Source organism: Brevundimonas sp. KH_060, from assembly GCF_057838275.1.
The window spans coordinates 2459267-2512816 of record NZ_CM174463.1 but is presented as its reverse complement, the minus strand read 5'-3'; the positions used below and the strand labels follow the sequence as shown (position 1 = coordinate 2512816).

Genomic DNA, 53550 nt, shown 5'->3' with positions numbered 1-53550 from the left:
GCATACGGCCTTGCCGCTCCCGCTTCCCAGTACGGCGCGGCGGCCGACATCGGCTGGCGCGACTTCTTCCGAGACCCGATCCTGCGTGCCCTGATCGAGAGCGCCCTCGACAACAACCGTGATATCCAGATCGCCGCTCTCAACGTCGAGACGGCGCGAGCGACCTATCGCGTGCGGCGCGCTGACTTGATGCCGCAGGTGGACGGCGTCGCGACATCGACATCACAGCGCACCCCAAGCGATATCGCGTCACCCGGAACGCCGGAGATCACCCGCGCCTACCAGGCGTCCGGCGCCGTCTCAGCCTGGGAGCTCGACCTGTGGGGACGCATCCGCAGCCTGAACGATCAGGCGCTAGCCGCCTATCTGGCTCAGGAGGAGACACGATTGTCGGCCCAGCTCTCGCTCATAGGCGAGGTCGCCAACGCCTATCTGACGCTGCGCGCCGACCAGGCGATGCTGCGTCTGGCCGAGGAAACTGTCGAGACTCAAACACGCGCCTTCGCCCTGACCCGCGAGCGGGCCGAGGTCGGCGAGGCCGGGCGGATCGACATGCATCAGGCCGAAGCCGCCCTGCGCGGCGCTGAGGCGGATCGCGCCGCCTATCAGCGGCAGGCGGCGCGCGACCGCAATGCTCTGGTTCTTCTTCTGGGGCGCCCGCTCACGCCGGAGCTGAGCGCAAGCCTGGATGGGGCGGTCACCCTGCCGGACGGACTGGCTATGGCCGATCTGCCGCCCGGCCTGCCGTCAGACCTGCTCATCCGTCGCCCGGATATCCGGGCGGCGGAACAGGAGCTGATGGCGGCGAACGCCAACATCGGCGCGGCGCGCGCGGCCTTCTTCCCGACCGTCAGCCTGACCGGATCGATCGGTTCGGCCAGCAGCGATCTCGACAACCTCTTTTCGTCCGGGGCGCGGGCGTGGAACTTCGCGCCCCAGGTCACCGCGCCGCTCTTCAAGGGTGGGGCTCTGCGCGCCAACCTCGATCGCGCGCATCTGCTCAAGCAGATCGAGGTCGCCCGCTACGAGCGGACGGTTCAGGTCGCCTTCCGCGAAGTGGCGGACGGACTGGCGGGGCAAGGGACGTTCAATGACCAGATCCACTCGGAGAGGCTGAGGGTCGAGGCGAGCCAGACGACCTACGACCTGGCCGAGCAACGCTTCCGAGAGGGCGAGGACAGCTATCTCGTCGTCCTGGACGCCCAGCGAACCCTCTATGGCTCGCAGCAGGGGCTGATCCGTGCGCGCCTGATGCGCCTGAGCAATCTCGTCGATCTGTACAAGGCCCTCGGCGGCGGGTGGACGGAAGGGGCCGCGACTGCGGCCCGCCCTGTCGAATCTGAAACCTGAGGACAGTCAGGACCGGCCGCTCGCTGTTGCGGGCGGCGGCCGGTTCTGGCGTCTGTTTCCAGTGTGCCAAGGCTGGTGAACCCGGGATGATGCTCTATGTATGAAGACATCGTCATGCATCATATCCATCACGCCTGAGCGCCCGGCCCATGTCCCACGCCGCTTCACCGTCCGCGTCTCCGTCGGAACCAGGGTCTCTCTCGCCGGGCCAACTGGTGCTGTTGGCGGAAACCTTTCGATTGCTGGGCGACCCGACGCGCCTGCGCATCCTCATGTACTGCCTGAACCAGCCGAGAGCCGTGGGCGACATCGCCGGGAGCCTGGGCTTGTCGCAGACCCTGGTCAGTCATCACCTGCGCCTCCTGCGGGGCGCGCGCCTGATGCGCGGCGTGCGGCAGTCGCGGCAGATCTTCTACGAAGTCGCCGACAGCCACGTGAGCGACGTCCTGACCGACATGGCCCGCCACATCCAGGAAGACCACGCCGAGGACTGAGGGCGCGCTTCCGGTCTCCAGCCTCAAGAACCTCAAGACCTGGGCCTCATGCAGAAAGGCGCGCCGACATGCGGCGCGCCCGAAGTTGGAGCAGTGACGAGGGCAGGTGTCTGGCGTCGGGCCTAGTTCTCCCGTTGGGCCAGCCAGGCCTTCATCATCGCGATTTCGCCTTCCTGGGCGGTGATGACGTTTCGGGCGAGGGCGTTCACCTCGGGGTCCTTACCGTGCTCGAGCGCGACCCTGGCCATGTCTATGGCACCCTGGTGGTGAGGGATCATGCCGCGCATGAAGTCGGCATCGGCATCGCCGGTGAATTCGATGGCCATGTCGGCGTGCATGCGGTCGTTGGCGGCCTGGTAGGCGGCGACAACGGGGTCGCTTGAGCGCACGGTGGCCGCGTGATGAGAACTGTCCATGTCGGAAGGGGCTTCTTTCTGGCTGGAAGGAGAGCGGGTGAGGAAGAGGACGGCGACGAGGGCGCCGACTATGAAGATGAGCGGAAGGGTTCGCATGGCGACGGCGCCTTCCAGGCTAGAGGAGGCGGGCGGTGTAGCCGTCGTCGGCGAGCGCCCTGATCACGGCATCGGCGTCGGCGGTCGTGTCCAGGCTGATCCGGCGCGCCACGGTGTCAGCCTCGATCCTGGCGTTCGGGTCGATGGCGGCGATGGCCAGGGTGACGTGTTTGACGAACGATCCGCATGTCATGTCGTCGATTTGAAACTGCATGCAGGCTCTCCTTCCGAGTAGGTGATGGGAAGAGGCATGCCCCTTCCAACGCTTGGCGGGTCAAGCGTTGGATCGGAGGGAATTACGCTCTCCAGGAGGTGCATTCGCCCGGCCTGTCGCCGTCGGAGTGGGCGCGCTGGCGCCGGACGTCGTGGCTGTGGAAGGTTGTGCTTTCTGCCGCAGTCCCTTGAGGCGTCGGCGCGGTCTTGTCTCACTGCATGGGCCGGGCGACGGCGCCGCGGCGAGGCTGGATGGACCGGTCCTCATCCTTGGCGCCGGTTTCCAGGCTTTGCAGGATGGGGCAGTGAGGGCGGTGGTCGCCGTGGCAGGCGTTCGCGAGCATGGTCAGGGTATGAGCCATGTCCTGGAGGCCCTTGATCTTCGTTTCCAGTCCGCGGATGTGGCCCTGCGCCATGCGCTTGACCTCGGCGCTTTGCCGGGTCTCGTCGCGCCACAGGCCGAGGAGATCGCTGATCTCGGCGACTGAGAACCCGAGGTCGCGGGCGCGTCGGACGAAACGCAGCATATAGACGTCGGTGTCGGAGTAGTCGCGGTAGCCAGAGGCCTTGCGATCGGCAGCGGGAATGAGGCCAGTCTGCTCGTAGTAGCGGATCATCTTGGCGGAAACGCCAGAGGCCGTCGAAGCCTGTCCAATATTCATGGGTAGTCTCCCTGGAAGGGTGCGGCAGTCGGCCCGAAGGTCGGGTCGACCGCCGCACGGTTTGTCAGTGGGGCGCCTTGAACGAGCGCAGTCGCAGCGCATTGCCGAGCACGAAGACGCTCGACAGGGCCATGGCGCCGGCGGCGAAGACCGGCGACAGCAGGACACCGTAGGCCGGGTAGAGCAGGCCTGCTGCGACGGGGATCAGGGCGGCGTTGTAGGCGAAGGCCCAGAACAGGTTTTGCTGGATATTGCCTATGGTTGCTTTCGACAGGGCGATCGCATTGGGCACGCCCTGCAGGCTGCCCGACATCAGGACGACGTCCGCCGCCTCGATGGCGATGTCCGTGCCCGAGCCGATGGCGAGGCCCACGTCGGCCTCCGCCAGAGCGGGGGCGTCATTGATGCCGTCGCCGACGAAGGCGACCTTGCCGTAACTGGCCCTGAGACGACGAACCGCCTCGACCTTGCCGTCGGGCAGGACCTCCGCCACCACCTCGTCGATGCCCAGTCGGGCGGCAATGGCCTTGGCCGTGCGGGCGTTGTCGCCGGTGATCATCGCGACTTTGAGACCCAGATCGTGCAGGGCCTTGATGGCTGCCGGCGTGGCCGCCTTGACCGGGTCGGCCACGGCGATGATCGTCGCGAGCTTGCCGTCGATCGCGGCGTACAGGGGCGACTTGCCTTCGTCGCCCAGGCGTTCGGCGACCTTGGCGAAGGCGGTCACGTCAAGCCCGAGGTCGACCATGTACCGGTCGGCGCCGATCTCGATGCGCTGGCCGTCGACCATGGCCCTGACGCCGAAACCGGTCACGGATTCGAAGTCTGACACGGCCAGCAAGGGCAGGCCTTCCTCGGCGGCGGCCTCCACGATCGCGCTGGCGATCGGGTGCTCCGACCGGGCTTCGACGGCGGCGACGAGGCCCAGGACCCTGGTCCGGTCGAATCCGGCCGCCAGTTCCAGGTCGGTTAGGGCCGGCTTGCCTTCGGTCAAGGTGCCGGTCTTGTCGACCGCCACGACCTTGGCGTCCTTGAGCAGCTGGAGGGCTTCACCCTTGCGGAAGAGCACGCCCAGCTCGGCACCGCGACCGGTGCCGACCATGATGGAGGTCGGGGTCGCCAGACCCATGGCGCAGGGGCAGGCGATGATCAGGACGGCGACGGCGTTGACCAGGGCGAATGTCAGGGCGGGCGAGGGGCCGAAGAAGAGCCAGGCCGCAAAGGTTAGCGCCGCGATGAGGAAGACCGCCGGCACGAACCACATGGTCACCTTGTCGACCAGGGCCTGGATTGGCAGTTTGGAGCCTTGGGCCTCCTCGACCATGCGGATGATCTGTGAGAGCACGGTGTCGCCGCCGACCGCTGTGGCGCGGAAAGCAAACGTGCCCTTCTGGTTGACGGTGCCGCCGACAATCGCGCTGCCCGGTGATTTCGAGACCGGTACAGGTTCGCCGGTGATCATCGACTCGTCGACATAGCTGGCGCCTTCGGTCACTTCGCCATCGACCGGCAGGCGTTCACCGGGACGGACCTCGATGATATCACCGGAGATCACCGCACTGATCGGCAGGTCGACCGTCTGACCGTCGCGACGGACGCGGGCGGTCTTGGCCTGAAGTCCGGCTAGCCGCTTGATCGCTTCGGAGGTCCGACCCTTGGCGCGGGCCTCGAGCAGACGACCGAGCAGGATTAGCGTCACGATGACCGCAGCGGCTTCAAAATAGACGTTGATCGTGCCGGGCGGGAGGACGCCGGGCGTGAAGGTCGCGACCAGGGAATAGCCGTAGGCGGCCAGCGAACCGACAGCCACGAGCGAGTTCATGTCCGGGGCCAGACGCCACAGCGCCGGCAGCCCTTTCTTGTAGAAGCGGATGCCCGGAATGAAGAGCACCAGCGTGGTCAGGACGAACTGGATGTACCAGTTGTTCTGCATGCCGATGGTCGCCTCGATGAGGCCGTGCACGCCCGGAATGAGGTGCGATCCCATCTCCAGGAGGAAGACCGGCAAGGTGAGCGCCGCCGCGATGGTGAAGTCGCGGGTCAGTTCGCGGCGTTCCGCATCCTTCTTTTCGGCGCGTTCAGCGTTCTCGTCGCCATTGCTGGCGGACTGGCCGACCAGCCTGGCCTCGTATCCTGCGTCCTTGACGGCGGAGATCAGGATCGCCGCGTCGACGCTTCCCTGGATCGTGGCCCGCTCCGTCGCCAGATTGACGACCGCGCCGGTAACGCCGGGCGTCGCCTTCAGGGCGCGTTCGATGCGACCGACGCAGGAGGCGCAGGTCATGCCTTCGATCGAAAGCTCTGTCACGCCAGCCGCGCCTGAGGCTTGGTCAGGCACCGCATAGCCGGAGTTTTCGACGGCTTTGACAAGAGCGGCGCGGGCGACGTTTGCATTCGTCGTGATGCTGGCCCGTTCCGTCGCCAGATTGACCGAGACGGTTTCGACACCGGGAACGCCCTTCAGCGCTTTCTCGATACGACCAACGCAGGAGGCGCAGGTCATGCCCTCGATAGGGAGCGATATCGCTCCGGAGAAGTCTGTTGCTCGAACGGGGGCATTCATAGCCGCCTCCTTTTCTCGTTCCGAATTTCAAGTTCGGACGGAGGCTGAGGCTTCCAACCATGGGAAGGTCAATACCCGTTTTTCTCTCTTGGATTCCCTTGACCCTGACAAGGTTGGAAGCCTCAGCTTGAGCAACATGAGACCTAGAAAAGGAGAGATCTCATGGAACTCCGAATAGAGAGCATGACTTGCGGGGGGTGCGCTCGATCCGTGACTCGGGCGATCCAGTCCGTCGACCCGAACGCCAGGATCGAGACTGATCCTGGTTCTCGGACGGTCAAGGTTGAGACGACGGCGACCTCGGCAGCTGTTCTGAAGGTTCTCGAAGAGGCCGGCTATCCGGCGGCTGCGGGCTGAGAACTCGAGGTTCAGGTCTGGCCTGGCGTCGCGAATAAAAGCCATGGCCCGCCGCGAGCATCCTCGCGGCGGGCCTTTGTCATTGGGTCTCGATCGTTAGGGTCCGAACCTGCGGCAGAGGCTCTTCCGGGGTAAAGAAGGCGTCGGCGTGCATGTCCGCACTCCGCAGGCCGCGCGCAAAGGTCGTCGCCATCGCCGCGTCCACCATCTGCGGCGGGCCGGCGACATAGGCTTTCCAGCCGTTGAGGTCGATGAGGTCTTCCTCAACAGCCTGTGTCACGTATCCGCTCCGATGTTGTGCGGACGGCTCTTCGGACAGAACAGGCGTGAAGATCAGGTTGGGATGCTGTCTGGCGAGAGCCCGGAAATGCTCGACAAGGTAGAGATCGCGCTCGGCCCGAACCCCGAAGTAGACATGGATCGGTTGCCTCATGCCGTGGGCGAGGGCGGTTTCGACAATCGACTTGATGGGCGCGAGCCCTGAGCCGCCGGCGACGCACAGGATGGGGCCGGAATGATGCTGGCGCAGGGAGGAGGAACCAAGGGGGAGTTCCAGCGCGACCTTGTCGCCGACGCTCAAGGCGCCGTGTACATGCTCCGACGCGGCGCCTCCAGGAACACGACGAATGTGGAACTCGAAGCTGTCGTCGCCTGGACGGCCAGCCATGGAGTAGCTGCGCGCGGGAACCCCGTTGAAGCCGACTTGCGCATACTGTCCGGCGGCGAAATCCAGGAACGCGCCTTGATCGGGGGCGATCCGAACCAATTTAATGTCGTGGGTGAGGTCTTCAAGTCGGCTCACGACGCCGGTCACGCGGCGTGAAGCTTGGACGACCTCCGCCTCGTCGCTGCCGAGCCAGGCCACGGCTGTATCCGTCAGGGGAAGCGCCCGACAGGCTAGGATAAGGCCCTCTCCCTTCTCTTCATCTGTGAGGGCGAAGCGCGAATGCGGGAGTAGTTCTACCTCTCCTTCGATCAGCCGTGACTTGCAGGCGCCGCAGCGCCCGGACCTGCAGCCATGGGGGTAGGGAATATCGGCGGCGAGCGCCGCCTCCAGGAGAGTCTGACCCTCCTGGACTTCGGGACTGCTTCGTGCTTGCCGGATGTCAACGCGTCTGGCTGTCATGCCCGCTTCCTCACAGGCCTTGCAGTCCAAGCGCCCTGATCAGGCCGGGCTTCTGACTCTGGAATGTGCCGTAAAAGATGTCGGCGCCGACGATGCTGATGGGGGCGACCCGGACCCCCGTGCGCGCTTTGGCCTCCTCAGCGATCTGCGGGTCGGTGAGATCGCGTTCTTCAAAGGGGATGCCTTGCTCGCCGAGCCAGCGCTTGAGCGCATGGCAGTCCGGGCAGGTGGGGGTCGTGTAGATGAGGATAGGGGGTGTGCTGGCGTCCGTCATGGTCGTGCCCTTTTCTGAATTCGACGGTGTTCCTCGCGGGTCGAACGGCTGCGGCGCCGCCGGTGGAGAGGAAGATTGCCGTCAGCGTGGGGCTTCCAGCGCTGGCAAGGTCAAGAGGAGCGAAGGAACGGGGAGAGCTGAACAACCGGATGGAGACGATGGGTGTTTTCATGCGCCAGCAGCGCCTGCTTTCGCTTCAGGCCGGCGCTGTATCCTGTCATCTGGCCGTGAGCCGACAGAATTTTGCGGCAGGAGATGAGGATGGACGGGGGAGCGCATGGCGCGTGCGGAGGTAGGCGGTTCCATGCGCTTGGCGAGCTCGCCGTAGGACAGGACAGATCCATAGAGCGTGTCGCGCAGGGCTCGCCAGGCCCGCTGAGGAAGGCGCTGCCTTGCGGCTCCAGATCGAGGTCGAAGCGGCGACGCCTGCCGTCGAAATATTCGGCCAGCTGGAGCGCCACGTGTGCGACTGCTTCAGGAGCGTCTGCGCCGGAAATGAACATAATGCCGCGCACAAAACCAGCGTCACAGCAGAGCTTCAATAAGCGCTATCCGGGACCGCCAAATCATATTCCACAGATAGCAGGTTGCGGCCTCATTTGCCGGGGCTTGGCCTGTTAGGGTCTCCTGGCACATGAGAGGTAAGAGCGATGAAAGAGTCCAAGGGAAAGCCGAAGAAGGCTAAACTTAAGATCAACGCCTCCAATCCAAGCGTGAAGAACTTGGTCGACAAGGCATCCGCCGGATCGAAACAGTCAAAATAATTCGAGGTCCGTTGATTGGATCAGGATCTTCATTGAGAAGATATTGCGATTGTTATTTTTCGACCTTGCGTCAATGATGATCAATCACCATATCAAATAGGTCGATCTTCTTGCGTAACGCTGCTGCCCTTTTCTGCACGATGCACAGAGGTTCAAAAGCCGTTCCCACCCAGACCCGACAGGCGTCAGAGGTTTTTTCTGCCGCCAACGCTATATGGAGGTCTGAAAATGGCTACCGGCACAGTAAAATGGTATAACTCAATCAAGGGTTACGGCTTTATCGCACCCGATGACGGAGGCAAGGATGTCTTCGTGCACGCTTCCGCGATAGAGGCCTCCGCGTTTTCCTCTCTTAATGAAGGGCAGAAGCTCGACTTCGAGGTCGAACTGGACGCTCGCAGCGGTAAGGAATCCGCAGCCCGCCTTGCGGTGGCGGCCTAGGGCGACATCGTCTCCTTTCGCGATGACAGGATCTCGTTCGACGGCGTGGTGACTGGCGTGCTTCCTCTGGGAGCGCGCCGAGTCAGGTTGGAAAACGGCCATGTCATCACGGTCCTGCCCAGCCTTAATCGACCGCTCAGGACCAGCGTCCTGGGGGACGAGGTCAGGGTTGAGATCGGCTTCAACCAGTTGAAGGGGTGGCGCTTGACGCGTCGCCCCGACCCTCCGGTTGAAGGACGCGCCTATGTCGCCTCTGGCTGAGAGAATCCCTCTGATCAGCGATACGGATTTGACGGCTTTGCGCTTCAATGCGCAGCGGCTGGTTCAGCATGGGCTGCCGCCGCAGATCGCGGCGGCAGCTGAGCTTCTTCCGCTGATCGACGTCGAGGTCGCCAGGTGCTCCGCTCTTCCTAAGGGCCTGCGATGAACGCGGCTCGCGCATGCCCCGGAAAAGGGCGACCTCGCCTGCATCGGGGCATCAGACGGCCTTGCAGCCGCATTCGAAAGACTCCCGATGATCGAAGAAAATTTCGTGCGACTTTACGCTTGTGATTTTGTCCAGATGGCTGTGCGATCGGGTCTGGGCCAGGATGTCGATGCGGCGTTGCAACGACGACTGGCCGAAGCCAGAACGCATGCCGTCGTTATGGATAACCACAAAAGCAAGGGGCATCTCGCCGCCTTGATCAACCGGGTTCGAGACGAGGCAGGTCGTGTCGACAGCCGCGCGGTGCGCCATGGAGACGACCCAGCGCTGACGGCTCATCAGCGGTTTCGTTTCCTCTCGGGCGTCGCCGAGGCTTTGGGCGCGTCCTCGCCAACACGTTCGCCAGATCGGCTCTCGGCCCGGCGGGCGGCAGACGACGCCAAGCCCTGCAACTTCAAGGCGCAGGCCGATACGCAACATGTCGATTGAAGGCCGGGCGCCCCGGCTGGCTGTGCTGATCGGCGCCGAGAACGAATGCGCATACGCGATCTGGCCTGATCGGATCTACGGAAGCGTGGCGACCTTCGCGGGCAAACCCGCTAAGCGCGCTTTCGGATTTCGTGCCAATGTCCGGTCCTGGCGCAGGAACGAACTGGTGGTTGCTTATCGTCGTTTCAGAAGGTCCGCGATGGAGCGTTCGATGGCGATTGTATCCACGTCGTTGAGACCTTCGCCGGCGACGTGACCCCAGTCGGTTTCCAAGATGCGAAGCTCGGCCCCGGGAATACGTCTGGCTTCTTCTGCAGCGTCGGCGACCGGGAAATAGAGATCGCTTGAGGCGGGCATGATGACGGTGTCAGCCTTGATCGAACCCAGGGCGAGGTCGAGATCACCCTCGTAGGTATCGTTTGCGCTGATGTCCGCGTGCTGACCCGTCCAGATCTGCGCCAGCAAGTTATTGGCGTCGCGTTTGAGGAACCAGCCTTCCCAGAAGTCCGTGAGGAAATCTTCCATGGAGGCGTATCCGAGCACCGTATGATCCAGCCGTCTTCTGAAAAAGCCCTGTGAAAAGCCCCAGGCCGCATAGACGCGGGCCGCTGCGCGAAGCCCACGCTCGGGCTGGCGGTCATAGAGTCCATTCTGGAAGTCTGGATCCAGCATGATTGCGGCGCGGATGCTGTCGAAGAAGATCGAGAAGTGCCGCGATGTGCGCGCAGCGCTCTGGAAGGTGAACAGTCTCTTGACCTGATCGGGGAAGGCGGATGCCCATTCGAAGGCCTGGGACCCGCCCAGCGACCAGCCGATCGCCATATGAAGACGATCTATGCCCAGCCCCTGGGTCACGAGGCGATGTTGCTGCAGGATATTATCCCGGATGGTTACGTGCGGAAAGCCAGCCTTGGGAAGGGGGCTATTGCTCGGGGAACTGGACAGCCCTGAACCCAGAGCGTTCGGGATGATGATGAAGTATCGATCTGGATCCAGGGCGCGACCGGGGCCGATGAGCCAGGCCGCCTCTTCGTGGGTGGCGGCGAAGGAGGTCGGGTAGATGATGGCGTTATCCCGGGCCGCGTTGAGCGCGCCATAGGTCTGATAGGCCAGTCGGGCGCTGCGGATTTCTCCACCAAACTGAAGCTGGATGTCGCCGAGATTGAAGGTTTGGTGCGTCATGAGAAACCGGGCAGGAATTTGAAAAAGGCGCGGATGCGTGAGTTCAACGAGGAGTGCGAGCGAGACTGGACCGGGCGACGAGCGCCAGGCCCAACGCCATGAGCGTCAGGCAGGCCGCAAGCAGGATGTTGGCCTGAAGGTCCAGCCGATCGACCACCTGTCCTCCGGCGAAGGATCCCAGGGCGATGGCGATATTGAAGGCGGCGACAAAGAGCGAGGTGGCGACCTCGATGGCGTCCGGGGCGGCCCGCATCATCCAGGTCTGCAGACCTACCGAGACACCGCCATAGGCGAGGCCCCACAGAACCAGAACGAGGGCTCCGCCCGAGGCTGTTCCCTCCAGGGTGTGGAAGGCGAACAGGGTTGCAGCCAGGACCGCTGAAATCAGGATCAGGGTTCCGCAGACCCGTCGTGAGGCCATGGCGCCTGCGACGAAGTTGCCTGCCACGCCGGCCGCGCCATAGGCGAACAGAAGCGGGCCGATCCATTGTGCGGGGGCGCCGGACAGGTCCTGCAGTAAGGGCCTCACAAAAGTGTAGGCCATGAAGTGACCGGCCACGAGCAGAAGGGTGATTGTCAGGCCCAACCAAATCGGGCGGCGCGTCAGAAGGCTCAGGAACTGCTGCGGCCGAACCGTCTGCGTGACCGGGAGAGATGGAAGAGTCTGAAGGTTCAGTAGAAGGACAAGCCCGCTGAAAACGGCCATGGCGCCGAAGGCTGTGCGCCAGTCGGTGATGTCCGCGATGATGACGCCTATGGGCACGCCGAGGACGGAGGCGGCGGCGACGCCGCCGAAGATGACGGCGGTCGCCAGGCCCTGCGACTGTGGCGGGACAAGGCGCGGAGCCAGGCCGCCGGCGATGGCCCAGACGCCGCCCATGCAAAAGCCGACCAGTATGCGCGCCGCGAGCAGCCAGCCCATCGACGGCGCCAGAGCGCAGGCCAGGTTGGCGATCGCCAACAAACCGAGAAGACCGCTCAGGATGCGGCGCCGGTCCACGCCGCCTGAGGCGACTAGAACGACTGGCGCGAAAACGCCCGCCAACAACGCCGGAAGGGAAATGGCCAGGCTGGCGACGCCGATGGAACTCCCGAGCGACGCCGCCATGGGCGTCATGAGGCCGACAGGCAGCATCTCGGTCGTGACAACGGCGAAGGTCGACAGGCCGATGGCGACGACAGGGACCCATCTGGGCGCATCGGTCTCAATGCGCATTCTCTCTGTTGTTCCAGACGACATCGTCGCGTCTCCGTTCTGTGGTTGCGGAGACATGGCTGGGCTCTCTGGCGCGATAAACCGCCTTCTCATATATGGTCTTGGGACGAAATGGACCCAATGAGGCGCCTGTGCTGGATCAGTTGAGCGACGTGACGGCCTTTGTGCGGGTCGCCGATGCCAGGAGCTTCACTCAGGCGGCCGAGCGAATGGGCCTGTCACGGTCCGCCGTCGGCAAATGCGTCGCTCGCCTGGAGGAACGCCTAGCCACACGCCTGATTCACCGCACAACGCGAAGCGTCGCCCTGACGGAAGAGGGGCGGCTCTTTTATGATCACGCCGTCAGGATTCTCTGCGAGGTCGAGGACGCCGAGGCGGCGCTGGCCCAACGACATCAGGCCCCCAAGGGCAGGTTGCGGCTTGATGTGCCGATCGCTCTGGGGCGCAGACACATCCTGCCGTCCCTCTATCGCTTTCTGGCGAAATGGCCCGAACTCGAGGCCGATGTGACCCTGTCGGATGACTACCGGGATCTGGCGGCGGACGGTGTCGACCTGGCCATTCGTGTCGCCGGGCCGACTGACAGCGGCTTGATCCGGCGCGCGCTCGCTCCACACCACTTCATCACCTGCGCGGCGCCGGCCTATCTGGAGGCCAGGGGGCAACTCGCCGCCATCGATGACCTTCAGGCGCACGACAAGGTCGTATTTACGGTTGGCGGCAGCGTCACGCCATGGCGCTTCAGGGTGAACGGCCAGGATAGAGAAGTCTGCGTCCATGGGGCTTTGAGGCTGAACAACAGCGAAGCCGTGCGCGATGCCGCCCTGGCGGGGCTGGGATTGGTTCAGCTGGGTGCCTTCCTGGTCGGCGAAGACATCCGCGAGGGGCGTCTGACGCCGGTCCTGACAAATTACCGTCGCGAGGAAGCGCCGGTCAGCGCCGTCTATCCAACCCGCCGGCATCTCTCACCCAAGGTGAGGATGTTCATCGACCATATCCATGCCGAATGGTCTGCGAAGCCGCCCTGGAGATGAGCAGAAATGGAGATGCCGATGGGACTGACTGACGTCTTTTCGTCTCTGAAACAATGTCCGTTCCTGGCGCAGTTCAGTCATTCATGTCCCGAAGATCGATCCGTCAGCGCATTCGGGGCGTATCGGTCAGGAGCTTATGGAGCTGAGCCGTGAATATAGCTGCCCCCTACATTTTGACCCTCCTCGTCTTCGCCGTGATCGACTCGGCCTGGCTCGGCAGCATGGGGAACCGGCTTTACCGCCCCCTGATCGGCTCGATGCTGGCGGACAACTTCAGGCTGGCGCCGGCGGTCGCCTTCTATGCGCTCTATGCTGGGGGCCTGACGCTCTTTGCGGTCCTGCCGGGCCTTGCCGAAGGCGGGTGGAAGAAGGCGCTGCTGTGGGGCGGACTGTTCGGCCTCTTCGCCTATGGGACCTACGACCTGACTAATCTGGCCACGCTCAAGACCTGGAGTCTGAAACTGTCGCTGATCGACATGGCTTGGGGCGTCTGCGTCAGCGCCGTTTCGTCATCGATTGCCTGCGCTCTGGCCATGCGGCTGCTGCGCGTCGTCTAACGACGCGGTGTGCGAAGGAAGAAGCGGCTGGTGCGGGCGGCGTAGGCGGCGAAGGCGTCGGGTCGCGAACGGCGCATATGGGCCTCCAGCAAGGGGACGCCCGACACATGGTTAAGCAGCCAGTAAATGTAGGCAGGACCCGTCAGTGCCAGCCAGCCCCAGGGCCAGGCGCCGCTGACGTCGATGGCGAACACCGGCCAGGCGCACCAGCCCAGCCACTCGAAGAAATAGTTGGGGTGCCGTGACCAGGCCCAGAGGCCGGTGTCGCAGACGCGGCCTCGATGGGCGGGATCAGCCTTGAAGGCGGCCAGCTCACGGTCGGCCACACCTTCGCCCAGCAGGGCGGACATAAAGATCAGGGTCGCGAAACCATCCTGCAGGGTCAGGCCGGGCATCGGGTTGCGCGCCGCCAGCAGTACGCTGAGCGCCAGGAAGGCGGCGGCCCCGGACTGAAGCATCAGGAAGCCGAACATCCGGGCCTGGAATCTGTCGCCCCATTCGGTGCGCAGCCGGGCGTAGCGCGCGTCCTCGTTTTCGCCGGTGGCGCGACGTGCGATATGCAGGCCCAGCCGCAGGCCCCAGAGCCCGATCAGGCCGGCGATCAGCCATTGGCGGTATGACGGCTCCACGCCGCCGAGAGGAAAGAGGGCGACGCCGACGCCAGCCATACCGAGGCCGAAGGACCAGAAGGCGTCGGCCCATCCGCCTTGGCCGGTGCGGCGCTGAACCGCCCAGGCCGCGCTCATGACCAGAACGAGAAACAGCGTCGCCGCAAACCAGAGCGGCAGCAGGGCGATCACAGCCGTACGAAGGGCTGCATCAGCCGCCCCAGCCAGCCGTCGAGCTGGATTTCTCCATCCAGGGCGACGACGCAGAGGCAGGGAATGTCCGACACCACGCGCGGCTGATGCAGCACGTCGTGGTCGGCTTCCTCCAGATCGCCGACCTCGAAGCGTTCGGTCTCGGTGGCGTAGGCGCCGGATAGGACGCAGGTCAGTTCGACCCCGCCATGGGTGTGACGCGGCGTCTCGCGACCCGGATCGATCTTCAGCAGGATGACCCGGCAGGCGCCGTCGCGCGGGGCGTGGACGTGGCGGGCGCGGATGCCGGGGCCGATCCAGCGCCAGGGCCCGAGGGCGTAGCGCCGCAGCGGCTCGGGCAGTTCGGGCATATCGTTGAGCGGCGCCGGCGGCCTGGCTTCGCCGGCATCGGTTTCGATGAGCGCCATGGCGTGCGCCAGGGCGTGGTGGGACAGGGCCACCGGCGCGGCCTCCTCCAGAAACTCACCGCCCACGGCCTGAAGGCGGCGAACCCAGGCGTCATTGGCGGGGCGCATGGCCAGATGGGCGGCGACGACCACGGCCTCGGGCGGGCTGAGCGATCCGGCGGCATAGGCGAGCAGCCGTTCTTCGGACGGGTTGCGGTTGGGGTTCATCGGGGCGCCTCCTCGGACGGTTCGAGGATGAGGCGAAGTTTGATCATGGCGTTGCGGATGCGGGATTTGACGGTGCCCAGAGGCAGGTCGAGCCGCCGGGCGATTTCGGGATGAGGGCTGTCCAGGAAGAAGGCGAGGCGCAGAACCTCGACCTGATCGGGCTTGAGGCGCGACAAGGCGTCGCGAATGCGTTCGGCGTCCTGTGAAGCGGACAGGATGTCATCCGGTTGTTGCACCTCGGTCTCGGCCAGATCGATTTCGGGCGTCGGCAGGGGGCGGGCGTCGCGGCGCAGCATGTCGAGCCGGCGGTTGCGAGCGATGGTGAAGATCCAGGTCGCGGCCCGGGCCTTGCGCGCGTCGAACAGGTCCGCCTTGCGCCAGACCGTCAGCATGGCGTCCTGGGCGAAGTCTTCTGCGGCGGCAGGGGGCGCGCCTGACTTGATCAGCCAGGCCTTCAGGCGCGGCGCATAATGGCTGAACAGTTGAGCGAAGGCTTCGCGATCCCGCCGCAACGCCACCGCCTCGATCAGGCGGTCATGCGCAAAGGCGTCCGGCGAGGACCCGTCCGCGCTCATGCGCCGCAGGGTCCTGTCAGACGATTTGAAAGAGGCGGCCTCGACATGCATGCAGCCTAATACGCTTCGGCAAAATGTCTGGATCATTCGTAATCCGATTGCGACGCCGCTGCGTAATCCGATCAGGCCTGCAGCGATTGCGCGGGCGCGTTTCGGAGCCGTCATGTCGCATTCGTCCGCTCGTCCTTCCGATGGCCCGCTCAAGATCGCCGTGGTCGGATCGGGTGTGGCCGCCCTGTCGTCGGCCTGGTTGCTGTCGCAGCGCCACAGGGTGACGCTCTATGAAAAAGCGGATCGTCTGGGCGGGCATTCCCATACCGTGACCGCAGGGGCGGCGACCGGAGATGTCGCGGTCGACACCGGCTTCATCTGCTTCAACGACGCCACCTATCCCAATCTGATCGCCCTGTTCGAGCACCTGGGCGTGCCGGCCCGCGCGACCGACATGTCCTTCGCCGTGTCGCTGGACGACGGCCGGTTTGAATACGCGGCGCCCGGTCTGTTCGCCCAGCGCCGCAATGTCCTTCGCCCGCGCTTCTGGTCAATGCTGGGCGAGATCCTGCGCTTCTATCGTGAGGCGCCGATTGATCTGGGCGGGTTGAGCGACCCAAACCTGACGCTGGGCGACTATCTGAAGCGCGAAGGCTTCAGCGAGGCCTTCCGTGACGACCATCTGCTGCCGATGGCGGCGGCGATTTGGTCCTCGCCAGCCCACACGCTGCTGGACTATCCGGCAGAGGCCTTCATCCGCTTCTGCGGCAACCATGGCCTGCTCAAGCTGATCGGCCGACCGCTGTGGCGGACGGTTGAGGGTGGAAGCCGGACCTATGTCGAACGGCTGGCCCGGGCCATAGGCGACGTACGGCTGAACCACGGCGTGACGGCGGTGCGGCGCACAGGCCAGGGCGTCATGATCCATGACAGCCAGGGCGGCGTCGAGCGCTTCGACCAGGTCGTCATCGGCGCCCATGCCGATCAGGCCCTGGCCATGCTGGACGAGCCGACCGCGCAGGAAAAGGAGGTGCTGGGCGCCTTCCGCTACAGCCGCAACCTGACCGTGCTGCACACCGACGCTGGCCTGATGCCGCGTCGCCGCCGCGCGTGGGCCAGTTGGAACTATATCGGCGCTGACGACGACCTGTGCGTCACCTACTGGATGAACAAGCTTCAGGGCCTGCCAGGGCAGGACCTTTTCGTCACCCTGAACCCGCCGCGTCCGCCAAAGCCCGACACCTTGTTGCGCAGCGAGCTCTATGAGCACCCGGTCTTCAACCCCGCCGCCCTTCAGGCCCAGAAACAGTTGTGGAGCCTGCAGGGGCAGGGCGGAGTCTGGTTCTGCGGCGCTCACTTCGGCGCGGGTTTCCACGAGGACGGCCTTCAGTCGGGTCTGGCCGTGGCCGAGCAATTGGGCGGCGTGCGACGCCCCTGGTCGGTAGAGAACGAGAGCGGCCGCATCCACGTGTCGCCGTCTTCGGCCACTGTCCTGGAGAGGGCGGCGTGACCCAGGCCTCCGCCCTCTATCGCGGAGACGTCATGCATCGGCGGCTGCGGCCAAGGGCGCATCGGTTTTACTATCGCGTCTTCTGGCTGCTGCTGGATCTGGCGGAGATCGACGAACTGGACCGCAGCCTGAGCTGGTTTTCGCGCAACCGTTTCAACCTGCTGTCCTTTCACGATCGAGATCACGGCGACGGCTCCGGCGCGGCGTTGCGCCCCCAGATCGAGGCCTTCCTCGGTCGTGCAGGGATCGACATCGGCGAAGGGGCGGTGCGCTTGCTGACCATGCCGCGTGTGCTCGGTTACGTCTTCAATCCGATCAGCCTCTACTACTGCCATCACGGTGACGGTCGGCTGGCGGCCATGGTCTATGAGGTGACCAGCACCTTCGGCGTGCGCCACGCCTATGTCATTCCGGTGCCGGAAACGGACCAGACGGCGGGCCTGATCCATCAGAGTGCGGCCAAGGCCCTCTATGTCTCGCCCTTCATGGGGATGGAGATGGACTACATTTTTCGCGGTCACGCGCCGGGCGCCCGGCTGGACATCACCATCGACGGCGTGGACGCCCAGGGGCTCTTGATCACCGCCGTCATGTGTGGCGAGCGCCGTCCGCTAGACGACAGGGCCTTGTGGACCGCGGCGCTGGCCCTGCCGCTGATGACCCTCAAGGTCGTGGCCGCCATCCACTGGGAGGCCCTGAAACTCTGGCTCAAGGGCGTTCGCCTGACGCGCCAGCCGCTGCCGGCCCGTGAGGCAGTCACAGTCCAGCGGCGGGCTCGAGAGAGCCGTGTCGCGCGTTGAACATCCGCCGTCCCCGAATAAAAGGCCGCCTGGCGACATGACCACCACCTTCTATGGCGAGCGAAACGATCAGCGGATGGGGGCTCCGGTTCTGGGCCTGCTTGTGCACCTGCTGTCCGCCAACTGGACCTGGGGGCGGCTCACCCTCGTTCTACCGGACGGCGCCCGTCATCAGCTGACGGGCCGGACATCCGGCCACGCCGCCGTCCTGACCATCCGGGATCCTCGCTGCGCAGCCCGTGTGCTGAAGAACGGGGATATCGGCTTTGCGGAAGGCTATATGGCGGGGGAGTGGGACACGCCTGACCTGGCGGTCCTGTTGGAGACCCTGGTCAACAACTACGACCACATTCGTCGCCTGTTCGACGGCAACCCTCTGATGAAGTTGGTCAACGGGATCGGGCACCGGCTGAACCGCAACAGCCGCCGAGGATCGCGCCGCAATATCCACGCCCACTATGACCTGGGCAACGCCTTCTATTGCGCCTGGCTGGACCCCTCGATGACCTATTCCTCGGCGCGTTTCGAGGCGCCGGGACAGCTGCTGCAGGACGCCCAGCGCGCCAAGTACGCCGCTCTGGTGCGGATGATGGACCTTCAGCCGGGACATAGCGTGCTGGAGATCGGCTGCGGCTGGGGCGGGTTCGCCGAGTTCGCGGCGCGAGAGGTCGGGGCCGTGGTCACGGGTGTCACCATCTCTCGCGAACAGCACGACTATGCGCGTCGCCGCCTGTTCGAGGCGGGGCTGGCGGAGCGAGCGGATATCCAGCTGGTCGACTACCGAGACGTGGAGGGCCGCTTCGACCGCGTCGCCTCGATCGAGATGCTCGAGGCGGTGGGGCGCGAATACTGGCCCGTATACTTCCAGAAGGTCCACGACGTCCTGGAGGCGGGAGGACGTGCGGGCCTGCAGATCATCACCATCCAGGACGACCTGTTCGACGAATATGACGCGCGTACCGACTTCATCCAGAAGTATGTTTTTCCCGGTGGGAGCCTGCCTTCCGAGGCGAGGCTGGCGCCCGTGCTGGCGCAGACCGGCCTGAAAAAAACGGGTGTCGAGCGTTTCGGCGACAATTACGCCGACACCCTGGCTGAATGGGCGCGAGGTTTCGAGAGCGCCTGGACCGATATCGCTCGAAGGAACGCAGGCTTCGACGAGCGCTTCCGCCGTCTCTGGCGCTTCTATCTCGCCTACTGCGAGGCGGGCTTCCGGTCGGGCCGGACCGATGTGATCCAGATGAGCCTAAGCCGCGACTAACGAACGCGCCTTGCTGACCCTGACCTGTTGATGACGGATATGCCGATGAGCCTGAAGCGCCCTTCAGTCATTTTTATCGCCGCAGCCACCTGCGTCCTTGGACTGTCGGCCTGCGCCACGTTTGAGCGTGGCCCAATCGGCAATCCGAATGTTCACTTGCCGACCAGGACGGTCGACCTGAGCCGATATGCCGGGCTCTGGTACGAGATCGGCCGCTACGAAAACGGGTTCGAGCGGGGATGCGAGGGGGTGACGGCGGAATACACAAGACGCGACGATGGTCTTGTCGGCGTGCTCAACACCTGTCGTCAGGGCGGCGTCGACGGCCCGGTGAAGACGGTCGAGGGCAGGGCCCGGGTGGTGCCCGACAGCGGCGATGCACGGCTGAAAGTCTCCTTCTTCGGACCCTTCTACCTCGGCGACTACTGGGTGCTGGACCATGCCGACGACTATTCCTGGTCCATCGTCGGCGAACCCTCCGGCCGATATCTCTGGCTGATGAGCCGGACGGCGAAACCTTCCCAAGAGGTTCGCGCCACCATCCTGAACCGGGCGGCAGAGCTGGGTTATGATCTCGCGCTGTTGCATCAAACTCGGCATCGTCCGTAAATCTGCTGGCTGCCGTCGTGCGTATCTCCTGTCAAAAGAGGGAGAGACGCCATGGCGGGCAAGATGTTTAGGGGGCTAGGGGCGGTGACCCTGGCGCTGGCTTCAGGGGCTTGCGCCAGCGGAGGCCCGCCGTCCAACGCCGGTTTTCTGACTAGCTACGAGGGGCTTACGCCGCGAACGGACGTGGTGCGCGCCGCGGTTGCACAGCGCCGCGACCAGGCGCTGGCCTCGACCATTACCCGGCTCTGGGTGGCGCCGGCCGAGGTATTCGGCGTTTCGGAACCCATCCTGTCCGACAGCGACCGGCAAGCGGTCCTGGCCGAGGTGGATCGTCAAGTCTGCTATGAACTGAGCGAACGTTTCGACATCGCCGAGCAGCCTGAGCCCCTGGCCGGGACCGTGAGGGTGGGGGTCACCTACATCCGGCCGACGCATCAGGCCGGTTCGGCGGCCGCAGCCGTCGCCAACTTCTTCATCCCCGGGCCGATCAAGATCAGGACGCCGGGAGGCACGGGCGGCCTTGGCGCGGAGGCGGAACTCCTGACGCCAGACGGTCGTCAGGCCGCCGCCATAGTCTGGCGCCGCGACGCCATGGTGGTGGGAACGGACAAGCCGTCGCTGTCGCGCATTGGCGACGCCCACCAGTTGGCCGAGCCTCTGGGCGACATGATTGGCGATGCGCTGGCCGCTAGCGATCGGGCGGTGAGGTCCATACCCGATCCTGATCCCTGTCGGCGCTTTGGTCCGCGCGTCAGGGTAGAGGGCGTTCTCGCGGGCATCGCCACAGGCCTGTATGAGCCGGGATTGAGCGGAGGACGGGCGAACACCGAAACCGAACCGGAATGATTTTGATCGCCCACAAGGTCCGATTTCAGGCAAGGAGCCAACGACGGCTCCTGGCGCTCAGTGGAAATCTCGCGATCCCGGCAGGATGCGCACGTCGCGCGGGTGCCGGTGCGGCGGGTGGCGCGGCGGTTGCGGGTGGGCGATGATGTCGGCGCGGGCCAACTGCACATTGGTCTCATGGTCTTCTGACAGGCGGGACAGCTCGGCGCTGCGGTCGATGACGCGGCGGGCGACGACGTGGACGACGCCTTCGGGACTCTTCTCGACCAGGCCTTCGATCTGCATCAGGCGGGCTCCCATGATCTCGCGTCGGTACTGGTCGAGCATCCGGGCCCAGAGGACCACGTTGGTGATGCCGGTCTCGTCCTCCAGGGTGACGAAGACGGCGTTGCCCTTGCCCGGTCGCTGACGCACGAGGACCACGCCGGCGACCTGCACCAGGGAGCCGCCGCGCTTGGCCTCGGTGGCGGCGCAGGTCAGCACCCGCTCCGCGGCGAAGACGGGGCGCAGGATGGCCATGGGGTGGGCCTTCAGCGAAAGGCGCGCGGTCTGGTAGTCGGCGGCGACGTGCTCGCCCAAAGGCATCAGGGGCAGATGGGCGTCGGGCTCCGCCCCCAGTTCGCGGGCGCCGCGCTCGCGCGCTTCGGCGGCGGCGAACAGGGGCAAGGGATCGTCGTCGGGCAGACGGCGCACCGCCCACAGGGCCTCGCGACGATCCTGGCCCAGGGAGCGGAAGGCGTCGGCGTCGGCCAGCTTGCGCATGGCGGCGGCGGGCAGTTCGGCGCGCCGGGCCAGGGTTTCGACATCGGCGAAGGGCGCCTCGGCTCGCGCCGTCGACAGGGCCTTGGCCCAGTCCTCCTTGAAGCCGTCGATCTGACGCAGACCGAGCCGCAGGACGGGGGCGTCCGTTGGCCCCTCCAGACTGTTGTCCCAGTCGCTGTGCGAGACGTCGATGGGGCGCACCTCGACCCCCCCGACCTCCTGCGCCTCGCGTACGATCTGGGCGGGCGCATAGAAGCCCATCGGCTGGCTGTTCAGCAGGGCGCAGGCGAAGGCCGCCGGGTGGCGGTGCTTGATCCAGGAAGAGACATAGACCAGCCGGGCGAAACTGGCGGCGTGGCTTTCGGGAAAGCCGTAGGAGCCGAAGCCCTTGATCTGCTCGAAGCAGCGCCGCGCGAAGTCAGGATCATAGCCGCGCGCGATCATCCGCCCGACCATGCGGTCTTCGTAGGTGTGCAGGGTCCCGTCGCCCCGGAACGTGCCCATGGCCTTGCGCAGGCCGTTGGCCTCGGCGTCCGTGAACCGGGCGGCGACCATGGCGACCTTCATCGCCTGTTCCTGGAACAGGGGCACGCCCAGGGTTCGGTCCAACACCTGCTCCAGCTCGTCAGGCGGACCGTAGAGGCGGCCGGGCGGAGGATAGTGAACCTCCTCCACCCCGTTGCGACGGCGCAGGTAGGGATGAACCATGTCGCCCTGGATCGGACCGGGACGCACGATGGCGACCTGGATCACCAGATCATAGAACTCTCGCGGCCTCAGCCGCGGCAGCATGTTGATCTGGGCGCGGCTCTCGACCTGGAAGACGCCGATGGACTGGCCCCGACACAGCATGTCGTAGACCTCGGGTTCCTCCGGCGGGACGGAGGCGAGGTCGTGCTCGACGCCCGAATGGGCCTTCATCAGGTCGAGTGCCTTACGGATGCAGGTCAGCATGCCCAGGGCCAGGACGTCGACCTTCATCAGGCCGAGGGCGTCGATGTCGTCCTTGTCCCATTCGATGAAGGTGCGGTCCGGCATGGCGGCGTTGCCGATGGGGACGGTCTCGTCCAGCCGCCCTTGGGTCAGGACGAAGCCGCCGACGTGCTGGGACAGGTGGCGCGGAAAGCCGAGCAGGCGCGTCGCCATGCGCACGGCGCGATCGACCATGGGATTGGCGGCGTCCAGTCCGGCCTGCTCGATCTGGCGGCCGCTGATCTCCGATCCCCAACTGCCCCACTGGGTCGAGGCCAGGCGCGCGGTGACGTCCTCGGTAAGGCCCAGGACCTTGCCGACCTCGCGGATGGCGCTGCGGGGACGATAGCGGATGACGGTGGCGGCGATGCCGGCGCGATGGCGGCCATAGCGATCATAGATGTACTGGATGATCTCCTCGCGCCGCTCGTGCTCGAAGTCCACGTCGATGTCAGGCGGCTCGTCGCGGTTGGAGGACAGGAAGCGCTCGAACAACAGGTCGTGGCGGGCCGGATCGACGCTGGTGATCCCCAGGACGTAGCAGACGGCCGAGTTGGCGGCCGATCCGCGTCCCTGGCACAGGATGCCCTTGTCCTCGGCCGTGCGGACGATGTCGTGGATGGTCAGGAAATAGGGGGCCAGGCTGCGCTCGGCGATGAACTCCAACTCTCGATTGAGTAGGGCTGCAACCTTAGGTGGTGCGCCGTCGGGATAGCGGACGAAGGTGCGGCGTCGGACCAGCTCTTCCAGCCAGCTCTGGGGCTCCCATCCCGGCGGCACGGGCTCCTCAGGGTATTCATACTTCAGGTCGCTTAGATCGAAGGTCGCGCGCGACAGGAAGGCGGTCGTCTCGGTCACCGCCTCGGGCGCGTCTTTGAACAGACGGGCCATTTCATCCACGGGCTTCAGCCAGCGTTCGGCGTTTGCCTCCAGCCGCCGGCCGGCGGTCTCTATGGTCGCGCCTTCGCGGATGCAGGTCAGGACGTCCTGCAGGTCGCGGTCATCGGGGGCGGCGTAGAGGACGTCGTTGAGCGCCAGCAGGGGAACCTCCACTCGCTCGGCCATGGTCTTGAGCCGGGCCAGCCGGCGCCGGTCGTCGCCGCGCCTGTGCAGGACGGCGCCCAGCCAGACCGCGCCCGGCGCCGCCGCGTTCATGCGGGCCAGCACCGCCTCCAGCCCTGTCAGCCGGTCCGGCGGGACGAGGATCAGCAGCAGGTCCTCCGGATCGGCCAGCAGGTCGCGCAGGCCGATCTCGCATTCGCCCTTCCTGGCGCGGCGGTTGCCCAGGGTCAGCAAGCGCGTCAGCCGACCCCAGCCCGCCCGCGTCTCCGGATAGGCGATGACGTCCGGCGTCCCGTCGTTGAAGACCAGCCGCGCCCCGGTCAGCAGGCGGAAGTCCGCCGCGCGGCGCTTCACCTCTTCGGACAGGGCCGGATCGTTCAACGGGTTCTCGATGAAGGCGACCTCGCCGGGACTGCCGCCGTCGCGCATCCTGTCCGGCGGGGCCAGGCCCTCGACGCGAATCTCCTTCAGCGCGCTCCAGGCCCGCACCACGCCCGCTACAGTGTTGCGATCGGCCAGCCCCAGTCCGGCGTGACCGCGCAGGATCGCCGTCAGCACCAGGTCCTTGGGATGCGAGGCGCCGCGCAGGAAGGAGAAGTTGCTGGCCGTCGCCAGTTCGGCGTAGGCGCCGCAAGGGTCGAGCCTCTTCATGCGAACAGGCCGTGGATGAACCAGCGCGGCTCGAGCGTCTCGCCATAGAGGCCCTGGCGGAACAGCCAGAAGCGGCGGCCGTCCCGGTCCTCGACCCGGTAATAGTCGCGGGTGCGCTGGTTCGGCGCGCGCCACCATTCGCCGCTGATCCGCTCGGGCCCTTCGGCGCGCGTCACCTCGTGCAGGACGCGCCGCCAGCGGAACTTCAGCGGATAGCCGTCGGGAACCTCGGCCAGGGTTTCGACCGGCTGGGGCGGATCGAACATCTGCAGCGGCCGCAAGGGCGGATCGTCGGGATCAAGGTCGGGCCAGGTCTCGTCGCCATGACGGGCAGCGGCCGGGACCAGTCGCGCGGCGCGCTCGGGAATGTGCGAGGCGAAGGGTTCGAAGCGCAGCACCGCCTCGGGTCCCAGGCGCGCCGTCAGCCGGTCGATCAGGCGGCTGAAGGCCTCCTCGCCGGACGTCTCGCGCTCCAGCCCCTGCTGGGTCGGCGCGAGGACCTGGGTCCAGGGCACGGACATCCGCATCTGGTCGAAGCCGAATCCGGGGTCCAGCGGGGCGGGCAGGGCCGCCATCCGCTCGCGGAACAGCCGCAGGGTCGCGGGGGCGTCGCGGGTCGGACGGCCAGTGCGGACGATGATCCGGCGCGTCTCGCCGTCCACGCGATAGAAGCCGGCCTCGAAGGCGCGGCCGCCAAAGCCCGTCTGATCCAGCCGGTCCATGGTCTCGACCAGCAGGTCGGACAGGACCCGCTCCACGTCCTCGGGCGCAGAGATCGGCTCGAAGAAGACGCGGTCGACGACCACGGGCGCGGGCGGACGATGCGGGGTGATGCGCATGTCCTCGTCGCTCAGAACCCGCGCCAGTCGGGTCGGGAAGTCAGCGCCGAAGCGGGCGGCCAGGGGCGCGCGAGGCCGGTCGTCCAGATCGCCCAGCCGCTTCAGGCCCAGACGGCGCAGAGCCTCGTCCTCCTTGTCCGAAAGCTCCAGGGCGGCGACCGGCAGGCGACGCGCGGCGGCGCGGTCCTGGCCGGGCTCGAACCGGCCGCCGGGGCCGAAGCGGGCCAGGGCGCGAGCAATCTGGGGCGTTCCGGCCAGGGCGTACCGGATTTTGAGGCCGGCGCGCTCGGCCCGCGCCTGGACCGTCCGCATCAGGCCCGTCTCTCCGCCGAACAGGTGGGCGCAGCCGGTCACATCCAGCATCAGGCCATGCGGAGGGTCCAGCGCGATCATGGGGGTGAAGCGGCCGAAATCCTCCAGCACCCGTCCCAGCAAGGCGTCGTCGAGGTCCGGTCGATGGGCGACGACGCGCAGGGCGGGGGTCCGCGCCCGCGCGTCGGCCAGGGCCAGGCCGGGGGTCAGCCCCGCCCGCGTCGCCGCCGGATCGACGGCCGCCAGCCGCAACGCGCCCTTGATCTTCTCGGCCAGGACGACCGGCGGCGCATCCTCAGGCGGCGCGCCGTCCCGCCGCTCCTGGCGTCGCAGCCGGTCGCTGGGCAGCCAGGGGAACCAGACCGCCAGATAGCGGCGCGGGCGGACGGAAGGTTCGCTGTTCACGATCCCACTCCATGATCCAGGTTCCGGTCGCCCCGCCGCCGCGCCGCCGCAGCAGGGTCGCCGAAAAAGACGGCCGTCCCGGCGCTCCGCCCTCCAGAGGTTCTGAAGCGCAGGACGTCACCGACCAGCGGGTCTCGGCCGCGCTGGGGCAGGGCAGGGCGCCCGCCCGCGCCAGGAACAGGGTCGCGCCCCCCGTCTCGGCCGCCAGGGCCAGTCGTCGGCTGGCCGTCAGGCTGAAGGCCTTGGCCTCGCCCCAGGCGCTCAACAGCACGGCGCCCACGGCGGGACTGCGCAGGGCTTCTTCGCCGACGGCAAGTAGGGTCTGCACGTCGCGCGTCCGCACCAGCAACAGGTCGCGCGGCGACAAGCCCATTTCATGCAGGCCGGGCCCATGCGGCCGTCCCGCCTCCTGGGCCATCATCTCATGCAGGCCCCAGACGATGGGCCGCCCGGCCGCCGCCCGCAGCGCCATGCCCAGCCCGAAGGCGTTGACCGCCACGGCGTCGGCGGGCGCGGCGGCATAGAGGTCATGCAGGACGCCGGCGGCCAGCGGCGCAAAGGCGTCGTCGCTTCCTGCGCGCACGCCCGCGCCGACGCGACGACCGCCGGCCCGATCCAGGGCCTCCAGGCGAGTCTTCAGCGCCGCCAGAGCGTCAGGCTGAGAATGAATGTTCCGCATATGTTCTTATATGCGCCCTGACCCAGGGAGGGAGTCAAGCGGGATGGTAAAGCTGCTGCCAAGCAATGGTGGCTATCTCCGATCATCGAGCGGCTCACCAAAGGAGCGAATTGGCCTCATGCGTCGTTGTCACGCACAACGGCAGCTTCGTTCTCGAGGAGGGAGGGAATCTATGATCCGCCTGACCTTGACGCTTTCGTCCGTCTATCTCGCGGTCGTGGGATTGGCGCTTCTGTTCGTGCCGCTTCAGTTCGGCGTGGGGGCCGTTCCCGCTGACGCTTCGACAGAACTCATCGCTCTGCTCAGGCTTTTGGGAGGGCCGTTTCTAGGTATAGCCGTGTTGAACTGGCTTTCGCGCGGCGCGCCTCTCGGCGGCTCGCTACGAAACGTCCTTGTCGCCAACGCCGTCGGTTTCGGTGTCGTCGCGCTAAATGACGTCTGGGGCGTCACGACCGGTGAGGCGCGAGAATTGGCGAGGCTCTTCCTCGGCGTCCACCTGGGGTTCACGGCCGCGTTTCTGATGTCCTTGCGCATCTCAGCACGATGATGGAGCCGCTCCAACATTCGCTGCCGGCGCCGCCGACATCAGTCTCGCCTGAGAGATGGGGGAAGGGCGTATCGTTCGCCGTCGAAGGGGATGAGGACCGTTCTTGGCGGTTCGGTGCGATCCGTCGTCAGGCACTCCCCGCTCTTATCCGTCTTGGAGACGCGTCGAGTCCGACGCTCCAGGAGCGAAATGTCCTGACCGCGTCGGCCTGGGGTCATCCGCAGGATACGTTCGGTCGAGAGGGTTTCGCCTGGGCAGGATAGATCCCATTCGCCCCGGCTTCGAGAGACCACCAGATTTTCCAGGACGGGCGCCAGGGCGCCGTCCCGCACTTCGTAGAGAGACAGCGTGGTCTCCAGGAGGGGATTGGGACGCGAGCTCCCCATCCGCGTTTGCCGCACTCCGAACGCGAGCCGTTCAGGCCCCAACTGATAGGCGGCGGTGTCGAATGAAACGTCGGACACGCCTATGGCGTCGTCGTCCATGGCGTGGGGCAGGCGGAGGCGTTGGCGTGGGGTCCCCGTGGTTTCATCGACGACGAGAACATCCAGATCGCCTGAAGTTCCGTCCGAACGGACTTGGGCGATGAGGGGAACCGCGACCAGCAGGAGCCCTGGTCGGCCTCGCCAGCGCCGACAGACCATGGCGTGAGGATCGATGGAGGTTTCGGATGGGAGGGTAAGGGTGCGGTCGCGGACCCGCACCGCGCGCCCACCCTGCACGACGGCGTCGGGGTAGGCTTGGCGTACGATCGCCGCCACGTCCCCGCACTCCCGGCCTTCCGCCCTGGCCGCTGTTGGAGCGCACAGCACAAGCGCCAGGACGCCTAAACTCCATCCGCCGATTATCCTCATCACCCCCCTCCCTAGCTGTCCCGTAACTCGTTCCATTCCAGCAGCCGAACCGGCCAAGGGGAATGCGCCGTCTAGCGAAGCCGAATTCGACGCCACAAGACCAACGCTGCGCTGAAAGCCACACCTTCTAAACGAGGACGGAACCTCGTCTCAGCCTCGTCGCATTCTAGGTGCGCCGGTTGGAGGCCATTGTATTTTCATTTTGGCGGGTGCGACCTGCGTCCGAATGGCTTTTCGGGATCCGCCAGGCGCATTTCGGCTAAGCGGTAGACCTCTTGGCGCAGATCGACAGTCTCTCTCTCAATGGCTAGCAGTCGCTGGAACAACTGCCAGCATGCTCCTGCAATGACGACAACACCAACCGTCAACACGACATCCATCACGCTCTCCCTGAATGGTTATTATAGTGACTGGATGAAGGTGAAGATTTCCTTGCGCTTGGGGCGATGCGAATGGCCCAAGTTCTCGGCGAAAATGTACGGCGTATCCGGCGCGAGCGGGGAGTGACCCTGGAAACGCTCGCTCATGATGTGGGCCTCTCCTACAGCTATATGGGGCAGTTAGAGCGTGGGCAAAGGAACCCAACGCTGGAGGTTGTCGAGCGGATCGCAGATATCTTGAAGGTGGAGCCGATTCATTTGCTGATGCATGACTAACCTGCTCGGTCGCGGCAGGGGGCATGGCGGAGATAGGCAGGAAGTCTGGCCCTAAGACTGGGAACCTGCCAGAGGCCTGGGCTTTGGGGCGGTATGGTTTCCGGTATCCATTTCGGCCCCATAGCCGCAAACGCCGTCCATCTGTGCGTGGACATGCAAAGACTATTCGCGGAGGACACGGCATGGCGCACGCCGTGGATGGCGCGTGTCCTGCCAGTCGTCGTGCGTCTGTGCGAGCGCAAGGCCGAACGCACCTGTTTCACCCGGTTCATCCCCGCCCGTTCGCCGAGAGAGGGGGAGGGGACGTGGAGGCGGTACTGGCGGCGATGGGCGTCGATGACGCTTGAGAATCTGGGTGAAGGACGTGTGGAGCTTCTGCCCGAACTGCAGGTCTTCACCCCGCCCGCCAGGGTGTTGGACAAGTCCCGCTATTCCCCCTGGCTCAACACGGGTCTGGCGTCGGCTCTGATGGCCAGCCGGGTCGACACCCTGGTGGTGACGGGCGCCGAGACCGATATGTGCGTGCTGGCGACTGTCCTCGGCGCCGTGGATATGGGCTTTCGCGTGGTGGTGGTTTCGGACGCCCTGTGCAGTTCCTCGGACCAGTCGCACGACGCCTTGTTGGCTCTCTATCATGACCGCTTCGGCCAGCAGATCGAGACGGCGGAGTGCGACGAGGTGCTCGAGATGTGGGCCTAGGAAGGTTCGCTCAGCAGTCGCGACAGCCTTGAATCGAAACTCTGGGCGTTTGGATCCGGCAGACAGGTCGTGATGGTTCCGGATTCATAAAGCTCAATCACGCGCGGATGGACATAGGACGCCCGACAGACCGTCGGCGTGTTGCCCAGCAGGCTCGCGACCGCCTTCATGCAGGTCGAGATGTTTCGCCGCGCCTCGGTCTGGGACGTGGGCGGGGCCATTTCGTAGAAGGCGCGGGCGGCGGCGACGGTGGCCGCCCAGGTGCGGAAGTCCTTGGCGGAGAACTCATCGCCCATGGCCTCGCGGATATAGGCGTTCACGTCGTCTGAACTGATCGCCCACAGCTCGCCCTCTGCGTCGCGGTATTTGAACAGATGCTGGCCCGGCAGGCCTTCAAGGCCGCGCATGACGCGCGCCAGTCGACGGTCGCTGACCTTGACCCGGTGTTCCTTGCCGCTCTTGCCCCTGAACTCAAAGGTTAGGGCCGAGCCGTCGACCTCCAAGTGCCGCTTGCGCAGGGTCGTCAGGCCGAAACTGCGGTTCTGGCGGGCATAGGCGGCGTTGCCGACGCGGATGAGGGTGACTTCCAGCAAACGAACCGCCGAGGCCAGCACCTTTTCCTTGCACGGGCCACGTCGCGAAAGGTCGTTCTCCACCCGGTCGTGCAGTCGCGGCAGGCGTCGGGCGAAATCTGGCAAACGCGCAAATTTGTGCGAGGCGGCGCGGGCCGTCCAATCGGCATGATAGCGGTACTGCTTGCGACCGCGCGCATCGCGCCCGGTCGCCTGGATATGGCCGTTTGGGTCGGGACAAATCCAGACGTCCTGCCACGCCGGCGGAATGGCTAGGGCGTCGATCCGCATCAGGATGTTCCGCTCACGGATCAGGCACCCCTTTGGATCAAGATAGCAAAAGCCCCTCCCGCTCCGGCGGCGCGTAAGGCCTGGGCTCTCGTTGCTGGACCAGACGAGTCCGCCGGAAGGCGGCGGATTGATCACGTTTGTCGACATCGTCACGGCCCTTGCTGGGTCTAAGTCTAGGCAACACCAGGTCCTGCCTCCGGCTCCCTTCTGCGCGCGGCCGTGCTCTCAGTTCATCGCGCCGCACCGGCATGAAAGGTCGGAGAGACTACCCGCGTCCAGAATCGACGCCTTGCCGCGGCTGAAGCGCACCGCGCCTATCGCTTGCAGGTTGCTGGCGGCGGCGTTGATGCTGGTTCTCTGGACGCCGAGCATGGCGGCTAGCTGGGCCTGCTTCAAGCGAAGCGGCGCGCCGTTGCCGCCATGGTGCAGACGAAGCAGCCACTTGGCCAGACGCTCCGACACGCGATGGGAGGCGTTGCAGGCGGCTTCCTGTTCCAGAAGCGTCAGGCGTTGAACCGCCTGAAGGGCGATGAAGCGCGATAGCCAATCATGACCGAGCGCCTCGCGGGCGGCGGCGGCGGGAACGCGGAACAGCCGAACATCCAGCAGCGGCCGCACGTCGGCGCGGCTGCCGCTAGAGCCCAGAGCGTGATCCCAACCGTAGACGGCGCCCGATACGATAGGTGCGACACAGACTTCACTTCCGGTTGGAAAGGCGCCGAGAACCCCGGACAGGACGAACCAGAGATGCTCCCTGTCCAGAGGAGCCTGCGCGTCGCCTGGGAGATCAACCTCTGTTCCCTCGGCGGTCAGGCGCTGCTGCGCATCCGGCGGCAGGACGCGATAGACCGGGTGATCACGGATGCTGGGCGGGGGGCGGCCGTGAGGAGGGGCGGACGGGGATAGAATGGCGGCGGAATCTGCAGACATGGGGCCTCCTAACCAGAAGCCCTGCCATGGCTGCCGCAGATCGCCACTCACATGGGTTAGTCGCGGCTGGGCGGCGCATCCGCGAGATCGTCGGCGATGCTGAGGCCTGCGGCCAAGGCCAGGCCCTGCAGGTCAGGCAGGACGGCCCGTCCCGTCCGGTAGTCGACCAGGCCTGCTCGCCGAAGTTGCTGTAGCGTCCGGTTCATGTGCACGGCGCTGAGGCCCAGGATGTCTGCGAGCATGTCCTGGGTGAGAGGCAGGTGAAGGACGCCGGGTTCGGCTGCGCCGAGACGGCTTTGCCGCTCGTACAGCTCCAACAGAAGGTGCGCCGTTCGCTCATAGGCGCTGAGCCGACCCAGCCGAATGACATGCCGCGCCAGCCGCAGGCGCTCTGCCGAGCGAAAATGCCGCCAGGCTTCCAGAAGACGCGGGCTGACGTCTACGCCTTCGGAAATCGCCGCCCACAGCAGGGAGGCGTCAAGGGTAGAGGCGTCGGTCAGGGCCCAGACCGCCATGTCGGCGTCCACGACGTCGGCGGCCAGGATGACGTCGCCGGGCAGGCTGAGACCGACGATCTGGCGACGGCCGTCTTCCAACATCGCGCCGCGGGCGATCCAGCCGCGCGCCACCACACGGGCGTCTTTGCGTTCCGGATGAAGGGAAACGGCGCCGCCGGGCGGGTGAACCATGGCAGGACCGTGAAACCAGCTACGGATGCATTCGATGTCGCCAGGCGACAGCACGGCGAAGCTGAACAGCATCCGCTCCAGCGACGCCGCGGCTATGTCTACATCATCTTGATAAGACTGATTCTTCATCCCTCTGACCAACAGCACGGCCGAGGGTGTTTCGTTCTTTACATAGGTTAGTCCAAGGGCTTGACGGTGATGCTTGCGGCGCCGGGAGCGGAAGCCGTCAGGCGCGGTAATAGGAATCTGAGCAGAGGGTGCGCAGTTGGCGCCACGTGGCCTTGCCCTCGAGCTGGAAAAGTTCGGCCTGGGTATAACGATCCGAGATCAAGGCCTTGCGGACTTCGCTGGGTATGCGGAAGCGGCCGCTGCGCGCGAGTTCGAAGGCCCGCTCGATGACTGGTGTTCTATTCATGGTACAAAATCCCCTGTTACGGGAAGGCAATGCGGTTGCGCCCTGATGGGTTCATTGTGTCGCCTTTGAGGCGCTGTGGAACCTCGGCTGTTCGAGCCGATGGCACCATTCGCGAAGATCCGGCGTTGTGGTCGCGCCAAGCCTCAGGGAACCACAATGCACGACCACAGCCGTTTGCTGGAAAACAAGCTGCAACGACGCGACGTCATTACGGATGGCGAAAGGCAGGCGCTCAGGAGCGTGCTGACCCATGTCGTGTTGAAGCCCGCCGGCAGCGACATCGTCACTCAGGATGCGTTGGTCGATCATTCCAGCCTCGTCATCGACGGCTTCTGCGCGCGCTATCGCGATCTGAGCGACGGACGGCGGCAGTACACCCAGATCAATCTTCCCGGAGACTTCATCGACCTGCACGGCTTTGTTCTGAAGCGCGTCGACCATGGCGTGCGCGCGCTGTCCGACTGTCTCATCGCCGAGGCGCCGCATGAACGCCTGCGCAAACTGACGGAAGAGCACCCGCATTTGACGCGCTTGTTATGGCTGGAGACGGTGGTGGACGCCGCCATGCACCGTGAATGGCTGCTGGCCCTAGGTCGACAGGAGGCGCTGGAGCGGACCGCCTTGTTGGTCTGCGAAATCTACGCGCGCTTGAAAGCCGTGGGCCTGGCGCGCGACGGCGTCTTTCATTTTCCCATTATCCAGGCGGAGATTGCGGATCTGCTCGGCATGTCCGCCGTGCATGTGAACCGTACGCTGAAGGTCATGCGCGAGGCGGGCTGGCTGGAGTGGACAGGATCGGAAGTTCGTATTCTCGCGTGGGATCGTCTGGCGAGCGCGGCCGAGTTCAATCCCTCCTATCTGCGGCTGGAACGACTGCCGGTTTAGCGCAGGGTTACGGCCCCGCCGCTGATCAGGCGGCAGGGCCGGATGGAGCTCAGGCGGCGGGCTGCAACGCCTCGGCGTTGATTACGGCGTCGGCGATGGCCGTCAGATCCTCATCCGTCTGGCTTTCTTCCTGAAGGGTCTCGTCCAGCAGTTTGACGGCGTCCTTCAGTCCCATCACCTCGGCCCAGCGCTTGAGCGTGCCATAGCGGGTGATCTCATAGTGCTCGACCGCCTGGGCGGCGGCCAGCAGACCGGCGTCGAGCGCTGCCGTGTCCTTGTACTCCTCGGCGATTTCGTCGCCTTCGGCCAGGATGCCTTCGATGGCGTCGCAGGTCTTGCCGCGTGCGGGCTTACCGATGATCTCGAACACCTGCTGCAGGCGTTCGATCTGGCCTTCAGTCTGCTCGCGGTGCTTTTCGAAGGCCGCCTTGAGGTCGGGCGACTGGGCGGCGCGCGCCATCTTCGGCAGGGACTTCAGGATCTTGCGCTCGGCGTAATAGATGTCGCGCAAGGTCTCGTGGAAGAGGGTTTGCAGCGTTTTCTCGGCCATGGGACTCTCCTGAAAAGAATGGGGGAGCCTGCGAAGCGGCGGGCGCACAAGCGCGTTCCTAGTGTTCGGATATGGACAGGGCTGGGCGCCACGGAACGCACAGGCCCACGAACTCTTCTGCCGATTTCAGAGTGTTGGAGCGCGACATGAAGGAGTACGCCTATGGCTGGATCACTCTGGCCTTCTTCACCATTTCCATCGTCTTGCATTGGGGCTTCGGCTGGGCTGCCTATGTGAACGAGGCCCGCGACCACGGACAGGCGGCGCAACTGACGCCCTATTTGATGGAGATGGGGAGGGACACCTTCGAGAACTGGCAGTCCGAGTTCCTGCAACTGATCTGGCAGGTCGTGGGGCTGGCCTACTTTCTTTATGTCGGCTCGCCGTCGTCCAAGGAGAACGACGACCGGATGGAGGCCAAGATCGACGCCTTGCTAGAATTGGTGGGGCGTGAAAGCGGCGCGGCCCTGATCGAGGAGATCGACGCCAGCCATCTGCGTCGTCACGGCCACGCGAGCATTCATCTGGACCCGCCTTATGCGGTGCGGAAGCCCGCTGCCGAATAGGAAGAAGGGGCGGACTGTCGTCCGCCCCTGATAGCGCCGTGCACCAAGGCCCGGCGTCAGGCGCCCAAGCTGGCTTGCAACTGCTTGGCCCGCTCAAGATGGGCTTCGATCTTGGGCAGGACGTTGCGCGCATGTTCCGCCAAGGCGGGAACGTCCGCCTTGTCGGAGAAGCCGCGGTGAAGGGTGACGGCCTCCTCATGGGCGGCGACCTGCTGATCGACGTAGACCTTATCGAAGTCCGCAGTCGAGGCTGAGCGCAGGTTGTCGATCAGCCCCTTGCGGCGTTGATCGAGCTCGGTCGGCAAGGTCGTGTCGGGCGCAGCCTGTCCGGCGGCGGCCCTCAGGCCGGTGGAGGCGGCCGTGTGGTCGGTCTTGATCATCTGGGCCAGTTCTTTGACCTGGGCGTTTTTCGATCTCTCCATGGCGATGTCGGCGGCCTGGATCTCGTACATGTCGCCCATGGCGGCGTTGGGCACATAGGCGCTGACCATATTGGCGCCCATGGTCGCGGCCGAGGTCTGACCGACCGGTTCGGAAACGGCGTCCTGCGCCTTATCGACGGCTTTGGAACCTTGCTGCTGGTTGCAGGCGGCGAGGGTGAGGGCGGCGGCTGATACGGCCAGGACGGCGACGGTTTGCTTCATCATCACTTGAACTCCTTGGGTATGATCAGGGCTTGGCGGCCACGCCGGGGGTGACGGGCGCCAATTCTTGCGCCTGGGTCTGAGGCGGAGGCGCATCGACCTGTTGCAGGCCGTCATCCGGCGTTTCGCGGATTGATAGAATGGCCTCCTGCGTGCGCATCAGGGGGCGGCGGCGTCGGCGGCCTGGACATCGGTGGGCGAAGCGACTCGCAGACGTCGCTGAGGGCCGCTGTCGCTGCCGACCACGACTTCATAGAAACGCATGGCGGCCTCCCAGGGTAGGGACGTGCGGTGGGCGGCGAGGGCAATCGGTCATGTCTTTTCCTCCCTGTGACAGGAAGTTAAGCGGCGGGGCGAGGCGGTGTTCCAAACGCTCAAGCCTGAACACGCCGTTACATGACACGCTCCAGCGGCGCCTCGGCTCCCGTCATTCGTGGATCGGGAACCTTGGTTTCGGTGCGGAGAAAACCGGTCGCCGCCGCGGCTAGATAGACGATGAACAACAGGACCAGGAGGACGCCGACAAGGATCAGCAGCCGTCTGGGGCTTCGCAGGATCGGGGGCTTTTCCTTGTTCGCGAGGGGCAAGAGCGAACTCCTTTCGTACTCGAAGCAGAAGGAAAGGGAGCGGGGCCTGTTCCATACGGCTCCGGTCGGCTCTTTATTTCTGGCGCGGGGGCTCGTGGGCTGGCTCAGGAGGCTTTGAGGCGTCGTTGCGCTGGGCCAGAACAGCCTTCGCCAGCTCTTCCGCCGCCAGCCGCACCTCATCCTGAACGGCCCGGTCGCGGTCGAGGGCGTCGTGGCTGGTGGCGTAGGGCTCCCAATAGCCGATGTAGCGGTCGATCTCCGCGTCGGCGCCGGCGGGCGACAGCTTCATCGAGACCAGCCAGTCGGACAGGGAGCGGCGCACGTTTTCCGCGCCTTCTACATCGCCATGGACGACCAGGGCGAAACGCCGGCCCGCCAGGTGACGGGGATAGGGCCAGTCGGCCAGTTCAAGCGCCTTGGCCAGGGCGACGGTCTTGCCATGCGTCGTCGTGGGATCTGGATTGCCGCCGTCGGCGCAGACCAGCCGGTCCATCATCAGCTTGAAAGGGCTGGAGGCGTGATACCAGTTGACCGGGGTGACGATCAGGACGCCATGCGCGCGGACCCACATCGGATAGATGTCGTTCATCCAGTCGTGGACCTGGCCCAGGCTGTAGTTGGGATAGCAGCTGCACGGCCAATGGCAGAGGGCCGCTGCGGTGGAGAAGCAGGCCTTGCAGGGATGAATTTCCCGGCCGTATTCCGACGCCAACCGCGACAGGTCGAGGATTTCTGCCGCCATGCCCGCGCGCCTCTCCACCACCTCGCGGGCGATCTGGACGAGGCGCCAACTCTTGGACATTTCACCGGGACAGGTGTGCTCGGAACGGCTGGAGGCGTTGATGATCAGGATGCGCGCGGGCCCGGCGGCGTCGTCATGTTGCGCCTCGGCGGCGCGGAGGGCCGCGTGCGCGTCCAGCCAGTCCAGCGCCAGCTCATAGTCCGGCTCGGCGAAGCTCGGACCGGCGGGGCGCGTCAGCGGCGATTTTCGACCCCCGATGTAGCCGTCCCAGGCTGCGGCGGCCAAGCGGTCGATCTCGTCGCGCAGAGGATCGAAGGCGGGGTCCGCGAACCGGCTGCGGAAGCGGGTTTCAAAGGTTGTGCGGTCCAGTTCTGGGCTGGGCATGCCCTTGCGCGGCTCAGGAACGGCTAGAGCTTGGGGAACGGGATCTGGCATGCGGCTTCTCTCCGGCTCGGGTGCGTCGGAAACGTCGCGGCTGAACACGACGTTCCGCCGCAGGAGGGGAACGCGCGGACAGGGGGCGACTTAGGAAGGCATGCCCTTCACACGTCTACAGGAGCCGTCATGTCCGACCGCCTGACAATGCAGGATCCTCGCCATCAGTATCCGCGTCCGCCGTTTCCACGGCAGCCGCAGCCGGCGCCGGGTCTGGTCGCGAAGATGGAGCCCAAGCCCGATCATGGCGAGGAAAGTTATCGAGGCCATGGGCGGTTGAAGGGGCGCCGCGCCCTGATAACCGGGGCCGATTCCGGCATCGGTCGCGCGATCGCTGTCGCCTACGCCCGCGAAGGCGCCGATGTCGCGATTTCCTATCTTCCCTCAGAGGAGGCCGACGCGCGCGAGGTGATCGCCCTGGTCGAGGCCGAAGGCGTCAAGGCGCTGGCCTTGCCCGGCGACGTGCGTGACGAGGCGTGGAATGCGACCATGGTGGCGCGCACGCTCGAGGCCTTCGGCGGTCTGGACATCCTGGTCGTCAACGCGGGCCGACAGCAGTTTCGCGAGGACGTGGGCGAAGTCTGGACCGAGGATTTCGACGCTACGCTGAAGACCAACCTCTACGCCCTGCACTGGCTGTGTCAGGCGGCGGCGCCCCATCTGCCGCCGGGCGCGGCGGTCATCACCACCGCCTCGATCCAGGGCTATGAGCCGTCGGACATCCTGTTGGACTACGCCACCACCAAGGGCGGGATCGTCACCTACACCAAGGCCCTGGCGAAGCAGCTGATCGAGAAGGGCGTGCGGGTGAACGTCGTGGCGCCGGGCCCCTTCTGGACGGTTCTGCAGCCCAGCGGCGGCCAGCCGCAGGAGAAGGTCGAGAAATTCGGAGCTCACAGCGCCTTCGGACGTCCGGGTCAGCCGGTCGAGATCGCGCCGGTCTACGTGCTGCTGGCCTCGCAGGAGGCGAGCTTCGTCACGGGCGAGGTCTGGGGCGTCACCGGCGGCGCCGGGATCGCCTGAGCTTTCAGACCTCGAACACGCGATAGGGCGTATCGCCCATCGTCCGCAGCACGGGCAGGGCGACATTGTAGACCGGGACGCCGCGCGCCGTGCGGCCTTCCGGCGCGCCGCGATGCGCATGGCCGTGCAGCACCAGCTTGACGTTCTCATAGCGATCGACGACCTCGGCCAGGCGCGACGAGCCGAGGAAGGCGTGGATCTCCGGCGGCTCGCCGATCACCGTATCCACCACCGGGGCGTAGTGGAGCAGAACTACGCTCCTCTCGGTCCGCAGCGTTCGGATCGAATTTTCGATGAGATTGGCGTCCTCAACCGCCTCGTTGACGAAGGTCTTGATAGAGGCCTCGCCGAAGGAGCTGAGCATGTAGCGGCCGAAGCCGCCGACGAAGCCCTTGCCTCCGGCGAAGCCGACGCCGTCGATCTCATAGGCCTCGCCGGTCAGCATCTTGACCCCGGCCTCGCTCAGCATGCGGATGACTTCCTGCGGTTGGCCGCACTCATGCTCGTGATTGCCGAGCACGCCGACCATGGGGATGCGGCAGGCGCGCAGATCCTCCAGCAGGTTCTCCACCTCGACCGTCTTGCCGAAATTGACCAGGTCGCCGCACAGGCACAGCACGTCCGCGTCTTCATGCACCCGGTCGAACAGGTCGCGATAGGCGCGATGCGAGGTCTCGCCGACATGCAGGTCGCCGACGGCGGCGACGCGCAGCTTCTTCTTCGGTCCGGCTTCCATGCCCGGTTGAGGCGTCTGGCCTTCAGCGGCGGAGGCGGCGGTTTCAGGCGACGGGGTCATGGCGTTCCTCCAGGCCCTTGCCCACCACGTCGCCGAAACCCCATTCGGAGATGTCGGCGATGTAGTCGCGCGGGCTGAACAGGCGGCCCCGGCAGACCTTCACGCGCGGCGCCGGCAGATCGACCTGGGCCTGTAGGCGGCCGATCAACTCCGTCATCAGCCACGCCGGCACCAGGCCGCGCTCGGTCGGATAGGCGAAGCGGAAGTTGAGCAGATGCGCCATCAGCACCTCCCAATAGAGATCCATCTGATCCAGCAGCGACTTCCAGTCGATGGCCTCGGCCTGCTTCAGGATGACGTGGTTCACATCGGCGCCGTCGTAGCGATAGCGGTCCTGGATGAAGGCCTTGGACAGGATCAGGGCGGTCGGCGGCGTGATCGTCACCTCATGCCCGTACACGGTGATGCGATCCGGCCCGAACCAGCTGTCGGACACGGCGATGGTGCCGTTCGACATGGCGAAGATGACGTCGAAGAAGTGCCTGTCGTCCTGCCAGACCTTGGCGATCCAGCGCTCGTCCTCGACGTCGGTGCGATAGCCGCGCGCCTGGAAGAAGGCCAGAATCCGGGGATAGTCGCCGGGCTTGCAGAAGACGTCCAGATCCTTGGTGGGGCGCCGGATGCCTGTATAGGCCGTGACGGCGTAGGTGCCCGATAGCAGGAAGGGCACGCCGGACTCCTTGAGCAGGCGCAGGGCCTCCTCATAGAAGGCGCGGGCCTCGGGCGGTGGTTCAAAGGAGGGATAGGCGACCGTGTCGGACATGGGATCAAGTTCCTGAACAGGGCAGAGAAACGGCGTGCGGAGAAACGCGGTTCCGTTTCTGTGCGCGACCGAATGCCGGTGAACCGTCGCGGCGTGGAGGCGTTGGCCTAGGATGGTCGACGTCGCCTGGACACCCTATTGCGGGCCTGCGCCCGATCCCGCCGAGGCGCTCGGGCGGTGGAACGGCGATCTGATCCTGTTGTCTGTGATGGCGGTGGCGACGACGGCCGGATTGATCCTGCTGCGTGAACAGCAGAGGGGACGCTTCAGCGCGGCGATGGCGGTGCTGGCGGTCGGCTTCATCTCGCCGCTGTGCGCCTTGAGCTCCGCCCTGTTCATGGCGCGGACCCTGCATCACCTGCTGTTGGTTTTGGCGGCGGCGCCCCTGCTGGCCTTGTGCCTGCCTCGGCTGAAATCGCCGCGTCTGGCGGCGGCGACGGCGGTGCAGGCGGTGGTCTTTTGGGCCTGGCATGCGCCGGAGCCCTACGCTCAGGCTCTGTCGCATGACGGAATCTATTGGCTGATGCAGATCAGCATCCTGGGAAGCGCCGTCTGGTTCTGGGCGGCGGTTCGCAGCGCAAGGGGGCATGCGGCCGTCGCGGCCCTGCTGGCGGCCATGCTGTTGATGGGGCTTCTGGGCGCTTTGATCGTGTTCGCGGGCCAGCCGCTCTATGCGCCGCATTTCGCCAGCACCATGGCCTGGAACATGACGCCGCTGGAGGACCAGCAGGCGGCCGGGCTCATCATGTGGGCGCCGGCGGCGGCGGCCTACCTCCTGGCCGCTCTATGGCGGATTCACGGTCTGCTGAAGCCGGCGGGCGAGGCGGCGGCATGATCGACCGGCTGATCGCCCAGGCGCTGGAGTGGGCCGCCGGTCATCATGACGAGGGGCGCTATTCCCCCGTGGCCATCTGGTTTCACTGGATCATGGCAGGTCTGGTCGTGTTCCAGTTGGGGTGGGGCTGGTGGATGGGTCGGCTGCCGGTCGGCGGCGAGAAGGTCGCGGCCTATGAGGTCCATTTCGCCGTCGGCGTGCTGATGTTGTTGCTGGTGATCGGCCGTCTGACCTGGCGGCTGGTCGCGCCGGATCTGATCAATGACGCGGACAAGCCGGGATGGGAAAGCACGGCCGCCCACGTCACCCACTATGTCTTCTATCTCTGCCTGTTCGGCCTGCCGTTGTCGGGTTGGGCGATGATATCGGCCACAGCGCGAGACGCCCAACTGGCGGCGGCGGGCTTCATTCCCTGGCCGATGCTGCCGATGCAGGATCTGTCGAATCGTCAGCTCTGGGCGGTCGAGGCGGCGGCCGAGTGGATGCACTGGGGCCTCGTCATCGCCCTTCTGCTGATGATCCCGATCCATGCGGGGGCCGCGCTGAAGCACCATCTGATTGACCGCGACGACGTCTTCCACGCCATGCTGCCGGTTGTTCCCCAGCTACGGCCCCGACGCACGCGATGGCAGCGGCGATGGCGGGCGTTGGAGAAAAGGGTCGTGACGACTGTTCGGAGGCTGCGGCGCGGCCGCACCCGCTTCCAGGTCTAGAGTCGGTCCAGGATCGCCTGCATCTGGGCGATCTCCCGCTCTTGAGCGACGATGATTTCGTCGCACAGGGCGATGAGCTCAGGGTCGGTCAGCTTGGCCTTTCCGCACATCAGGATCGCCCCGGAATGATGGGGGATCATGCCGCGGATCAGCTCCTGGTCGTTAATGGCCGCCTGGGTGCGCATGGCGTAGAAGCTAGTGGCGAATACGACGGCGGCGATTCCGATGATGATCCAGTTGTTGCGCCTGTTCTGGAACATCGAACGCATCGACAGCAGCATCACCACGGCCATGGGCGCGACCATCATCAGCGTCATATAGACGTTGTTCAGGTTGAAGCGGAAATGATCGAGCGTCGCGATCATGGTGAACATCACCAGATACATGATGACGAAGTCGATCAGCAGTTCGATTGCGAGATTGCGATAGCTGTGGGCGTGCATCAACGGCCTCCACCGGGTTGTTCTAGTCGTGAGACAACCAATCGCTGTGCGCGTGGCCTGTTCCCGAGGAGTTCAGTCGCCGTCGGAACGAGCGGGGCGGCGGATTTCGCGCGACGCGGCCGGGCGCGCCGCAGCGGCGACCGAGGCGGCGCTGGCGACCGACGCTTCGGCGCGGACCGGGGAGGGCGGCTGGGTCGATAGCCAGGCGGCGATGGCGCGGGCTTCGTCGTCCGTCAGCCGTTGTACGGCGGCGGCCATGACGCCACGCGGGTCGTTTCGCCGCTCGCCGGACTTCCAGCGGTAAATCTGTTCCAGCGTATAGGCCGCGGGCTGCCCGGCGACGATCGGCTGCCCTTCGCCCGCACCTTGGCCTTCAACGCCATGACAGGCGGCGCAGGCCGTGATTCCGCGCGCCGTGTCGCCGGTCAACCAGATCTGGGGCGGAGAGGCGGTTGAAGTCTGAACGGCGGGCGGGGGCAGTTCGGCGTACCAGGCCGCGACGGCCCTGCGCGCGTCCTGATTCAGGCCCTTGGCCACGCGGGTCATCACGTCGTCGGGACGCAGGCCGCTGGCGTAATCCTCCATCTGTTTCTGCAGATAGCCCTGGTCCAGACCGGCGAGGCGCGGCGTCGAGACGCCGTCGCCTTCGCCCTTCAGGCCGTGACAGGTGAAGCAGGCGTTGGCCGCGCCGCCCGCGCCCCCGCTCATGGCGATCACCTCGCCGGACGCCTGAAAGGCGCGGTCGGTCGCGCCTGGCGTCGCGTCGCAGGCGGCGAGGGTCAGTCCCAGAAAAGCGAGGAGCAGGGCGCGCACCCCGATCCAACACCGGCTTTGCGGTGCCGGTTCCGCCTCGGAACCCCTGGCCGCCCGGCGGATTGGTTCTGGCGAAGCGGAAAGGGGCCGTATGCCGTCATGTCGCGACGATGGGGAAGATAGGCGCTGTGGTTTCGGCCGCCGGCCTGCTGGGCCTGGCCGCCTGCGCGGACAATGCCAGAGCGCCGCGCGACCTGGCGGGCGCCGACGCGGCCGTGGGGCTGCGCCTGATCCGGACCCAGGGCTGCGGCGCCTGCCACGTCATTCCCGGCGTGGCCTGGCCCGAGGGGCGGACCGGCGGATCGCTGGCGGGCGTGGGGGCGCGGCCGATGATCGCCGGGAGGCTGCCGAACCAGCCCGTGGTCATGGCAGCCTTCGTGCGCGACGCGCCGTCGTTGCTGCCCGACGCCGGCATGCCGCCCATGCCCCTGAGCGAAGCCGAAGCCCGCGACATAGCGGCCTATCTCTATACGCTCGATGACGACTGAGACGCCGGACATGCTGGGCGGCTGGCCGCCGCCGGTTCTGGACCCGGCCGGACCGTTCGCCGGGCCGGTGACGGTGGTTGCCTGGGTGCTGTTTGTCATGGGCGCGGTCGTGCTGGCCGTTGTCCTGATCGCCCTGGGCGTGGCCTTGTTCGGGCCGAGGACGTGGAAACGTCGCGTTGGCGGCGAGCGCCTGGTCTGGATCGGCGGCCTGGCCTTTCCGGTGGTCGTGCTGACGGGCCTGCTGATCTACGGCCTCAACGTCACCGCGCGCGTGTCGGATGCGCCGCGTGACGGCGAGATGCGCGTGCGCGTCACCGGCGAGATGTGGTGGTGGCGCGTGGCCTATCTGGACGACCAGGGCCGCGAAACGGTCCAGGACGCCAATGAGGTTCACATCCCCGTCGGCCGTCCGGTGGTGGTCGAACTGGAGAGCGCCGACGTCATCCATAGCTTGTGGGTGCCGCGCCTGGGCGGCAAGACGGACATGATCCCAGGCCGCCGCAACTTCATGCGCCTGCAGGCTGACAAGCCGGGCGTTTATGCGGGACAGTGCGCCGAATACTGCGGCGGCCCTCACGCCCTGATGGGCTTCGTCGTCGTCGCCCATGCGGAGGCCGACTTCGAAGCCTGGCGGGCCAGGCAAGCCGCGCCCGCCGCGCCGTCCGCCCTGCCCGGCGCGGGGGTGTTCAGCGTCTCGGGCTGCGGCGCCTGCCATACCCTACGCGGAACCGAGGCCAACGGCCTGGCCGGGCCGGACCTGACCCATGTCGGTTCGCGCCAGACGCTGGGCGCGGGCATCCTGCCCAACAATCAGGGGACGATGGCGGGATGGATCGCCGACAGCCAGGGGATCAAGCCGGGCAATCGGATGCCGTCCTATCCGGTGCTGACCGGGCGCGAGCTGCGGGATCTGGCCGCCTATCTGGACAGTCTGAAATGACGTCGGAAACCGGCTTCGACGTCCGCAAATACGATCGCTTTCCCACCGAGGAGCCGCGTCCGGACGGCGAGCTGGAGCAGCTGGAAGCCGCCTGGTGCGGTCCGCGCCGTCCCGGCGAGTGGATCACGGCGATCAACAACAACATCATCGGCGTCTATTACGTCGGCGCGGCCATGCTGTTCTTCGTGCTTGCGGGGGTGCTGGCGCTGCTGATGCGCACCCAGCTGGCCCTACCGATGACGGGCTTCCTGCCGCAGGAAACCTACAACCAGATCTTCACCATGCACGGTACGGTGATGATGTTCCTGTTCGCCGTGCCAGCGGTCGAGGCGCTGGGCGTGCTGCTGCTGCCGCAGATGCTGGGGGCGCGCGACCTGCCGTTTCCGCGCCTCGGGGCCTACGCCTTCTGGGCCTATCTGATCGGCGGCCTGGCCTTCTTCTGCTCTCTGTTCTTCGGCCTGGCACCGGACGGGGGATGGTTCATGTACCCACCGCTGACGGGCATGACCTATTCGCCGGGGATCAACGCCGACTTCTGGCTGCTGGGTATCGGCTTTATCGAGATCTCGGCCATCGCCGGAGCGATCGAGATCATCGTCGGGGTGCTGAAGACGCGCGCGCCCGGCATGACGCTGGACAAGCTGCCGGTTTTCGCCTGGGCGATGCTGATCTTCGCCTGCATGATCATCATCGCCTTTCCATCGGTGATCCTGGCGACCTTGCTGCTGGAGCTGGAACGGGCGCTGGGCTGGCCCTTCTTCGATCCGCTGAAGGGCGGCGATCCCATGCTGTGGCAGCACCTGTTCTGGTTCTTCGGCCACCCGGAGGTCTACATCATCTTCCTGCCGGCGGCGGGCGCCATGTCGACCATCATACCCGCCATGGCGCGGACCAAGCTGGTCGGGCATCCCCTGGTGGTCATGGCCATGCTGGCGACCGGCTTCATCAGCTTTGGCGTGTGGGCGCACCACATGTTCACCACCGGCATGCCGCAGATCAGCATCAACTACTTCAGCGCCGCCTCCATGGCGGTCAGTGTCCCTGCGGGCGTGCAGGTCTTCGCCTGGATCGCCACCATAGCGGCCGGAAAGATGCGCTTCACCACGCCCGGCCTGTTCGCCGTGGGCGGCCTGGTCATCTTCGTCATGGGCGGGCTGACCGGGGTGATGGTCGCCATGGTGCCCTTCGACTGGCAGGCCCACGACAGCTATTTCATCGTCGCCCACCTGCACTATGTCCTGATCGGCGGCATGGTCTTTCCGATGTTCGCGGCCATCTACTATTGGCTGCCGATGTCCAGCGTCCGGCCGCTGAGCGAACGCATGGGCAGATGGATCTTCTGGCTGATGTTCGCTGGGCACAACATCGCTTTCATGCCGATGCATCTGACGGGGCTGATGGGGATGCCGCGTCGGGTCTACACCTATCTGCCGGGGCGGGGCTGGGATCTACCCAACTTCATCTCCACCGTCGGGGCCTTCCTGTTCGGCCTGGCGGTCCTGCTGTGGGTCGTCGACATGATCCGCAACTTCCGCCCCTTCGGCCCGCGCGAGGCGGGCAACATCCACGACGGCCCAGGACTAGAGTGGCTGCCCAGCGGCTATTATTCTCTGCGCTCCGTCCCCGTGGTGAAGAGCCTCTATCCGCTGTGGGAACAGAAGAGCTTGGCGAAGGAGGTGGAGGAGGGGCGCTGGTTCCTGCCCGGCGCGGCGGGAGGCGAGCGCCAGACCCTGGTCACCGGCCCTCTGAACGCTGAGCCGCAGTATGTCTTGCGCCTCCCGCGTCCGTCACCCTGGCACGTGTTCGGCGCCCTCTTCACGGCAGGCTTCTTCCTGATCCTGACCATCCAGGCCTATGTCGCCGCCGTGGTCAGCGGCGTGCTGGCGATCTACTGCATCATGCGCTGGTGCTGGTTCCTGGATGCGCCGCACAGTCGCAGGACGACCGACATCGGAGCGGGTGTCCGCGTACCCAACTATGTTTCGGGTCCGTCCAGCCACGGCTGGTGGGCCATTGTGATCGTGCTGATTGTCGGCGGCATGGTCTGCCTGCTGGCGGGCTTCTCCTATGTCTTTCTGTGGAGCCGGCGGCCGGATCTGTGGCAGGCGCCGCCGGAGACGGCGTCGATGATGCTGCACCTCGGCGTTCTGGCCCTGGGGGGGCTTTGCGCCGCAGCGGCGCCGCACGTTTTGCGACGGACCGGGAAGGGAGCGGAGACGCTCGCTACGGTTCTTCTGGTCATCAGCGCCATCGCCGCCGCGACGGCGATAGGGCTTGAGCTCCAGGCCTGGTGGACCGCTGGGCTCAAGCCTGACGCCACCAGCCAGGGCGCCGCGGTCTTCGCCCTGCTCGGGTGGTCGGCGACGTTTGCCGGGATCGGGATGTTAATGGGACTCTACATCTTGCTGCGACGGGCGTTCAGGCGGCTGTCGGCCGAGCGGCCGTCGACGGTAGACCTGATCGGCCTCTTCATGACCTATACGGCGGCGCAGGCGGTGATCGTGGTGCTGCTGATCCGACTGTTTCCGAGCTCCGGCGCATGAGGCGCTGGCTGGCGATGACGGCGGGGCTGCTGATCTGGGCCGCGCATTTTCTGGGGCTTTACCTGTTGGCCAGCGCCGCAGACGTGTCGTCCTCGACCGAGGCGGCCGCTGGTCGCTGGATCGGATTGGGTTTCAGCCTTCTGTGTCTGACGCTGATCGCCGTCGCGTCCTTCGCCATGGCGCGGCGTCCGGCGCCGGATGAGCCGGCTCTTTGGGAGCGGCGTGTCGCCCTGACCGGCGCTCTGGTCGCCGCCGTCGGCGTGACCTGGCAGACCGCACCGCTGGCGTTCTGAGAAATCGCTCCAGCCAAGCTGGATCATCCCACGGCCGGAACATATCATGAACAAATGGCGCAGATTGATTTGAGACGAAAGCTGGCGGTGCTGGCGGATGCGGCGAAGTATGACGCTTCATGCGCCTCATCGGGTTCGGCCAAACGAGATTCCTTGGGAGGTCGCGGGATCGGCTCGACCGAGGGCATGGGCATCTGTCACGCCTATACGCCGGACGGCCGGTGCGTCAGCCTGCTGAAAATCCTGCTGACCAACTTCTGCATCTACGACTGCGCCTATTGCATCAACCGGGTGTCATCGAACGTCGAGCGGGCGCGTTTCACGGTGCAGGAGGTCGTGGACCTGACCCTGGCCTTCTACAAGCGCAACTATGTCGAGGGCTTGTTCCTGTCGTCGGGGGTGATCCGCAACGGCGACTACACCATGGAGCAACTGGTCGAGGTCGCGCGGCGATTGCGCGAAGACCACCACTTTCGCGGTTACATCCATCTGAAGCTGATCCCGGAGGCGGACGCGCGGCTGGTCGAGCTGGCGGGCCTCTATGCCGATCGCTTGTCCGCCAACATCGAACTGCCACGCGACGAGGCCCTGGGCCGACTGGCGCCCGAAAAGGACGCGCGGACAATCCGCAAGGCCATGGGGCAGGTGCGGCTGAAGCTGGAAGCAGCCCGGCCCGAAAAGAACGACCGAAAACGCCCGCCCGCCTTCGCCCCAGCGGGACAGTCAACCCAATTGATCGTCGGCGCCGACGGGGCGCCGGACACGGAGATCATGGCGCGCAGCGCCGCCCTGTATGGCGGTTACGGCCTGCGTCGGGTCTATTATTCCGCCTTCAGCCCCATTCCCGACGGCTCCAGCCTGTTGCCGCCCACCAAGCCGCCGCTGATGCGCGAACACCGACTTTATCAGGCCGATTGGCTGATGCGATTCTACGGCTTCACCGCGCCCGAGATCGGGGAGGGGGCGGACGATGGAATGCTGGATCTGGCCGTCGATCCCAAACTGGCCTGGGCGCTGCGGCGGCGCGAGGGCTTTCCCGTCGACGTGAACCGTGCAGCGCGTGAGACGCTGCTGCGGGTGCCGGGCCTAGGCGTGAAGGCGGTTGACCGCATCCTATCTGTGCGACGCCATCGGACCTTGCGGTTGGAGGACGTGGGGCGGCTGACGCGCTCTATCGAGGCGGTACGGCCGTGGATCACGGCGCTGGATTGGACGCCCGGCGGCCTGACCGATGCGGCGGACCTGCGTGCGCGCCTGGCCCCCCGGCGCAAGGCCGAACAGTTGAGTCTGTTCTGATGCGGAGTTTTGTCCTGGCCGATCCGCTTGATTTCGACGGCTGGCGCGAGGCGGCGCGGCGTTTGCGGTTGGCGGGCGTTGAGCCGGCACAGGTGCGGTTCGTCGTGGCCCATTCGCGCGGCGACCTGTTCGACGAGGCGGCGGCTCTTCCCGAAGTCGAGGGCGCATTCAACGCCCCGCGCGCCTTCATGGAGACGGCGGCGCAGTTGATACAGCATCGATCCGAGGATCGTTTTGGTCTGATGTATCGCCTGCTGTGGCGCTTGAAGGATCAGCCTGACCTGCTGAACGTCCTGTCTGATCGGGACGTGGCCGAGGCGGCTGATCGGGTGAAGGCGGTGCGCCGCGCCGCCCACAAGATGAAGGCCTTCGTCCGCTTCCGACAGGCCGAGGATGAGGCAGGCGAACACTGGATCGCCTGGTTCGAGCCGGCGCATCGCGTGTTGCAGGCGACGGCTCCTTTCTTTGTCCGTCGATTCAGCGCCATGCGATGGACGATCCTGACGCCGGACGGCTCAGCTCATTGGAACGGCCAGGCGTTGGCCTACCGCCCCGCCGCCGAGCTGGCGCAGGCCCCGACCGAGGACGCCATGGAGGATCTCTGGCGCACCTACTACGCCTCGACCTTCAATCCGGCGCGGCTGCGGCCTCAGGCGATGCAGTCGGAAATGCCTAAGCGCTATTGGAAGAACCTGCCTGAGGCGGCGCTGATCCCGGAACTGATGGCCGCCGCGTCGGTTCGCACCGAAGCCATGGTGACCCGCCCCACGTCTCGACCCAACGACAGGTTCCGGCGCGTCCGCGCGCCGGTGGTCGATCGCGCGGCGACCGACGATCTGGCTCCCGAAAGCCTGGATGAATTGGCGCGCGGCGTTCAGGGGTGCCGCCGCTGTCCGCTATGGCGTGACGCCACCCAGGGCGTTTGCGGCGAGGGGCCGAAGCGCGCCGCTTTGATGGTGGTGGGCGAGCAGCCGGGGGATCAGGAGGATCTGGTCGGGCGACCGTTCGTTGGACCAGCGGGCCGTCTTCTGGGCGCGGCGTTTGAAGAGGTGGGACTGAACCGACGCGATCTTTACCTCACCAATGCGGTGAAGCACTTCAAGCACGAGCCGCGCGGCAAGCGCCGCTTGCACAAGACGCCCAATGCGGGCGAGGTCCAGGCCTGCCGCTGGTGGCTGGATCACGAGCGGCGCCTGGTGAAGCCCCGGTTGATCCTGGCGCTGGGCGCGACGGCGGGTCTGGCGGTGCTTGGCCGGAAGCCTGCCGTGCAGGCCGAGCGCGGTCGGGTCATGACGACGGCAGACGGCGCGCGTGTGCTTCTTACGGTGCATCCCGCATATCTGCTGCGCCTGCCTGATCCGGCTAGGAGGGATAGCGAACGCGCCAGATTCCTGGCGGACCTCGCGGCCGCATCGGCCCAGTTTTAGAGTCTGTCGGCGAAGCTCAGGCGAGGAAGTTAAGTGTGAGGTATCGCCCAAATCCAGCTCCCGCACCCAAGCTTACAAAGCCCCGATGGCCTATGCCGCGGGGCTTTCTGCTGTCTGGACCTAGCCCGCCGCCAGCAGCGCGGCCAGGCTGCCGTGCACTTCCAACTGGAACTTGCCCAAGCCCATCCATCGGGATGAAATCCACGCGGTCGATCAGTTTGCGTAGTTTACGTGCGCGCCTCCTCGCCGTTCTCGATCCTCGATCGCCTGGTGCAACTGGATCGCTGACGAGGCGGCTGCGACCACAAGTCGGGCCTGGATCTCGCTCCGGCGGGCCTCCAGCGGCGCGCTGATCATCTTCAGTTCGCGCTCGATCACAGTCAGTTCGCGCCCTTCCACCACCCTCCCAGCGATGATCTTGCCGTTGGAGCAAGTCCCGCGGTCGCGATGGCTGTTGAGGATGCAAGAACGGGCCGCACGCTATGCCGAAATGGCGAGAACGATCGACCGCACGATTTCTCGACTTAAAGGAGAACGCGCCATGAAGGACACGAATCTGTATGCGGGATTGTTTCGCCCGAAAAGCAGGCTGAGCATGAGGCTTGGCTGACGGACAAATACGGGCCCGAAACCGAGGCGTTGATCGCCCATAGCCGCAAACGGGCCAAGGACATGACCCGCGACGAGCGCGAAGCCTATATGGGAACTGGCCGCGATGCGAAGCTGGGCTGGGCGGCAAGCCTAGCGGCGCACCGCCTCGGCGAGGGATGCGACCACAGCTGCGTCGAAACGGGTTCGCGACCTCTCACGTTGCTGGCTCAACGGGGGCGAAGGTCAGGACATGTCTGAGTGAACATCATGCGCCGTCCGATCCTCAGAAGTTCGGCGGCCATCGGAGGGTCGCGGTTCGCGAGTACGATCACGACGGCGCCCTCCTGGGGGAAGGCGACCGCGTCGGCATTGACCCCGAGCGTGCCGCCGCTGTGGCCGAACCAAGGACGCTCCTCGAAGCTGCCGGTGCTGAAGCCGAAGCCGTAACCCAGTTCCGGAAGGTTTCCGCGAGCGGGGCCGGACACGATCTGCTTTTCCTGGAGCAGGAGAGCGGTTTCGGGTTTAACGAGACGACCGGACCGCAGTGCGGAGAAGAACCGCTCCAGATCCTCAACCGTGCTGTAGGCGCCCCCGGCGGACGTGCCGGGCAGAACAAACTCCATAGAGAGGCGGAGTTCCATAGGTGCGCGGGGGCTCTGTGGTCCCGCGTGTTCCGGCTGGTTGTTCGAGCTCTCTTGTCGCCTGTCGCCAGGGGCGCCCGGACGAGGTGGGAGGACGCCGCTGGTCATGCCCTGAACAGACGCGACGGGGAGGTCGGGTGCGAGGCTCGAGGCCGTCATGCCGGCCGGAGCGAAGATGTGTTCGGCGATATAGGCGTCATAGGTCTGCCCCGACGCCTGTTCGATCAGCAGGCCCAGCAACAGGAAGCCGCTGTTGGAATAGGCGAACCGCGAGCCCGGTTCGAAGGCGGGAACATCGGCGACGATGAGGGGCTTGAGTTCGGCGAGGGTTTTCGCGCGCCCGATCACGGCGACGTTGTCCGGCGTGAAGAAGTTCCCGAGCCCGGAACTATGGGTCAGCAACTGCCTTGCCGTGACCTTGGAGGCTTCGGCGGTCAGGTCGTCGACATAGCGCCCGATCGGGGCGTCGAGGTCGACCTGGCCTTTCTCGACAAGTTGGCCGACCGCTACGCCCGTGAACATCTTTCCGGCCGACCCGATGTTGAATCGGGATCGGGTCGTGATGTGGGCGCCGTTCGCCTGCGCGCCACGGGCGTAGGTCATGGTCTGGCCGTCGCGTGAGATCAGGACCGCGCCTGAAAAGTCCAGTGTTTCGGCGCGCGCAGCGACACAGGCCTGCAAGGCTTCGGTTTGAGGGTTCTGTTCTTGTGCTCGCGCTGCGACCGGCGACAGGAGTAGCAAGGCGGCGCAGAAAGGCGTCAGGGTTCGGTGGGACGACATTCTCTTCTCCTGTTGGAGCTTCGGCGCGAGTGCGAGTAGGGCGCGTCTGGCGCGGCTTCAACGGGCTCCCTAGTCGGGAGCGTCCTGGGCTTCGATCCAGCGACGCGCGACATGCAGCGGATCATCGCCGCCGTTCTGGTCGGGGGTCACGCCAAGGCCCTCCCAGTCGCCGCCGGTCTTGTGGTTGACGGGGCGACCGTTCGGGACGGTGATGGACAGGTTGTGGGGAAGGCGCGTCGGCTCGCCGATCATATGGGCGGCGCCGCCGGTGCGCGAGCCGATGACGACGGCGCGCTTCTCGCTCTGGAGCGAATAGGCGAGAAACTCCGCCGCTGATCCGGTCCTCCGGTCGACCAGCACGGCGATGGGGCGGTCGGACGCAAAGCGGGGCAGGCTCGTCGCCGGAAGAGTCTGGGGCGTCAGGCCGGAACGTGTCTCGATCGACTGTACGGAGGCCGTCTTGGGATCGATCAGGCTGGAGAGCAGGAGGTTGGCGGTATCCGAATCCCCGCCGCCGTTCTGACGTAGGTCGAGAATGAGGCCGCGCGCATCCTGCAGGAGCAGGAGGGCGGCGCGCAGCTTGGGCTCGGCCTGATCGGGCGCATAGAAGGCGCTGAGGCGCAGATAGCCTATGCCGGGGTCCAGCAGACGCACCTCCCTCACGCCGGCGTTGGCGGCGTGACCGGCCGCTCGCCAGTCCGCGAGCCACTGTTCAGCCGGCGCGTCGGGACGCGACAGGCGCACCTGGAAATGTCCGTCATGGGCGTCCAGATCCCGTTCAAGCTTCAGGGCGAACGCTGAAGGGTTCGCGCAATCGACCGCATAGCGGTTCACGGCGCTCCAGCGGCGAATGTCGGCCGCGATCTCGGCTCCGCGCGGAGCGCTGAAATAGGCGCCCTCGACGGCGATGGCGGCGGCTTCAAGGGTCTCTGCCTGCGCTGGACAGGCGAGGGCGGTTAGAAGGGCGAGAAGCGACACGTGAGAGCCCGATTGGGTTGATGATGTAACAGCGCTAATATATTAAATCGAGCATGGCAAACAGCATCACTCTCGGCACCCAACTGCGGCGTCTTCTCGAACTGCTCGATGGCGACGTCGAAGCGGCCTATCGGAGGGCGGGCCTGAAATTTCGTCCGCGATACACGCCGATCTTTCGGGCGCTCATCAGGGAAGGCGCCTTGAGCATCAAGGATGTCGCGGGTCTCGCCTGCGTCACTCACTCCGCAGCGAGCCAGACGATTGCGCAGATGATCCGGGAGGATCTGGTTCAGACGGAACTGGGCAGCGACCGACGTGAACGCCTGGTCGCTTTGACGCCGCGCGCCCTGGCGATGGCGCCGGATCTCGAGCGTTGTTGGGCGGCGACGGCGCGCGCCGCAGCCTCGCTGGACGAGGATCTTTCTTTCGAACTTGAACCCGTTCTGCGCGCGGCCGTCGCCGCCCTGACGGCCAAGCCGTTTCTAGACCGCATGGCAGGCCCGGCGGATACGGACAGCGAGGACTGAAGCGACGTCGCTCAGCGCCGGGCGCTCCTGCAGGCGCACTGGAGCGTCGGCAGGATGAGATCGACGTCCTGAACGGCCATGTCGATGGCTATACCGACACGGTGCGCTTTTTGGGGGAATCCGACAGTTATCCTAGGAAGCGACGTGATGTTGCTTGACGATGAGCGCATCGCCACGGTGATCGATTTTATCGACCGTTTGGAGACTGGAGCAAGGCGTCGTGCTGGAGACGGCGAGCGGCTAGGCTTGGTCGGATGTAGGGCTTGGACGGCCAGGCGTAAACGCCGCCTCCTGAAGCGCCAGATGGTTTGCGTAGACTTCGGGATCATCAAGCGCCCTGGCGCAGAGCACGACGACGGCGGTCTGATCCTGGAGATTGCTCAGCCATGAGGTTCCCAGCCCTCCGGCCCAGCCGACCTGGCCGGTCATGGCCTCGGCGGCGGTGCGGCCGGCATCGACCGAGACGCCGTAACCCCAGCCTCGGCCGTCCAGGAAATAGGCGGCGTCGGCGCGTTGCTCGTCGGTCAGGTGATCCGAGAACATTCGCCAGATCCAGGCCTCGTCGATCAGGCGCCCCTTGGGCGTGTCGCCCCCGGCGTGCAGCATTCGCACAAAGGCCATGTAGTCGGCGGCGGTGGACACCAGTCCGCCTTCTCCGCCTTCAAATATGGGCGGCTCGCCCCAGGGGCTGTGCGCGGGATCGTCCGACAGCGTCAGGTCGCTGGAATAGGCGGGGGTGAAGCGAGAGGCCTGTTCGGACCTGACATGGAAGCCGGTGTCGTTCATGCCCAACGGGGCGAAGATGCGCTCTTGCAGGACCTGTGACAGCGGAGCCCCGGCGAGGCGCGACGCCAGCACGCCCTGGACGTTTGACGATACGGAGTAGAACCAGCGGTCGCCGGGCTGGCCGAGCAGGGGCAGGGCGCCGAGCCGGCCGATCCATTCGTCCTGGTCCATGGGCGTCGAGGGATCCGGGGGACCGAAACCGACGATCTGCAGGCGCTCGATTTCACGCTGTATCGGGGTGCTGCCCGGCGCTGCCGGGACGATGCCGGTGCCCATGCGTGACGTCAGCACATCCTCGACCGTGATCTCGCGCCGGGCGGGAACGGTCTGATCCAGTTCGCCGTCAAGGCTGATCAGGATCTGTGGATCGGCCAGCTCAGGCAGCCAGCGCGCGACCGGGTCCGAGAGGGCGACGCCGTGTTCGTCCATCAGCATGACGAGC

The 53550-nt window shown here is 65.8% G+C and carries 60 protein-coding genes and 1 pseudogene (2 of these 61 only partly in view); 28 read left to right on the top strand and 33 right to left on the bottom strand.

The features are described from left to right. Positions 1–1350 carry the 3' portion of an efflux transporter outer membrane subunit gene (locus tag AC3IPP_RS12445; protein WP_489149197.1) on the top strand. Its footprint begins 93 nt before the window's first position, so only the last 1350 of its 1443 coding nucleotides appear in the window; the start codon falls outside the window, past its left edge; its stop codon occupies positions 1348–1350. 149 nt (positions 1351–1499) lie between these two features. Continuing rightward, on the top strand, positions 1500–1844 hold the full coding sequence (locus tag AC3IPP_RS12440; protein ID WP_087141663.1) for an ArsR/SmtB family transcription factor: 345 nt from the start codon (positions 1500–1502) through the stop codon (positions 1842–1844). Positions 1845–1966: 122 nt separating this feature from the next. Here AC3IPP_RS12440 and copM read toward each other — a convergent pair whose 3' ends face one another. From copM to AC3IPP_RS12420, 4 genes are all read right to left on the bottom strand, one after another. Further along, positions 1967–2356: a CopM family metallochaperone gene (gene copM, locus AC3IPP_RS12435; RefSeq protein ID WP_489149196.1), complete on the bottom strand. Its 390-nt coding sequence runs from the start codon at positions 2354–2356 to the stop codon at positions 1967–1969. A gap of 19 nt (positions 2357–2375) precedes the next feature. Beyond that, positions 2376–2570, bottom strand: coding sequence for a heavy-metal-associated domain-containing protein (locus AC3IPP_RS12430; RefSeq protein ID WP_087141661.1), 195 nt, complete (start codon positions 2568–2570; stop codon positions 2376–2378). A gap of 211 nt (positions 2571–2781) precedes the next feature. Next, positions 2782–3186 (bottom strand): MerR family DNA-binding protein, encoded by a 405-nt coding sequence (locus AC3IPP_RS12425; protein WP_489177409.1) that lies wholly within the window; start codon positions 3184–3186, stop codon positions 2782–2784. 109 nt (positions 3187–3295) lie between these two features. Further along, the gene (locus AC3IPP_RS12420; RefSeq protein ID WP_489177408.1) at positions 3296–5734 is read right to left on the bottom strand and encodes a heavy metal translocating P-type ATPase; all 2439 of its coding nucleotides are present in this window, start codon (positions 5732–5734) and stop codon (positions 3296–3298) included. Positions 5735–5956: 222 nt separating this feature from the next. Between AC3IPP_RS12420 and AC3IPP_RS12415 the strand changes: the two genes are divergently transcribed. Next, positions 5957–6151, top strand: coding sequence for a heavy-metal-associated domain-containing protein (locus tag AC3IPP_RS12415; protein ID WP_087139017.1), 195 nt, complete (start codon positions 5957–5959; stop codon positions 6149–6151). 79 nt (positions 6152–6230) lie between these two features. Here the strand turns inward: AC3IPP_RS12415 and AC3IPP_RS12410 are convergent, their stop codons facing one another. The 4 genes and pseudogenes from AC3IPP_RS12410 to AC3IPP_RS12395 form a co-directional block, all read right to left on the bottom strand. Beyond that, entirely contained in the window at positions 6231–7016 is a 786-nt protein-coding gene (locus tag AC3IPP_RS12410; RefSeq protein WP_256968051.1) for an FAD-binding oxidoreductase, read from the bottom strand. A gap of 75 nt (positions 7017–7091) precedes the next feature. After that, positions 7092–7277: pseudogene (locus AC3IPP_RS12405) on the bottom strand (2Fe-2S iron-sulfur cluster-binding protein); the annotation flags it as partial. A 10-nt stretch (positions 7278–7287) separates the two neighbouring features. Continuing rightward, positions 7288–7551, bottom strand: coding sequence for a glutaredoxin family protein (locus tag AC3IPP_RS12400; protein ID WP_087139019.1), 264 nt, complete (start codon positions 7549–7551; stop codon positions 7288–7290). Positions 7552–7719: 168 nt separating this feature from the next. After that, positions 7720–7884, bottom strand: coding sequence for a hypothetical protein (locus tag AC3IPP_RS12395; RefSeq protein WP_489177464.1), 165 nt, complete (start codon positions 7882–7884; stop codon positions 7720–7722). A 659-nt stretch (positions 7885–8543) separates the two neighbouring features. Here AC3IPP_RS12395 and AC3IPP_RS12390 point away from each other — a divergent pair. The 3 genes from AC3IPP_RS12390 to AC3IPP_RS12380 all read left to right on the top strand — a co-directional run bounded on the left by AC3IPP_RS12390 (position 8544) and on the right by AC3IPP_RS12380 (position 9672). Continuing rightward, the gene (locus tag AC3IPP_RS12390; protein WP_087139020.1) at positions 8544–8756 is read left to right on the top strand and encodes a cold-shock protein; all 213 of its coding nucleotides are present in this window, start codon (positions 8544–8546) and stop codon (positions 8754–8756) included. 244 nt (positions 8757–9000) lie between these two features. Beyond that, a complete protein-coding gene (locus AC3IPP_RS12385) occupies positions 9001–9183 on the top strand; it encodes a hypothetical protein (protein WP_087139021.1) in 183 nt (60 codons plus the stop codon). Positions 9184–9270: 87 nt separating this feature from the next. After that, a complete protein-coding gene (locus tag AC3IPP_RS12380; RefSeq protein ID WP_143276022.1) occupies positions 9271–9672 on the top strand; it encodes a hypothetical protein in 402 nt (133 codons plus the stop codon). A gap of 174 nt (positions 9673–9846) precedes the next feature. Here the strand turns inward: AC3IPP_RS12380 and AC3IPP_RS12375 are convergent, their stop codons facing one another. Together AC3IPP_RS12375 and AC3IPP_RS12370 are read right to left on the bottom strand one after the other, a co-directional pair. Further along, positions 9847–10854 (bottom strand): alpha/beta fold hydrolase, encoded by a 1008-nt coding sequence (locus AC3IPP_RS12375; RefSeq protein WP_087139023.1) that lies wholly within the window; start codon positions 10852–10854, stop codon positions 9847–9849. A gap of 43 nt (positions 10855–10897) precedes the next feature. Next, entirely contained in the window at positions 10898–12070 is a 1173-nt protein-coding gene (locus AC3IPP_RS12370; protein WP_087139024.1) for an MFS transporter, read from the bottom strand. Positions 12071–12201: 131 nt separating this feature from the next. On the opposite strand from AC3IPP_RS12370, the gene AC3IPP_RS12365 reads away from it, so the two are divergent. Both AC3IPP_RS12365 and AC3IPP_RS12360 read left to right on the top strand, forming a co-directional pair. Beyond that, positions 12202–13104 (top strand): LysR family transcriptional regulator, encoded by a 903-nt coding sequence (locus tag AC3IPP_RS12365; RefSeq protein WP_218779155.1) that lies wholly within the window; start codon positions 12202–12204, stop codon positions 13102–13104. Between the two features lie 149 nt (positions 13105–13253). Further along, positions 13254–13661, top strand: coding sequence for a DUF2177 family protein (locus tag AC3IPP_RS12360; protein WP_087139026.1), 408 nt, complete (start codon positions 13254–13256; stop codon positions 13659–13661). Here AC3IPP_RS12360 and AC3IPP_RS12355 read toward each other — a convergent pair. The 3 genes from AC3IPP_RS12355 to AC3IPP_RS12345 are packed head-to-tail and all read right to left on the bottom strand — an operon-like array spanning position 13658 to position 15836. Continuing rightward, complete coding sequence (locus AC3IPP_RS12355) at positions 13658–14461, bottom strand: DUF1295 domain-containing protein (RefSeq protein WP_256968052.1); 804 nt, start codon at positions 14459–14461, stop codon at positions 13658–13660. The two genes, AC3IPP_RS12360 and AC3IPP_RS12355, sit on opposite strands and share 4 nt — an antisense overlap. Continuing rightward, positions 14458–15096, bottom strand: a complete 639-nt coding sequence (gene chrR / locus AC3IPP_RS12350) for a cadmium/peroxide/UV radiation responsive anti-sigma factor ChrR (RefSeq protein WP_087141313.1) — start codon at positions 15094–15096, stop codon at positions 14458–14460. Before chrR ends, AC3IPP_RS12355 begins: the two co-directional genes overlap by 4 nt. Continuing rightward, positions 15093–15836 carry a sigma-70 family RNA polymerase sigma factor gene (locus tag AC3IPP_RS12345; RefSeq protein ID WP_489177407.1) on the bottom strand — a complete coding sequence of 248 codons (744 nt, stop codon included), beginning with the start codon at positions 15834–15836 and terminating at the stop codon, positions 15093–15095. The genes chrR and AC3IPP_RS12345 overlap by 4 nt, the downstream gene beginning before the upstream one ends. Here AC3IPP_RS12345 and AC3IPP_RS12340 point away from each other — a divergent pair. The 5 genes from AC3IPP_RS12340 (at position 15835) to AC3IPP_RS12320 (ending at position 20688) form a co-directional block, all read left to right on the top strand. Further along, complete coding sequence (locus AC3IPP_RS12340; protein ID WP_087141311.1) at positions 15835–17172, top strand: NAD(P)/FAD-dependent oxidoreductase; 1338 nt, start codon at positions 15835–15837, stop codon at positions 17170–17172. The genes AC3IPP_RS12345 and AC3IPP_RS12340 overlap by 2 nt on opposite strands. Next, a complete protein-coding gene (locus tag AC3IPP_RS12335) occupies positions 17169–17972 on the top strand; it encodes a DUF1365 domain-containing protein (protein WP_087141310.1) in 804 nt (267 codons plus the stop codon). The genes AC3IPP_RS12340 and AC3IPP_RS12335 overlap by 4 nt, the downstream gene beginning before the upstream one ends. Before the next feature lie 76 nt (positions 17973–18048). Next, positions 18049–19233, top strand: a complete 1185-nt coding sequence (locus tag AC3IPP_RS12330; protein ID WP_256968273.1) for an SAM-dependent methyltransferase — start codon at positions 18049–18051, stop codon at positions 19231–19233. A gap of 45 nt (positions 19234–19278) precedes the next feature. Then, positions 19279–19842 carry a lipocalin family protein gene (locus AC3IPP_RS12325; RefSeq protein WP_087141319.1) on the top strand — a complete coding sequence of 188 codons (564 nt, stop codon included), beginning with the start codon at positions 19279–19281 and terminating at the stop codon, positions 19840–19842. A gap of 51 nt (positions 19843–19893) precedes the next feature. Further along, positions 19894–20688 (top strand): DUF3313 family protein, encoded by a 795-nt coding sequence (locus tag AC3IPP_RS12320; RefSeq protein WP_087141308.1) that lies wholly within the window; start codon positions 19894–19896, stop codon positions 20686–20688. Positions 20689–20745: 57 nt separating this feature from the next. On the opposite strand, the gene AC3IPP_RS12315 is transcribed toward AC3IPP_RS12320, so the two are convergent. Genes AC3IPP_RS12315 through AC3IPP_RS12305 form a run of 3 tightly spaced genes read right to left on the bottom strand, consistent with a single transcriptional unit; the run spans position 20746 to position 26370 of the window. Continuing rightward, the gene (locus AC3IPP_RS12315) at positions 20746–24135 is read right to left on the bottom strand and encodes an error-prone DNA polymerase (protein WP_489149194.1); all 3390 of its coding nucleotides are present in this window, start codon (positions 24133–24135) and stop codon (positions 20746–20748) included. Next, positions 24132–25691 (bottom strand): Y-family DNA polymerase, encoded by a 1560-nt coding sequence (locus AC3IPP_RS12310; RefSeq protein WP_489149193.1) that lies wholly within the window; start codon positions 25689–25691, stop codon positions 24132–24134. Before AC3IPP_RS12310 ends, AC3IPP_RS12315 begins: the two co-directional genes overlap by 4 nt. Beyond that, on the bottom strand, positions 25582–26370 hold the full coding sequence (locus AC3IPP_RS12305) for an ImuA family protein (RefSeq protein WP_489149192.1): 789 nt from the start codon (positions 26368–26370) through the stop codon (positions 25582–25584). The genes AC3IPP_RS12310 and AC3IPP_RS12305 overlap by 110 nt, the downstream gene beginning before the upstream one ends. Positions 26371–26542: 172 nt before the next feature. Here AC3IPP_RS12305 and AC3IPP_RS12300 point away from each other — a divergent pair, with 172 nt between their 5' ends. After that, entirely contained in the window at positions 26543–26917 is a 375-nt protein-coding gene (locus tag AC3IPP_RS12300) for a hypothetical protein (protein WP_087141305.1), read from the top strand. Positions 26918–26955: 38 nt separating this feature from the next. Here AC3IPP_RS12300 and AC3IPP_RS12295 read toward each other — a convergent pair whose 3' ends face one another. Then, complete coding sequence (locus tag AC3IPP_RS12295; RefSeq protein ID WP_143276117.1) at positions 26956–27678, bottom strand: PA3715 family protein; 723 nt, start codon at positions 27676–27678, stop codon at positions 26956–26958. 545 nt (positions 27679–28223) lie between these two features. On the opposite strand from AC3IPP_RS12295, the gene AC3IPP_RS12290 reads away from it, so the two are divergent. Beyond that, a complete protein-coding gene (locus AC3IPP_RS12290; protein WP_256968270.1) occupies positions 28224–28427 on the top strand; it encodes a helix-turn-helix domain-containing protein in 204 nt (67 codons plus the stop codon). A 153-nt stretch (positions 28428–28580) separates the two neighbouring features. Then, a complete protein-coding gene (locus tag AC3IPP_RS12285) occupies positions 28581–29126 on the top strand; it encodes a cysteine hydrolase family protein (RefSeq protein ID WP_489177406.1) in 546 nt (181 codons plus the stop codon). Here AC3IPP_RS12285 and AC3IPP_RS12280 read toward each other — a convergent pair. The 4 genes from AC3IPP_RS12280 to AC3IPP_RS12265 form a co-directional block, all read right to left on the bottom strand. Beyond that, a complete protein-coding gene (locus AC3IPP_RS12280; protein WP_256968269.1) occupies positions 29123–29989 on the bottom strand; it encodes a DNA topoisomerase IB in 867 nt (288 codons plus the stop codon). The two genes, AC3IPP_RS12285 and AC3IPP_RS12280, sit on opposite strands and share 4 nt — an antisense overlap. 225 nt (positions 29990–30214) lie before the next feature. Continuing rightward, a complete protein-coding gene (locus tag AC3IPP_RS12275) occupies positions 30215–30919 on the bottom strand; it encodes a Crp/Fnr family transcriptional regulator (RefSeq protein ID WP_087141300.1) in 705 nt (234 codons plus the stop codon). A gap of 56 nt (positions 30920–30975) precedes the next feature. Continuing rightward, positions 30976–31737 carry a Crp/Fnr family transcriptional regulator gene (locus AC3IPP_RS12270; RefSeq protein WP_087141299.1) on the bottom strand — a complete coding sequence of 254 codons (762 nt, stop codon included), beginning with the start codon at positions 31735–31737 and terminating at the stop codon, positions 30976–30978. 97 nt (positions 31738–31834) lie between these two features. Continuing rightward, positions 31835–32023 (bottom strand): hypothetical protein, encoded by a 189-nt coding sequence (locus AC3IPP_RS12265; RefSeq protein WP_087141298.1) that lies wholly within the window; start codon positions 32021–32023, stop codon positions 31835–31837. A gap of 156 nt (positions 32024–32179) precedes the next feature. Between AC3IPP_RS12265 and AC3IPP_RS12260 the strand changes: the two genes are divergently transcribed. Next, positions 32180–32908 (top strand): Crp/Fnr family transcriptional regulator, encoded by a 729-nt coding sequence (locus tag AC3IPP_RS12260; protein WP_087141297.1) that lies wholly within the window; start codon positions 32180–32182, stop codon positions 32906–32908. A gap of 49 nt (positions 32909–32957) precedes the next feature. On the opposite strand, the gene AC3IPP_RS12255 is transcribed toward AC3IPP_RS12260, so the two are convergent. Next, positions 32958–33458 carry a YciE/YciF ferroxidase family protein gene (locus AC3IPP_RS12255; protein ID WP_087141296.1) on the bottom strand — a complete coding sequence of 167 codons (501 nt, stop codon included), beginning with the start codon at positions 33456–33458 and terminating at the stop codon, positions 32958–32960. Between the two features lie 146 nt (positions 33459–33604). On the opposite strand from AC3IPP_RS12255, the gene AC3IPP_RS12250 reads away from it, so the two are divergent. Continuing rightward, positions 33605–34024 (top strand): DUF6766 family protein, encoded by a 420-nt coding sequence (locus AC3IPP_RS12250; protein WP_087141317.1) that lies wholly within the window; start codon positions 33605–33607, stop codon positions 34022–34024. 56 nt (positions 34025–34080) lie between these two features. On the opposite strand, the gene AC3IPP_RS12245 is transcribed toward AC3IPP_RS12250, so the two are convergent. The 4 genes from AC3IPP_RS12245 to AC3IPP_RS12230 all read right to left on the bottom strand — a co-directional run bounded on the left by AC3IPP_RS12245 (position 34081) and on the right by AC3IPP_RS12230 (position 36432). Then, positions 34081–34671, bottom strand: coding sequence for a DUF4142 domain-containing protein (locus AC3IPP_RS12245; RefSeq protein ID WP_256968267.1), 591 nt, complete (start codon positions 34669–34671; stop codon positions 34081–34083). Between the two features lie 22 nt (positions 34672–34693). Then, a complete protein-coding gene (locus AC3IPP_RS12240; RefSeq protein WP_256968266.1) occupies positions 34694–34828 on the bottom strand; it encodes a hypothetical protein in 135 nt (44 codons plus the stop codon). A 232-nt stretch (positions 34829–35060) separates the two neighbouring features. Then, on the bottom strand, positions 35061–35255 hold the full coding sequence (locus tag AC3IPP_RS12235; protein WP_489149191.1) for a hypothetical protein: 195 nt from the start codon (positions 35253–35255) through the stop codon (positions 35061–35063). A 73-nt stretch (positions 35256–35328) separates the two neighbouring features. After that, entirely contained in the window at positions 35329–36432 is a 1104-nt protein-coding gene (locus AC3IPP_RS12230; protein ID WP_489149190.1) for a flavodoxin family protein, read from the bottom strand. Positions 36433–36561: 129 nt separating this feature from the next. Between AC3IPP_RS12230 and AC3IPP_RS12225 the strand changes: the two genes are divergently transcribed. Then, positions 36562–37455, top strand: a complete 894-nt coding sequence (locus AC3IPP_RS12225) for an SDR family oxidoreductase (RefSeq protein WP_087141292.1) — start codon at positions 36562–36564, stop codon at positions 37453–37455. A 4-nt stretch (positions 37456–37459) separates the two neighbouring features. Here the strand turns inward: AC3IPP_RS12225 and AC3IPP_RS12220 are convergent, their stop codons facing one another. Both AC3IPP_RS12220 and AC3IPP_RS12215 read right to left on the bottom strand, forming a co-directional pair. Beyond that, positions 37460–38251, bottom strand: coding sequence for a metallophosphoesterase family protein (locus AC3IPP_RS12220; protein WP_218779219.1), 792 nt, complete (start codon positions 38249–38251; stop codon positions 37460–37462). Further along, positions 38235–39014, bottom strand: coding sequence for a nucleotidyltransferase family protein (locus tag AC3IPP_RS12215; RefSeq protein ID WP_087141291.1), 780 nt, complete (start codon positions 39012–39014; stop codon positions 38235–38237). The genes AC3IPP_RS12220 and AC3IPP_RS12215 overlap by 17 nt, the downstream gene beginning before the upstream one ends. Before the next feature lie 112 nt (positions 39015–39126). Between AC3IPP_RS12215 and AC3IPP_RS12210 the strand changes: the two genes are divergently transcribed. Both AC3IPP_RS12210 and AC3IPP_RS12205 read left to right on the top strand, forming a co-directional pair. Next, positions 39127–39849, top strand: a complete 723-nt coding sequence (locus tag AC3IPP_RS12210) for a cytochrome c oxidase assembly protein (RefSeq protein WP_087141290.1) — start codon at positions 39127–39129, stop codon at positions 39847–39849. After that, positions 39846–40562 (top strand): cytochrome b, encoded by a 717-nt coding sequence (locus AC3IPP_RS12205; protein ID WP_087141289.1) that lies wholly within the window; start codon positions 39846–39848, stop codon positions 40560–40562. Before AC3IPP_RS12210 ends, AC3IPP_RS12205 begins: the two co-directional genes overlap by 4 nt. Here the strand turns inward: AC3IPP_RS12205 and AC3IPP_RS12200 are convergent. After that, positions 40559–41005, bottom strand: coding sequence for a DUF305 domain-containing protein (locus AC3IPP_RS12200; RefSeq protein WP_087141288.1), 447 nt, complete (start codon positions 41003–41005; stop codon positions 40559–40561). The two genes, AC3IPP_RS12205 and AC3IPP_RS12200, sit on opposite strands and share 4 nt — an antisense overlap. Positions 41006–41077: 72 nt before the next feature. Then, positions 41078–41818, bottom strand: a complete 741-nt coding sequence (locus AC3IPP_RS12195) for a c-type cytochrome (RefSeq protein WP_087141287.1) — start codon at positions 41816–41818, stop codon at positions 41078–41080. A gap of 128 nt (positions 41819–41946) precedes the next feature. Here AC3IPP_RS12195 and AC3IPP_RS12190 point away from each other — a divergent pair, with 128 nt between their 5' ends. The 6 genes from AC3IPP_RS12190 to AC3IPP_RS12165 are packed head-to-tail and all read left to right on the top strand — an operon-like array spanning position 41947 to position 48805. Next, positions 41947–42306, top strand: coding sequence for a c-type cytochrome (locus AC3IPP_RS12190; RefSeq protein WP_256968264.1), 360 nt, complete (start codon positions 41947–41949; stop codon positions 42304–42306). Further along, positions 42296–43246, top strand: a complete 951-nt coding sequence (gene coxB / locus AC3IPP_RS12185; RefSeq protein WP_087141285.1) for a cytochrome c oxidase subunit II — start codon at positions 42296–42298, stop codon at positions 43244–43246. Before AC3IPP_RS12190 ends, coxB begins: the two co-directional genes overlap by 11 nt. After that, on the top strand, positions 43243–45789 hold the full coding sequence (locus AC3IPP_RS12180; RefSeq protein WP_087141284.1) for a cbb3-type cytochrome c oxidase subunit I: 2547 nt from the start codon (positions 43243–43245) through the stop codon (positions 45787–45789). Before coxB ends, AC3IPP_RS12180 begins: the two co-directional genes overlap by 4 nt. Beyond that, complete coding sequence (locus tag AC3IPP_RS12175; protein ID WP_087141283.1) at positions 45786–46082, top strand: hypothetical protein; 297 nt, start codon at positions 45786–45788, stop codon at positions 46080–46082. Before AC3IPP_RS12180 ends, AC3IPP_RS12175 begins: the two co-directional genes overlap by 4 nt. 54 nt (positions 46083–46136) lie before the next feature. After that, complete coding sequence (locus AC3IPP_RS12170; protein ID WP_087141282.1) at positions 46137–47378, top strand: putative DNA modification/repair radical SAM protein; 1242 nt, start codon at positions 46137–46139, stop codon at positions 47376–47378. Further along, entirely contained in the window at positions 47378–48805 is a 1428-nt protein-coding gene (locus tag AC3IPP_RS12165) for a UdgX family uracil-DNA binding protein (RefSeq protein ID WP_087141281.1), read from the top strand. Before AC3IPP_RS12170 ends, AC3IPP_RS12165 begins: the two co-directional genes overlap by 1 nt. Before the next feature lie 818 nt (positions 48806–49623). On the opposite strand, the gene AC3IPP_RS12160 is transcribed toward AC3IPP_RS12165, so the two are convergent. Continuing rightward, the gene (locus AC3IPP_RS12160; RefSeq protein WP_489177405.1) at positions 49624–50817 is read right to left on the bottom strand and encodes a serine hydrolase domain-containing protein; all 1194 of its coding nucleotides are present in this window, start codon (positions 50815–50817) and stop codon (positions 49624–49626) included. A 69-nt stretch (positions 50818–50886) separates the two neighbouring features. Then, entirely contained in the window at positions 50887–51795 is a 909-nt protein-coding gene (locus AC3IPP_RS12155) for a S41 family peptidase (protein WP_489149188.1), read from the bottom strand. Positions 51796–51848: 53 nt separating this feature from the next. On the opposite strand from AC3IPP_RS12155, the gene AC3IPP_RS12150 reads away from it, so the two are divergent. After that, complete coding sequence (locus tag AC3IPP_RS12150) at positions 51849–52322, top strand: MarR family transcriptional regulator (protein ID WP_489177404.1); 474 nt, start codon at positions 51849–51851, stop codon at positions 52320–52322. A 240-nt stretch (positions 52323–52562) separates the two neighbouring features. Here AC3IPP_RS12150 and AC3IPP_RS12145 read toward each other — a convergent pair whose 3' ends face one another. Next, on the bottom strand, positions 52563–53550 hold the 3' portion of the coding sequence (locus AC3IPP_RS12145) for a serine hydrolase domain-containing protein (RefSeq protein ID WP_489149186.1). The gene runs 185 nt beyond the window's last position; the window shows 988 of its 1173 coding nt (coding positions 186–1173); its start codon lies off the right edge, out of view; its stop codon occupies positions 52563–52565.

Bases quoted from the DNA above. Each gene is read 5' to 3' on its own strand.
- AC3IPP_RS12380 (WP_143276022.1), top strand. From the start codon at position 9,271: ATGATCGAAGAAAATTTCGTGCGACTTTACGCTTGTGATTTTGTCCAG.
- AC3IPP_RS12220 (WP_218779219.1), bottom strand. From the start codon at position 38,251: ATGACCCCGTCGCCTGAAACCGCCGCCTCCGCCGCTGAAGGCCAGACG.
- AC3IPP_RS12215 (WP_087141291.1), bottom strand. From the start codon at position 39,014: ATGTCCGACACGGTCGCCTATCCCTCCTTTGAACCACCGCCCGAGGCC.
- AC3IPP_RS12250 (WP_087141317.1), top strand. From the start codon at position 33,605: ATGAAGGAGTACGCCTATGGCTGGATCACTCTGGCCTTCTTCACCATT.
- copM (WP_489149196.1), bottom strand. From the start codon at position 2,356: ATGCGAACCCTTCCGCTCATCTTCATAGTCGGCGCCCTCGTCGCCGTC.
- AC3IPP_RS12285 (WP_489177406.1), top strand. From the start codon at position 28,581: ATGCAAAGACTATTCGCGGAGGACACGGCATGGCGCACGCCGTGGATG.
- AC3IPP_RS12300 (WP_087141305.1), top strand. From the start codon at position 26,543: ATGATCCGCCTGACCTTGACGCTTTCGTCCGTCTATCTCGCGGTCGTG.
- AC3IPP_RS12275 (WP_087141300.1), bottom strand. From the start codon at position 30,919: ATGTCTGCAGATTCCGCCGCCATTCTATCCCCGTCCGCCCCTCCTCAC.
- AC3IPP_RS12340 (WP_087141311.1), top strand. From the start codon at position 15,835: ATGTCGCATTCGTCCGCTCGTCCTTCCGATGGCCCGCTCAAGATCGCC.
- AC3IPP_RS12415 (WP_087139017.1), top strand. From the start codon at position 5,957: ATGGAACTCCGAATAGAGAGCATGACTTGCGGGGGGTGCGCTCGATCC.
- AC3IPP_RS12320 (WP_087141308.1), top strand. From the start codon at position 19,894: ATGGCGGGCAAGATGTTTAGGGGGCTAGGGGCGGTGACCCTGGCGCTG.
- AC3IPP_RS12315 (WP_489149194.1), bottom strand. From the start codon at position 24,135: ATGAAGAGGCTCGACCCTTGCGGCGCCTACGCCGAACTGGCGACGGCC.
- AC3IPP_RS12255 (WP_087141296.1), bottom strand. From the start codon at position 33,458: ATGGCCGAGAAAACGCTGCAAACCCTCTTCCACGAGACCTTGCGCGAC.
- AC3IPP_RS12175 (WP_087141283.1), top strand. From the start codon at position 45,786: ATGAGGCGCTGGCTGGCGATGACGGCGGGGCTGCTGATCTGGGCCGCG.
- AC3IPP_RS12280 (WP_256968269.1), bottom strand. From the start codon at position 29,989: ATGCGGATCGACGCCCTAGCCATTCCGCCGGCGTGGCAGGACGTCTGG.
- AC3IPP_RS12210 (WP_087141290.1), top strand. From the start codon at position 39,127: ATGGTCGACGTCGCCTGGACACCCTATTGCGGGCCTGCGCCCGATCCC.
- AC3IPP_RS12225 (WP_087141292.1), top strand. From the start codon at position 36,562: ATGTCCGACCGCCTGACAATGCAGGATCCTCGCCATCAGTATCCGCGT.
- AC3IPP_RS12265 (WP_087141298.1), bottom strand. From the start codon at position 32,023: ATGAATAGAACACCAGTCATCGAGCGGGCCTTCGAACTCGCGCGCAGC.
- AC3IPP_RS12345 (WP_489177407.1), bottom strand. From the start codon at position 15,836: ATGACGGCTCCGAAACGCGCCCGCGCAATCGCTGCAGGCCTGATCGGA.
- AC3IPP_RS12440 (WP_087141663.1), top strand. From the start codon at position 1,500: ATGTCCCACGCCGCTTCACCGTCCGCGTCTCCGTCGGAACCAGGGTCT.
- AC3IPP_RS12325 (WP_087141319.1), top strand. From the start codon at position 19,279: ATGAGCCTGAAGCGCCCTTCAGTCATTTTTATCGCCGCAGCCACCTGC.
- AC3IPP_RS12330 (WP_256968273.1), top strand. From the start codon at position 18,049: ATGGGGGCTCCGGTTCTGGGCCTGCTTGTGCACCTGCTGTCCGCCAAC.
- AC3IPP_RS12370 (WP_087139024.1), bottom strand. From the start codon at position 12,070: ATGCGCATTGAGACCGATGCGCCCAGATGGGTCCCTGTCGTCGCCATC.
- AC3IPP_RS12290 (WP_256968270.1), top strand. From the start codon at position 28,224: ATGGCCCAAGTTCTCGGCGAAAATGTACGGCGTATCCGGCGCGAGCGG.
- AC3IPP_RS12260 (WP_087141297.1), top strand. From the start codon at position 32,180: ATGCACGACCACAGCCGTTTGCTGGAAAACAAGCTGCAACGACGCGAC.
- AC3IPP_RS12150 (WP_489177404.1), top strand. From the start codon at position 51,849: ATGGCAAACAGCATCACTCTCGGCACCCAACTGCGGCGTCTTCTCGAA.
- AC3IPP_RS12425 (WP_489177409.1), bottom strand. From the start codon at position 3,186: ATGATCCGCTACTACGAGCAGACTGGCCTCATTCCCGCTGCCGATCGC.
- AC3IPP_RS12170 (WP_087141282.1), top strand. From the start codon at position 46,137: ATGGCGCAGATTGATTTGAGACGAAAGCTGGCGGTGCTGGCGGATGCG.
- AC3IPP_RS12385 (WP_087139021.1), top strand. From the start codon at position 9,001: ATGTCGCCTCTGGCTGAGAGAATCCCTCTGATCAGCGATACGGATTTG.
- AC3IPP_RS12375 (WP_087139023.1), bottom strand. From the start codon at position 10,854: ATGACGCACCAAACCTTCAATCTCGGCGACATCCAGCTTCAGTTTGGT.
- coxB (WP_087141285.1), top strand. From the start codon at position 42,296: ATGACGACTGAGACGCCGGACATGCTGGGCGGCTGGCCGCCGCCGGTT.
- AC3IPP_RS12305 (WP_489149192.1), bottom strand. From the start codon at position 26,370: ATGCGGAACATTCATTCTCAGCCTGACGCTCTGGCGGCGCTGAAGACT.
- AC3IPP_RS12400 (WP_087139019.1), bottom strand. From the start codon at position 7,551: ATGACGGACGCCAGCACACCCCCTATCCTCATCTACACGACCCCCACC.
- AC3IPP_RS12430 (WP_087141661.1), bottom strand. From the start codon at position 2,570: ATGCAGTTTCAAATCGACGACATGACATGCGGATCGTTCGTCAAACAC.
- AC3IPP_RS12160 (WP_489177405.1), bottom strand. From the start codon at position 50,817: ATGTCGTCCCACCGAACCCTGACGCCTTTCTGCGCCGCCTTGCTACTC.
- chrR (WP_087141313.1), bottom strand. From the start codon at position 15,096: ATGAACCCCAACCGCAACCCGTCCGAAGAACGGCTGCTCGCCTATGCC.
- AC3IPP_RS12420 (WP_489177408.1), bottom strand. From the start codon at position 5,734: ATGACCTGCGCCTCCTGCGTTGGTCGTATCGAGAAAGCGCTGAAGGGC.
- AC3IPP_RS12205 (WP_087141289.1), top strand. From the start codon at position 39,846: ATGATCGACCGGCTGATCGCCCAGGCGCTGGAGTGGGCCGCCGGTCAT.
- AC3IPP_RS12180 (WP_087141284.1), top strand. From the start codon at position 43,243: ATGACGTCGGAAACCGGCTTCGACGTCCGCAAATACGATCGCTTTCCC.
- AC3IPP_RS12390 (WP_087139020.1), top strand. From the start codon at position 8,544: ATGGCTACCGGCACAGTAAAATGGTATAACTCAATCAAGGGTTACGGC.
- AC3IPP_RS12245 (WP_256968267.1), bottom strand. From the start codon at position 34,671: ATGATGAAGCAAACCGTCGCCGTCCTGGCCGTATCAGCCGCCGCCCTC.
- AC3IPP_RS12240 (WP_256968266.1), bottom strand. From the start codon at position 34,828: ATGCGCACGCAGGAGGCCATTCTATCAATCCGCGAAACGCCGGATGAC.
- AC3IPP_RS12200 (WP_087141288.1), bottom strand. From the start codon at position 41,005: ATGCACGCCCACAGCTATCGCAATCTCGCAATCGAACTGCTGATCGAC.
- AC3IPP_RS12165 (WP_087141281.1), top strand. From the start codon at position 47,378: ATGCGGAGTTTTGTCCTGGCCGATCCGCTTGATTTCGACGGCTGGCGC.
- AC3IPP_RS12230 (WP_489149190.1), bottom strand. From the start codon at position 36,432: ATGCCAGATCCCGTTCCCCAAGCTCTAGCCGTTCCTGAGCCGCGCAAG.
- AC3IPP_RS12270 (WP_087141299.1), bottom strand. From the start codon at position 31,737: ATGAAGAATCAGTCTTATCAAGATGATGTAGACATAGCCGCGGCGTCG.